This is a genomic window from Paenibacillus kyungheensis (genome assembly GCF_028606985.1).
GTDB lineage: Bacteria > Bacillota > Bacilli > Paenibacillales > Paenibacillaceae > Saccharibacillus > Saccharibacillus kyungheensis.
In genome coordinates, this window is sequence record NZ_CP117416.1 from 5,214,730 (window position 1) to 5,260,882 (window position 46,153).

Consider the following 46,153-nt stretch of genomic DNA (forward strand, 5'->3'; position numbering starts at 1 on the left):
TCTCGAAGCAATGTCGTTTTCCCTGTACCGTTCGGACCGATCAGAGCAACTTTATCTTTAGGCTTCATTTTAAAGGTTACATTTTCCAAAAGCAGTTCGTCAAAAGAAACGCTATAATCGCGGACATTAATCGCAAATCTACTCTCGATTTCGTGATCGATATCCAAATGAATATTCGGTTGCTTAATATCTACAAATGGCGCTTTGAGTCGACGTGCTTCGAGTCTTTCGGTAAATCTTACTCTAGCTTTGAGCGCTCTACCACGGGATGCTTCTGAGTTATAGGTAGCGATTTCTCGTAGATTATCGACGATACTTTCATTTCTCTCAATTTCTTCCGCTTCAGCAACCGTCAGTTCTTGCAACTCAACCTTTGTCTGAAGAAGAGAGAAGTTATAATCAATATAACGTCCGTCGAATTCTTGGAGTTCTGTATTTTCAAGGTGGATGATTTTGTTAAAACAATGATTCAATAGATAACGGTTATGCGTAACCACAAGTAACATGCCTTTGTGGGTATTGATGAGTTTTTTCAGTGAATTAAGATTCTCAAAGTCTAAAAACACATCGGGTTCATCCATAATCATCAAGTCTGGACGAGCTAGCATTTCTTTCATTACTTGAATCAGCTTGAATTCACCACCGCTTAAAGAAGTGACATCCAGATCTTTGAGCTTCATCAGGTTGGCTAGATTGAGCTGCTTGTTAATATTATTTTCAAAATTGTCTCCGTCCATCGCATCAAATGCGTCTGAAGCCAATTGATGTCTCTCCATTAATGCATCCATATCAGACGTGGTTGCCATTTCAGCATAAATCGCTGTAATCTCATCTTGAATCTTAATAAATTCTTCTGCGATATATTCAAAAACCGTCATTGGTTTGGTTTTGTCGACTTGCGAGAACTGACTGACATATCCGATTTTACAATCCGGGTCGATCTCTAGCTTGCCTTCGAACAAATACCGTTCAGGATCGGTCAGAATATCGATCAGCGTACTTTTTCCACTACCACTTGTTCCGATAAAAGCACAATGCTGTCCCTCTTCAAGCGTAAATGAAATATAGTTATAAAGTTCTTTTTGCGGAAATGAGAAGGATAAGTTTTCAACTTTTATCATAGTGTTACCTTTCTTTATAGCTAAAATGGTGATAATTGTATAAGAAGTCTTGCCGAATAAGAGTGTCAATTGTGCCACTCCTCAGAGTAACACGGTTTACGGGGAAGTACAATTGATTTGTGGTTTTTGATTGTATTTTATACATCATTAAAATTGAATTACGGGAACATTAAGATATTGAATTGTATTTTAGTTATTTATATAGAAAGAGACCCTTATCTTTACTGAGAGTACAGCTTACTCTATACATCCAAGCCAAACTAACACCCGACTATAACGTGTATATCCACATACAAAATAAAAACCACTCCTAAATACAGAGTGATTTTTTTAAAAAGAATTTCACTTTTATCGTCAGATCGTTCTCTTTGAAGCTAATTACCCGTTTGTATCTAACATTGCCGGCATATTGATTTCTTTGACACAAGAAGCTTTGGACAGATTCATCACGCATTTGACTAAAGAAACCAAATCTTGAAGTGGAATCTGGGTTCCACCATATGTAGACAACACTTTTTCAATTCCATCTTCTAACGGAATTTGAGTTGCAATCTCACCCGGATTTATACAAGTGACACCAATTCCGTATTTCTTCACATGCTCTCTGATCGAATTGCCAATACCACGCAAACCAAACTTAGACGCTGTAAATGAGACTTGTGTGAAATCATTATGCTCCAGACCTGCTGTAGAACCAATTAAGAAAATCTTGGCGTTATCTGACTTTTTCAGATTCGGTAAAAGCTTCTGGATACAGGTAATTGTAGAAGTCACATTGATATTGATAATGTTCGCAATTTCAGCGGGATCATCGTTTTCAAAATTATAATCATCTCTGAACCCTTTGCTCTCCCATATGCCTACATTGTATATCAAGACATCTATAGTAACATCGTTCAGTGTATTCGCAATCAGCGTGCTTGCATCTGGTTTTGCCAAATCAGCTTCAATCCAATGTTTTTCAATACCATCTTCAACATCTAAACTATTAGGATACGTTCTAGAAACCACCCATACACGATCACCTTTTTCGGGTAGTCCGTTAACGAATGCTTCACCTAATCCTTTACTGGCTCCAAAAACAATAAAATTTTTCATAACATACGTATCCTTTCGATATCATTTTTTATAGCTTATGCTTAAACATCATTTTACCCATTTACATATCGCGAAGCAACGAAGCATCTAAATACGCTTTTCCCAAATATCCACTACAGAGCACAGGACGTGCAAGGATTTCATATGTTTTTGGATACTCTGGTGCTTCTTCAGACCAGACTTCAAATGAATCGAACTCTTCCTTCGAAATCTGATGATACTCCGCAGTGTCTGTGATACCTGTTAACATCTCAAATACATAAATATCATCGCCAAATTTCCCTACAGACTGGTATTGCCCTGTTTTCATACGTATATAGTCGGTGTATCGGATACTCATCGTTTTCACCCATTCTTTAATTAAATAGCAGTATAGGATATACGTACCCCATATTTTAGTAGGTATTATACACTGATTTAGTTTACGCATACAAATGAACACAACATTACTACAATATCAGTGGTTGTACTTGGATAAGTATTTATATCAATCTTCCACCAACGAATGAATGTTTACTTACATCTATCCTTATGCAAGATACTTATTCCACCGTACACAAAATAAAACTGCGCTATGGATGCGCAGTTTTACGGATTATTTTGGCGTAGCAGTTGTAAATCCTTGTTGTCGCCGCAACCTCATTCTAGAAATCACGACTTCTATGACGATCAGATTAGGAATCCAACAAAGCCAGGCGACAGCCCGAAACGCCGCCTCGAAATCGCCAAGCAGAAAAATCAACGGTGCTAACAAGATTCGAAGCGTAACCGCCGAAAACGTCAGTGCATAACTGCGAAGCATCCATACTTTATGAGCTTGGATGTCTTTAACCAGAATTTTTCTCGTTGCCATAAACGTAGTCGCCACCCAGAGTACATCGAGCGACATGAACCCAAGCGAGGAAATCCAACCTCCTGTCGCAAAAATAGATAAATACACATTCACGATCCCACTCACTGTAATCGAAAGAACATATCCATAACCCATTAGGCGATGCCAACGTTTTCTGCCATTAGTTGGCTTTATAAATAGTTGAAAGGGTCCTATAATCAAAGCAAATATCGCGGTAAAAATATGGGTGTATAGTACGTATATCCATGGTTGCAGTTCAAAATTCGGTTTTTGCAATTTGAACGAGACAAGCCCAGCATTACTAGCGTTGAGAAAGCCATACTGAACAATGGCATATCCGGCAATCGAAATTGCGAGAATGAACACAAGTCCCCTAATTATTTTATTTCCCATATGAATGCCCCTCCTCTGTTGTTGTATGCCAATCCAGCCTGTCGCTCCTGTAACTAATACACGCATTTTCAAAAAGCTTCTTTCCTATCGGTAGGATATTTACTCTAAGTATAGGGGATTGAATACTGTGGTCTTTGCCTTTTCTGTCGGAGTCCTTGCCTAATTCAACAGATTCCGTCACTTCATAAAGAAAAATCCGCTAGGCTCCATGCCCGCGGAAATTAAAAATAAGTTTACGTATGCGTTTCACTTCAACTGCTGCTGTTCCTGGCGCTGCCTTGTGATATCTCTAGGCTAAAGGGGCTGTTTGTTATCAGCATAATAGTTCTAGCATGTTTTACAGTCGCTATCTGTACGACAATCCTCAACAGTTTGCTTTACTTATGATACGGCTCCCCGCGATTAATCTTCACCGCCCGATACACCTGCTCCACGAGCACCAACCTCATCAACTGATGCGGTAACGTCATCCGTCCAAAGCATAACTTCTGTTGCGCTCGCTTCAGTACCTCATCCCCAAGCCCATGACTTCCACCGATCACAAACACCACATGACTGCTACCATACGTCCCTAACCGATCCAGTTCACTCGCTAGATCTTCTGAACTCCATAGCTTCCCATCTAGTGTCAACGCAATTACATGTGCATCTGGCTTGATCTGAGCCAGTATCCGTTCGCCTTCTTTGTCTTTGACGATCCGTACTTCTGCATCGCTTAACGTATCCGGTGCTTTCTCGTCGTTCACTTCAATCGTCTGGAATTTGATGTACGGCGTTAATCTTTTGCTATATTCGGCGATTCCTTGTACTAGATATTTTTCTTTTAATTTGCCGACCCCAATAATCTGTATATGCATAACGTTCTCCTTCGTCTATCCTTTGGCTGATCGTGAGCCTATTACTTTTAAGTGTACACTATCTAGCCTTGGGCAAGCATCCCCCTTAAGAAATAGACATTGCGGGTACAAGCGTTTCCCACTGTTCTTTGTTCACCTTTCCAGTGAAGCGATACACCGGTTGGTAATATCCTTTCGAATCATAGTTATATGCAAGCTCATATTTCTCAACGGTTAGCACGTCGCCTTTCTTCAGATGATTATACATATAGAAATCCCCTTGAAGGATGTACGCATATGCTTGTGCCGGACTTATTACGTCTACTTTACGTACATACTCATTCTTATTCATCGCATCAAATAAATCACGAGGCGCCTGCTGATCATCAGCAGAAGGTATAATCATAATCATGCCGTCGGCAAAATCCTTTTCGTCCTTTGCAACAGCACCCACTGATTTTTGGATATCCCATCTCAGTGTATCCTCGTTCTGTATGCTAAATACGGTATCAGCAGGTAACATATCATTGTCTAGCATCCATTTTTCGTAGAACTCTCTTTGCGTTGTTAGTTCTTCCTTAGTGAGCTTAACCTCTTCACCACTCGCATTATACAACTGCCATACACCATCCTGCACGTTATAGTTGAACGTATACGAGTTGCTGTTATTATCGGTAAATGACCATATTCGATTCATTCCATCCACTCGTTTTCCTTGCTTCTGCTGAAGATGGAAAGATGGTTGAATAAGCGCAGTTATATGCTTGCCATACTCCAGATTATAAATCCTATGATTAACATAGAGTGAAACTGGCTCCGCCTTCTCTGGAAGCTTGGTAGCTATATTAACTTCGACCCCATCCATATTCTGCTTGATTGCTGGTCGAATTGAGAGATTACCCAACTCTTTTGCCTGATAGACAGCTAACGCACCGGTAAACAATAGAACAAACGCTATGGGAATGCACAGCGCAAGCCCTGTCGATTTGAAGTCTAGCTTTCGCTGATTCACACTGTTTAGAATAGCCTGCATGATCAAGTAGCCTGCTATACTGCCTAGTGTGTTGTGCAAAATATCGTCTAACTCAAAAATACCCCTTTTGCTAAGCACCTGAGTCAGCTCAATACCAATAGTTACGATTAGAGAAATCACTAGTACAGGAGTAAAACGCCGCGTTCGAATGCTCAGCAGTGGCAATAAAAAACCAAGTGGCATAAACATCATCATATTAAAAATAATAAGTTGAAGCTCGCTGAGAGACCATTGATTCCACGCACTCAGATAGCCGCTAAACAGTCGAAAATTCACCCACCCCTCAAAGTTTTCCCCTCTGCTGAATGTAGTTAACATCATAACCAGACCAAACCACATAATGAGCAAATAACCTGCTGTAAACTGTGTGACCGAGAACTTTCTCTTGCCACCTCTTTTTCGATATAAAACATAAAAAAAGAAGGTAACGCCTAAAAGCACTAACGCTATAATGATTACCTTTGGTAGAAGTGGTAACAGCGCGCCAAGTATTCCTTGAATATCCATGTGTGTACTCCCTTCATTTTGGCTGTATGAATAATACGTTTTGCCACAAGGAAGACACTGCTTACTCGTATTTTGTAACAACATATACAAAAAATGACTAGATACTTCCGTACTACCGTGATCACAGCTAGCGATCCAGTACGGTAGCTGGTAATCTTTATTTTGAAAAATGAAGTATACACGTAAGTAAATTCATCTAGAGCAACTTCAATTCATATCCAAAATAAAAAAAGCCTATTCCGCAAAGAATAAGGCTTCTAATTTCGAACATTTCAGAGCTGTATAGTCTGTTGATGATACAAAGCGAAGATTTCAATCCGTAAAATGGATTCATGTTTCTGATATTAGTAAATTTATTTTAGTTTAGTTAAAGTTGTACTGTTAATCATCTTCATGGGGCATTTGGGCTCTATACAAAATGTCGTACTTAAGACTTTCTAATACAAGAAACAATACTTATAATCATTAATCATTTGTATACGCATAACGTTTTCCTTTAGATATCCTTTTGCTACTTATATGTATAGGCTCATTATTCTACTCATCTGAATACTCTGATAAATTGAAAACTCCCCGCACGCTAACTGTATCTCAGTCGGCATGCAGGGAGCACTTATGAAGCCATCTTTTCTTTTATCGGCATTTAGTAATAGGTTGTGAATACCTTTTTAAAATAATAATGGATTTATTTCCTTTTTGTTCCATATAACTATTTTAATGCTTTGACGACTAATGCAGCATATGCACGCGCACCCGATGGATTCAAATGGACACCGTCTGGAGCAAAGTATGAATCTTGTCCAGCACTGGCGGAATACCAGTCGATAATCGTAATGCGTGAATCTTCTGCGGCGGCATCGCTAAGTGCCTGATTGACTACACTTTCCCATGGGCGAGGAACACGTGTATTCACTACAATAATTTTCTTCACACTATCGCTTTTCAGATCAGCGAGCAGATCGTCTAATTGCTCTTTGGTAAATGATCCATTCGTTCCAAGTTCTAAGATCACTTTGTGACCCAGTTGTCCGTTACGTGAAAGCTGTTGGACGACTCCAGATGCTTCGGTTAACTGTCTGCCAATTTTGCCATCGATTACAATACCTGGCATCGCTTCGCTCAAATAAGGAGCGACATCTAACATCACAGAATCGCCGATTGCGCTGATGCCTTTGCCAGAAATGGTATCGACTTCTGTCGTTTTAACCGGTTCTTTATGCGTAGAATTTGATTTTTTTTCTTCAGTACCTGTTTTACTAGTTTCTGTTGTTGGTTGCTTACTTTCTGGTGAATCTTCTGTAGTTGCTGTTGAACTTTCTTTGGACGGATCGGTTGAATCTCCTGCAGTGGATGATTCTGGATTGGTATGATCCGTTGTTGCTGGATGAGAAGATACATTTTTAGGCGCAGGTGTGATCACCGTTGCTGAAGGTTGCGCTGCATGTTGTGCGATAGCCGTATCTTCATTATTAGAAATAAGATGACTGATTGCTGTTGAAGCCAGTACGAATACAACCAAAATGACAGCTCCATGCAACCAGACTCTAGATCCCATATGCTGTAACCGATATTTGAGACGAATACTGCGGAAGCCGTTGTATCGAATCGGTTGTTCTATATATCGCCACGATAACTCTGCAAGGGCTAGACTGACGGCTACTTGTACAATACTTTTGATAATCGAAGGTTCTGTTGTACTGATCTGTGAAGTCGAGAGTGTGATCACCGGGAAATGCCACAGATACAGTCCATAAGATCTTTTGCCTAACCAGCGTAAAGACTTGCAACCGAGCACAATCGCAAGGCGACTTGCTGGATGAGCCAATGTGGCAATCAGCAGTGCTGTGATGATGGCGATAAGCACCATTCCACCACGATATAGAAATGGCTGATATTCATTCGTATGCCAGATCATCCAGCCCAGTACGAATAACGTCCCGACACCGACAACATCTAGTACGGTACGTGCTTGAGAAGAGACGCGAGCTTTGAGCTTGGCACTTGGCCATACAATCGCAAGCGCCGCTCCGATCAATAGTGCAAAGATACGTGTATCTGTTCCATAGTAGACACGACTAGGATCGCTACCCGGTTCATATAATACAGCCATTAACAGTGCTGAGATTGCAGCTAGACTCAGAATCCAACCTGCTAGATTAACACGTTTCGGTAGGAATTTCAGCCCTAATGCAAGTAGCAATGGCCAGATTAGATAGAATTGTTCTTCGACAGCCAGCGACCACAGATGACCGAGTGGTGAAGCCGGGCCGAAGCTTTCAAAATACGATACTTTATGGAAAATAAACCACCAGTTGCTGACATAAAATAATGCCGCAGGTACATCTCCCATCAGTGCTGGCAGACGTGAATGATCTACGACCAGACACCATAACACGACCAAGATGATCATTGCGAACATAGCAGGTAATAAGCGTCTTGCGCGTCTAATCCAGAAGTCGACTAGATCGAATCGATGATGACGTTCCCATTGCCCTGCAAGAATATCTGTGATGAGATAACCGGATAATACAAAAAATATACCGACACCTAGTAATCCACCGGGCGCCCAATCTATATTAAGGTGATACAATACTACTGCCATGACAGCAAAAGCACGTAACCCATCCAGTCCTGACATGTAACGGTGCTGTTGAAGCGGTTTAGACATGACGTAACCGCCCCTTATGTAAAAGTGCCCAGATGTTATTCATTTCTTCTACCCTTTCTGTACATGTTCCTCATTTATTTACCCATTTTCTATTCTTTTATTATATAGAAGTACGCTATTCAGAGAATCTCAGCAAAGTTAAAAAATAATGACAGTAACGTCAAAATATAAAATGTTATGCCTCATATAAAAAGCACATACATTCTGTTCAGACCAAAGGAAATAAGGAACCGCGCTTACGGTTCCTCCCCCTTTTGATCCGTTCATGATCTGTACGTGCTGGTTAGAATGCCTGTTAGTTATAAATTCATGATTACATTCACTTTATTTCTCTCTATACAACGCCATTTCATGAATACCTAAGTCACTGTATAATAGTTGCGATCTTGTTACCTGCTCTGGTTAGACCACCAAAAATTCAGCATGTTGTTCGCAATAACTACATTTTGCAGGCGGGTCCCAGTCCGAAAATTCGGTCTCTTTTAGATCGACAACATCCGGTGCTTCTTCCAATTCATCTACGAATTCTTCCAATGCTTTTTCAATGTGTTCTTTACATACGACATACATCAATAGGGTCAAGCTCCTTTACTGGTTCAATATCTATATCGGCAAGTAGATCAATCAGGCTTGGACAGAAGTTGAAGAGTAATATCCTTCTTCACGCCATCCCGATAATAGGTGATCTCAAGCGAATCACCGACCTTCTTATGATTATACAAATACTTGCGTAAATCAAGTGTAGAAGTGATTTTTTGTTGATCCAACTGCACGATAATATCATCGGCAAGTATCCCTGCTTCTTTGGCAGGTCCACTAGCTTCGACGACAATAATACCGTCGGTTACCCCTTTCGGTAACTCTGGCTTTTTGTAATCTTTTTCTTGTTCATCGAACAAACGATATGCATTTTTATTATCAAAGTCTGTTGTATATACGCCCAGGTATGGACGGCTAATTTTACCATTTTTAATCAAAAGATCGACATTCTTCATGACTTCATTGATCGGAATTGCAAATCCCAGTCCTTCGACACCGGTATCCGAGATTTTCATCGTATTGATGCCGATCACTTGTCCGTTCAAATTGACCAATGCTCCGCCACTATTGCCTTCATTGATCGCGGCATCGGTCTGAATCACATTTTGTTCCCAATCATACGTACCGTCTTGATTAAGCGATACTGGAATCAGACGATTGTTGTAGCTAATAATTCCTGATGTCATCGTACCATTAAATCCTAGTGGATTGCCAATAGCCATCACAGTCTCGCCTAATTGAAGCTGATCCGAGTTGCCTAATTGAGCGATCGTATCGATATTTTTACTGCTAATCGACAGCACAGCAATATCGCTTATAAAGTCTGTACCTACAACAGTCGCGGCTAATGTGGTTCCATCGCTTAGCACTGTTTTGACTTGATCTGCGTCTTGAATGACATGATTATTCGTGACGATATAAGCTTTACTGCCTTCTTTGCGGAAAATAACTCCTGATCCAAGTGCAGACTCATTCAATGTAGACGACTCATCTTGATAATTCACAATACTCACCATCGCCGGACGCACTTCATTCGCGACATGAATTAACTGTTCATATGGATTACCGTCTGTTTGTTGAGTCGTCGTAGGAACGATACTGCTAGCGACAACAGAAGAAGAGGAGCTGCTGCTATACCATCCGAATAAGCTAATGATCGCTATTACTGTTACTGCACTACTGATCGAGCTAATCGCTATTACTTTGATCGTAGAAGACGATCTGGAACGTCCAGCTAAGGAACGATTTCGATAAGATGAAAATGGCACAGACATTTTACGTTTGGATCGCCGTGATACTTTGGTGTTGTAGAAATCATCATCAAATAAGCTCATGCTGATCGCCCCTTTGCTTGTCTATGCTAATCAGATTAATTATATGATTTCAATTTTACCAAAAATAACCATTTTCTGAAACTGAATTTATTTGTCGCTTATAATATCCCATGGTGTTGGACGATCATAATATGTTTCACATAGCTTAAATTCGTGATCTTTATAAAAGCAGCCTCTACTCTCCATCGCATCACGTACTGTTAGCTTGGCAAGTTCCATCATATTGTGATCTCGACTCAAGTGAGCAAGATAAGTACGCTTGGTTTTGCGTGTAAGTAGTTCACTTAATGCTTCGCCTGCTGCATCATTCGATAAGTGACCGATATCGCTAAGAATCCGTCGTTTGGTATTCCATGGATATCTGCCCATCCGTAGCATTTCAATATCGTGATTCGCTTCAAGCACTAATACATCAGAACCAGCAATACTTTGCATGACTTTATCGCTTACATATCCAAGATCAGTAGCTAGACTTAACTTTTCATCTCCATCTGTAAAAAAATAACCTACAGGCTCTGCCGCATCATGCGAGATCCCGAACGATTCAATTCGCATCGAACCGAATGTAAGATGATCGCCTGTTTGCATAATTTGCTTTTGCTCTGGTGACAATTTGCCGATCGAACGTTCCATCGCGCCCCATGTTTTTTCATTTGCATAGATCGGTAATTCGTATTTTCGAGCAACAGCTCCTAATCCTTTAATATGATCAGAATGTTCATGTGTAATCAGAATCCCATGAATCTGTTCACCGGTAAGATCGCGTTCTTGTAATAATTCACCGATTCGACGTGCACTCAATCCAGCATCGATCAGGATGGTTGCATCTTTATTTTGAACAATAGTCGCATTGCCTGTTGATCCACTTGATAAGACTGTAAACTGTATTCCCATGTGTCTACTCTACTCCTTATTTTCTGCCGCTGGAGGAACAATCACTTCTCCATTTATTGCTTGTACATAATAAAAAGCTCCACTATCTAGAGCAATACGCCATACCGGTACAGCGAGCTGATGCGTACTGTCCAGTGTCTGCCCGTAAAAGCCGAGCGCTATATCTTTCACTACCGAACTTTCGGGTATTTCTTTTTCAATTAAGCTTCCAAGAGCATTCGATGCAGAGATAATTTCTTGCTTCGGTTGATCTTGATTGGCACTTACTGTCCATTGAGGCTCTGTATACGAAGTAATCTTCTGATTACTATAATACAACTGTAAATTCATATTAAATAGAGGAAGATCACTATTAATAAGCGGATGAAGCATAAATACACTTTCTTCGCTCACTAACGGATCATACCGATAATTTTCGATATCAGGAATTTCGTCTGCTAATTGATTACGTAATTCGTCTTCATTAAAGATTAATTGACTATCGACAGAGCTTTTCAGCTTAATCGGAGTCTCTATAACATCTTGTCCGTTATACTGGTAAATGATTTTGGACAAAATAGGTGTATCTCTTGGAATCTGTGCGGTGACCTGAATATGTTTCTCTTCCATCGCTTGCTGCGCGTTATCGCTTAAAGAGGTAAAGTCCAGATTGGATTGGGCTTGATCACGTACATCCACCCACAACTGGTATCCCAGTAAAACGTTTAGCAATAAAAAAGCACAGATCAGTACGCTTTTTGCTCTTCCCCAATCCATCGTGGACCTCCCAAATCATGTTCATTTTTTCATGCTTGTATTCGTATTGCTTGAGTTCAGTACAATACTTTTGCCATCTTGCAATTTAACCATCCATACCGGACTCAGCACAATCACTCCATTACCAAGTGTAGGACGATATGCTGGATAAATATTACGAATCATCTGATCAGCAGGAATCTGCGCTTTGATCAAGTTCTGTAATGCTTTGCCGCCCGGTAATGAGATCACTTTGGCTCGTGTAATATTCGATTCATTGATTGGCGGATTGTTAGCACCGGTATACAACATCGAACGTTCATAAGAAGATACTGTTCCATGCTCCATTACAAGCTTCATATAGCCGAATTTTAATTTGTCGGTATCTACAATCGGATACGACTGAATATACTGGCGGAAAATAAACTCTTTATCATCATTTGTGTTATTATCCATCATCAGCATATAGGATCCCGGCCATCCACCATGTTGATTAACAAAATCGATCGCAGATAATACATTATCCGAAACATTGTTCGTTCCTGTTGTTGGTGCTGTCGGATCGGTATAGGTCATCCATTTCTGCTTGGTATCGACCTGTAGACTGCGCTTGCTATCGGTATAAATTTCGGTTCCATTTTCTTCATTAATATTACGGGTTGCTCCTGGATCAAAAAACAGATTACGCTGCATCTGTTCTGTTGTATACATTTCAAGCTTGAGTGTCAGTGATTGAATATTCAGCGCTGTCTGCGGAATATAATAACCGTCTGTTTGATAAAGGTAATTGATCGAATCTGTACTCATTATCATCATCTGCTGAATATCTGTATTCGTCCATGCCATATCTGTGGCTTCATAGACTACATCTCCACTAGCACTAAAAAAGAAAGCGCGTGGTTTGGTACTGTTCGTTGTGTTATAGATCCAGATTCGGTTAACAGTATCGCCTTCAAATAATGAGTCTGGGCTAATATCCAATGTGCGTTCCAACAGACTTACAGGGATTCCGCTACTGAATGTCATTTCTAACCCGGCATCATTACGAATTTCATTCCAATTAACCGTCTGCACTGATAATCGTCTAAACTGACTAAAATTGCTACCTTTTAGACGGCTATAAATCGCATTGTAATTCGATGATGCCGGATAGAATACCGTGTGTTTATTATTTTTAAGATGCACAATCATCTGATCTGGAAAAATAGTATTTTCAATCGTAGTCCGTGGACCCATATCTTCAGTCTGCACATAACTAGCTTCCGAATTAGCCACCGAATCTGCTCCAGGCATCCGGTAAATCAGGTAATAACTCTGTACCAAACTGACTACGATTAAGCCTACAAGTAAGATGGATTTGATATTTTCTCTCAATGTACTCCATCTCCTTCTTCATGCAAAGGTAGCGTAACAGTGACTTTGGTCCATTGTCCGAACTCTGATTCAAGGGAAATATGACCTTCATGAGCAAGCACCATTTCCCGGGCAATAGAAAGCCCTAATCCGGTTCCTCCCATATTGCGAGAACGTGCTTTGTCTACTCGATAAAAGCGTTCGAATATCCGATCCAAGTCTTGCTTAGGAATCCCGATGCCTGTATCGGTAACCGTTATCGCAACCATACCATCTTCTGTACTATAAGCACCCAGTGTCACTTTACCACCATCCGGTGTGTATTTTAACGAATTAGAGACTAGATTATCGAGTACTTGATCCATATGATCTCGATCTATCCATACACTACCAACATCAATATCGAGATCGGTAGCCGATTGAATATCTTTTTGCTGCATTTGTACAGAAAAGCGATCAATCGTATCTTCTAACAGTTCTCGCACATCCGTACGTTGCTTGCGTAACATCGCTTCGCTAGAATCTAAGCGTGATAAATGAAGCAAGTCAGTGACTAGCCGAATCATACGTTGCGTTTCATTTTGGATTACACCGATAAATCGTTCTGCCAGCGCACGTTCTTCTAGCGCTCCATCTTCCAATGCTTCCGTGTAACTTTTAATCGTAGTCAGCGGAGTACGTAATTCATGCGATACATTAGCTACGAATTCACGCCGAGCGCCTTCTAACTTTTCTTGCTCTGTTACATCTTGCAATACGGCAATAATACCAGTAATGCTTTCTTTACGGCGATGGATCGGGCTAAAGGTAACACGTACAATCGAAGAATTACCTTCATATTCCTCGCCTAATTTGAGCACTGTACGGCGAAGTGTGCCGTTTAACAATTTGGTACGTTCATTTTCAGGCAGGTGCAAAAGGTCTGCTAACTCTTTACCTACAATCTCTTCTTCACTAACATTCATCATCGTTCCAGCGACTCGATTAAGTAAAATAACGCGACCTTGTTCGTCTGTAGCTACAACGCCATCACTCATATTTTTCAATATCGAAGCCAGTTTATCTTTTTCTTCTTCATTCTGCGCAAGTGCATCTCGCAGACGACTGGTCATATAATTAAATGCTTCACTTAGCTGACCGATCTCATCATCGCTATAGACGGTCATCTGATGATCAAAATTCCCCTCTGCTACTTCTTTGGCTCGGCGGGTCATTTCTTTGATCGGTTGTGTGATCGTATGTGCTAGAATCACTCCAAGCACAGCTGTTAAAGCGAGCGCAATCAGAATACCGGATAAGAAAATACCATTGATACGCTTCATCGTGCTGTACAATTCTTTCATAGAAGCAACAATATAGACAGCACCTACTGTTTTGCCACCGCTAATTACTGGCTTGGCAACAACACGCTTGCGCTCTCCTGTCTCATCAATAATATATTCTTCATTATCGCTTATTCCTTGTAATGCACGACTAACTACGGTTTGCGTATTACGACGACCTTCCAGATCGGCACCTGATTGTAAGGAGGAAATAACGACCCGACCACTGATATCAAGTACCTGAATTTCTTGAATCTCTGTGCCGCTCATATTGTATAGATTATCAACCATCAATTTTAGATCATTGATCGCATTAGAACCTGCTTCACCACTACCCGACCATTTATCTGCTGCAAGTACCGATAGCAATTCAGCACGTTCTTGTAGATCCTGTGTAAAATTACTGGTTAACGAGTTTTTCATCGCGCTCACAAAATAGACGCCAATCAACTGCATCGCAATCAAAATAAGCAGTACATAAATAATAATCAGCCGTGCTTGAATCGTACGGCTGAACCCTGGAAGCAACGGAAATCTGCGCTTCACGTTATAGTCCTCCTGATTTTGGACTACGCATCATATAACCAAGACCACGACGCGTTAAAATGTATTCGGGCTTACTGGGATCGTCTTCAATCTTTTCACGTAATCGACGAATTGTAACATCGACTGTACGAACATCTCCAAAATATTCGAATCCCCAAACAGCTTGAAGCAAATGCTCACGCGTCATGACGCGACCTGCATTTTTCGCCATATAATACACCAATTCATACTCTCGGTGTGTCAGATCAAGCGGTTGATTTTCTTTATAGACCATATACATATCTGTATCAATAAATAGCTCTAACAATCGAAGCCCTTTTTTCTCTTCTTCTTTGGCAGCTGGTGCAGTTGGTACTGCTGTTAATTTCTGCTGACGACGAATCTGTGCTTTGACACGTGCTAACAATTCGCGTGTACTAAATGGCTTGGTGACATAATCATCTGCGCCGAGTTCCAATCCCAACACTTTATCAATCTCAGCATCTTTAGCAGTTAACATAATAATAGGCATATGCATACGTGTACGTATTTCACGGCATACATCCATCCCGTCTTTTCCTGGCAACATCAGATCCAATAAGATTAAGTCCGGTTCTTCTGCAAATGCTAATTCAACAGCCGTTACTCCATCAAATGCACAGATGACTTCATAACCTTCTTTTTCCAAATTAAATTTCAATATATCTGCGATCGGTTGTTCATCATCGACAACCAGAATTTTCCCTTGCATCTGTATTATTCACCCCATGCCTGCCTGTTATGGTTTTATTTTAACATATCCCTTTACTCCACGACATCATCAGTACTATGCAATTTCAATAGATATATACAAAAATACAGCTTCTATATCAAAAGTATATAGAAGCTGTATAGAATTCTACTATTCGATTTATGGTAAGTATCCTAGTGGATTCTGAATCGCACCACCACTGTGTACTTCAAAGTGTAAATGAGTTCCTGTGGAATGCCCTGTATTGCCCATTACACCGATATGTTGTCCTTGCTCGACAATAGCGCCTGTACTGGTATCAATCTGGCTTAAATGTCCGTATAACGTCTCATAGCCATTGTTATGATTAATAATAATGACATTACCATAACCGGTCATTGTTCCTGCATAGCTGACGACACCATCATCTGCTGCCATAACAGAAGAACTGCCGACAAGATCGATCCCTTTATGTGTTTTGCCCCATCGTTGTCCAAAAGGACTGGTTACACTTGCTCCAGATACCGGCCAGATAAAATTACCTGATCCTTCCCCTTGTACTACTTTGGTTCCTTTAATGATTACTTTAGGTGATGATTTCTTCGTCACCTCTTGACCTAACCATTCTTCACGTAACATCTGACCATTTTGTTTGGTTACCCGATAATCGATCCGTTTAAGTCCTGTACTTCCTTGAGCTACCACTTTGGACTCACCTTCACGCATACTATCGCTTTTCCGAATCTCTACAGAAGGTTCTGTCACAATCTGCTCGGAATAATCTTCAAATGTAGTGACTGTAATCGGCGGTTGCGGAACCGTTAATGTTAATTCATCACCGATCTGCATCGCCATTTCATCAATTTTGGGATTATTCGCAAAAATCTCTTCTTGAGTAATATCATGATCTGATGCTATCGAGCTGATCGTATCACCTTCACGTACCACATAAGTTGTTGGTGATTCTACACCTGTTGTCATGACTTTCGCTAACTGTGTACTGCTTAACAATTTATTAGGATTGGCTTTGATTTCACCAGTAGATACTTTTTGCTTTAATGTCACCGATTCTAAGCCTGTGACTTGTTTTGGATAAGCTTTAGTAGATGTTTTGGTAGAAGCTTTAGCCGATTCTGCTTTTTTCGTATACTTTTCTTTCACTTGTTCTAGAGCGGCATCGATCACTTTCTGGTCTTTAACAATGCCGATCACTTTGCCATCGACATTCACTTCTACACTTTTAGCATAGGCAGTAAGCATACCATCCAGTGTTTTGAGTGTGTTTGCAGAATTGACCTGTGCTTTGTAAGCACGTTCTTCTGTAGTTGTAATGCCATTGGTATTCAGTACCATCGTCGCTTTTGGATACTTCTTCTGATATGCTGCCCGCTTCGTTGTAAATAACTGCTGTAATTCTTCCTTATGCAAAATCGTACCGATAGCCTGTCCTTTGACAGATACCACATAATAAGGAATCGTATTTGCTGTTACATAATGATTGCCTGCCCAAATAAGCCCGCCAACTACTACCAGACCTCCAGCAGCAATCATCAGACGACGACGCATTTTATTTTTCCCCTTGCGGATCGAATCGACTGTAATGGTATACCATGCTGATGGCGTCTCTGATTGATCGGTTGATTGCTGTTCGTTCTGCACTTCTAACTGTGGATCACGCGACTGATCTTGCTTGGGCGTGTTCCCCATCCCCAGTTTGCTTCTAAACCCTTTCATGACCGTCTCCTTTTATCCTTATCCCTATTCATGGTTAGATACGTTATTAGTGAAGTTCAGTTAATTGTTATAGTTATAAGTAGTAATTATTAAAAATTGTCATCTAAAAGTGTCAAAAAATTAACCTTTTCTACTCCCCGTTTACTTTACCATAATCTCGACAAAATTTTCAACTTTACTGTTCATTAACATTTGTTTGCTGATGGATAGGAATCACAGTACGACAAAAAAGGCACCCTCGCGGATGCCTTTTCTATTTTATTTCTATTAATTATGATTTCTATAAGTGACTTACTATAATAGTAGCTAATAATTACAGATAGATCGGTGCTACTTGATTTGTCTGCTCACGATTACGTCCTACAGAGAAGATAGCAATCGGAATACCAGTCAATTCAGAGACACGAGTAACATAATTGCGTGTTGTTTCTGGCAATTCGTCCAATGTCTTCACGCCAGTAATATCTTCGCTCCAACCTGGCATTTCTTCATAGACTGCTTCACATTCAGCAAGCATTTTGAGACTTGCAGGGTAGTGAGTAATAAACTCGCCTTTGTATTTGTAGCCAGTACAGATTTTGACTGTATCCAGACCTGTTAATACATCTAAAGAGTTCAAAGACAATCCAGTAATACCACTTACACGACGTGCATGACGAACTACAACACTATCGAACCAGCCTACACGACGTGGACGACCAGTTACTGTACCGTATTCATGACCTTTTTCGCGGATAGTATCACCTGTTGTATCTAACAATTCAGTAGGGAAAGGACCATCACCCACACGAGTTGTGTATGCTTTCGCTACACCAATAACTTGTTGGATTTTGGAAGGACCTACTCCAGAACCGATACATACTCCACCAGCAGAAGGATTAGACGAAGTCACAAATGGATATGTACCTTGGTCGATATCCAACATTACACCTTGTGCGCCTTCAAAAAGAACACGTTTGCCAGCATCGATCGCATCATTCAACACAACAGATGTATCTTGTACATACTGACGAAGAATTTCAGCATAACCTAAGTAATCTTTCAAAATTTCTTCTACATCTACAGGCTCGCCGCCATAGACTTGTGTAATCACTTGATTTTTTTCTTTTACTTGATGACGCAATTTAATTTCAAATTCTTCCGGGTCCATCAGATCAGCAATACGAATACCCGAACGAGCTGTTTTGTCCATATAACAAGGGCCAATCCCTTTACGTGTAGTACCGATTTTGTTAGGACCTTTGCGATCTTCTTCCAAAATATCCAATACCATGTGGTACGGCATAATTACGTGAGCGCGATCGCTAATCGTTAAGTTTTTGGTAGTGAAGCCATTGTCATGCACATAGTTAATTTCATCGATCAATGCGGATGGATTAATAACCATACCGTTACCGATTACACAAGCTTTATCTTCGTAAAATATTCCAGAAGGAATCATAGTTAATTTGAATTTTTTCTCATTAATTAGGATAGTATGACCTGCATTGTTACCACCTTGGTAACGTGCAACAAGATCAGCACTCTCCGAAAGATAGTCTGTAATTTTACCTTTTCCTTCGTCTCCCCATTGCGTTCCCACAACGACTACAGTTGACATGAAATCATTCCTCCGTAGGTGTTTTTATACACCGTGAATTTGAGCTGTCCGTTGCAAAAAACAACTGATCAACAGCGAATATATTGCAAACAGCCAGACAGCATGAAAACTTCCTTGCGAGGAACGGTCAGACGTGTGCAAATCATAATGATCCGTTTCGCAGCGGAAGGGCATAGCAGTGCTGTAACGCAAAGACTTACTAAAGCAATGTAAGCTTTTCAACACCATTATCAGTGTAACAGGCTGCTTTTTTAAAGTCAAATGAAAAGCGAACAATACATTCAATTAAAAATATTATCGTTCGGAAATGATCACTTAACTTCTCCATACTCCACCTTTACTTAACGTCAAACCACATTTTTGGTAAAAAGAAGCGTGTTCTTCTGTAAACGTACAGGTTACAATTTCAATTTGATGATGCTTAGCTTGCTGTAATAGCGTATGTACCAGATGAGTTCCTAGCTGTTGATAACGATAGTCAGGATGAACAAGAATGTCTTCTAAATACCCATGTTGCAATCCCATACCTGAAATATAGCCAAATGCAATCAATCGCTGTGCTTCATCTCGCGCTCCTGCATAAAACTGACACCGCTCTAATAAAGCAGGATAATCTTGCTCTCGTCGCTCTCGTCGCTCCCATCCTACCGCTTCCCGCAGATCAGGTACTTCGTGAGGTTCGATGGATAGATTGATATGGATATGTTTTTTCATATATTACACACCCTTTCAAAAAGAAGTCAGTCTTTAAAAAGCCTATCTACAAAAGAAAAGAACCGCCTGAGCAGTTCTTTTGTTATATATTGATATTCATTTGTTTACGTAACTCTTCTATCTTAGAACCAATTTGTTTGGCTCCATCTTCAGATAAAGGGGCATGCATAGTAAGGGTGTGAATAGTATTCGTTTCTTGCTCGGATTTACCGTATAGGCGTGAGTATCTACGAGGTATAGCTGATCTTGCCTTTTGCAAAGCAAAATATCCATAAGTTCCACGTCTTATTTTGTTTGTCATTGGCATCACATCCTCTCTCTGTAGTATAACATAATCAAAGATTTCCCTATAGCTGGATCAAGCAAATAACGCGAGTAATGATCTATATTTCCAATAAACTGAGCACGATATACCCGTTCATAATAATCAATTAAGTTTGTTTTGGGTGTAAGTACTACAAACCCATCAAATCCAGCATCAAAACTAATCTTATACGCACAAGCGAACAGCACTTTACCAATATTAATATAGGAAACTGTACGTTGATGTTGCGGAGATTTTTCTACTAAAGCAAGCTCTACAAATAAATTGCCCTGATCTTTTCGATATGCCAAACAGCCATGAATCATTCCATGGCTGTCGACTAACTTCAAAGCAGTAAATATAGAGTTAGATTGTAAGTAAATATTCCAATCAAATGATGCTTCCCAACCTAATTTAGCAGAGATGTGTGGCAAATCTGATGTAGTTAAAGGAAAAAAATCAGCAAATGTGATAACGCCCGCTGTATCTTCAAGAATCCAAGGCACTTTCTACACTCCTCTATCCACTACTTACTATTGAAATAATATGTTGTACCGCTATCCTGCGAACATATCCGATTGAACACGTTCGTAGTTTACGAATTTATTAAAGTTTTTCAAAAACACCAATTCTACCGTACCTACCGGACCATTACGCTGTTTGGCAATAATAATCTCGATAATATTTTTCTTTTCTGTATCTGCATTATAATAATCATCTCGATACAAGAAAGACACAATATCCGCATCCTGCTCAATGGAACCGGATTCCCGCAAGTCAGACATCATCGGGCGTTTATCTTGACGTTGCTCTACACCACGACTGAGCTGAGACAGTGCGATAACCGGTACAGACAATTCACGAGCAATTTGCTTTAGCGTACGCGAGATTTCAGAGACTTCTTGCTGACGGTTCTCGCCGGCTTTACCGCGTCCAGAGATAAGCTGAAGATAATCGATCACGATCATACCCAGACCCTTTTCTTTTTTCAAACGACGGCATTTAGCACGAATCTCTGAAACGGTAATGCCCGGTGTATCATCAATATAGATTTCTGCTTCAGACAACGAAGAAATACCCATCGTCAGCTTCGCCCAATCTTCATCACCTTTAAATTCACCGGTACGCATTACATTCGCATCCAGATTCGCTTCCGCACAGATCATACGTTGGACAAGCTGTGCCGCTGACATCTCCAGACTGAAAATCGCTACCGTTTCTTTGGCACGTACCGCTACATTTTGCGCAATATTCAGTGCAAATGCCGTTTTACCTACCGACGGACGAGCCGCTACAATAATCAGATCGCTTCGCTGAAATCCAGCCGTCATTTTGTCCAAGTCGACGAATCCAGACGGAATACCTGTCGTATTACCACTATTTTGATGCAAAATTTCAACCCGTTCAAATACTTCCATCAACACATCACGAATCGCGATAAAGCCACTACCTGTACGACGATTAGAAATTTCCAAAATCCGTCGTTCGGCATCGCCAAGCATACTGCCGACATCTTCGCCGCCACCATACCCTTCGCTAACAATCTGTGTTGCTGTTCGAATCAAGCGACGTAACATCGACTTTTCTTCGATAATTTGAGCGTAATAATCGACGTTAGCCGCTGTCGGTACCGCATGAGCAAGCTTCGCCAAATAACTAACGCCACCGATATCTTCTAGCTGTCCACGATCTTGTAATAAAGAAGTTAATGTAATCAGATCTATCGGCTGATTTTCTTCACCGAGATTAACCATTGCTTCATAGATCAGTTGGTGTGATTTATCGTAAAAATCTTCGCTGTCTACCCGTTCCATCACTGTAATTAACGCTTCCGACTGAAGCAAGATCGCTCCGAGTGCCGCCTGTTCCGCTTCTAAATTCTGTGGCGGAACCCGATCGTAAAACATTTCGCCGCCCATTTTTACTCCTCAGTAACTTGGACTTTGAGCGTTGCTTTAACATCATGATGTAATTTTACAGCAACTTGTGTTACACCCAATGTACGGATAGGCTCATCCAATTCAATTTTACGTTTATCGACTTTATGTCCTTTTTTGCTCAACGCTTCAGCGATTTGTTTGCTTGTGATTGCTCCGAATAAGCGTCCACCTTCACCGGATTTAGCTTTTAGATCAATCGTCAATGCTTCAAGTTGTTTCGCAAGAACTTCTGCTTCTTCTTTTTCTTCTTGTTTTTGTCTTTCTACAGCGGCTGCTTGATTTTCAAGAATTTTTACATTGCCGCCTGTTGCTGGTTTAGCATGACCATTTTTGATCAAGAAGTTTTGTGCGTAACCGTCTGCCACCTCTTTTACTTCACCTTTTTTACCGCTACCTTTTACGTCTTTAAGAAAAATAACTTTCATTCAAATAACCCCTCTTCCTTTTCCATTTGATCTAGTACTTCACGAAGTCGTGACTCCGCATATTCAATACTACCTTCAAGCTGAACGGCTGCATTGGTCAAATGACCGCCACCGCCTAATCGTTCCATCACGACCTGTACATTCATTTTACCAAGAGAACGGGCACTAATTCCAATTAAGCCATCCATTCGCTCGCTAATCACAAATGAAGCATGTACATTATTCATATTAAGTAGCGAATCTGCCACCTGTGCAATCAACAGTTGTGGAACCTGATGACCGGGTTCAGTTACAGCCAAAGCAACATGGTTATGAATAATTTTGGCGTGCTTAATAATCTCAGCTTTGGCGATATAGTCGCCTAATTCTTCTTTGAGCATTCGTTGTACCAATACGGTATCTGCACCATTGCGACGCAAAAATCCTGCCGCTTCAAATGTACGTGAACCGGTATGTAGCGCAAAATGCTTGGTATCTACAATAATCCCAGCTAGAAGCGAAGTAGCTTCCAGTGTTGTAAATTGTACTTTATCATGAATATATTGCAATAGTTCGGTTACAAGTTCACAAGTAGAAGAAGCATACGGCTCTAGATATACCAGAACAGCATCATTGATAAATTCTTCCCCGCGACGATGATGATCGACAACCACAACACGCTTCGCTCGATCAACCAACTTCGGCTCAATCGTCATCGACGATTTGTGCGTATCAACCACCACTAACAATGTCTGTTCAGACATCGCATTCAGTGCTTCATCCGGTGTAATAAAGCGTACAGATAACCGTTCGTCCAGCTCAATACGCTCCATCATTTTCTCAATCGATGGATTGACTTTATCAAGTACGATATACGCATCTACATCGTACATATCAGCAGCTTTCAACATGCCGATAGCTGCACCGACCACATCCATATCCGGTATTTTGTGACCCATAATAAGCACTTGATCACTATCTAGCATCAGATCACGTAGAGCATGAGCAATCACACGCGCACGCACTCTTGTACGCTTCTCTACCGCATTAGACTTACCACCGTAAAAAGATAGACGTTGATCTGCTTTGACAGCGGCTTGATCTCCGCCACGTCCCAGAGCCATATCCAGACTAGATTGTGCCAGTTCACCCAGCTCACTGATGCTACCTGCCCCGAATCCTACTCCGACACTAAGCGTTAAAGGCACTTTAAGATCAGCAGTCATTTCTCGAATCTCATCCAAAATCACAAATCGACTTTGTTCCAATTCGCGCAAAGATTTTTGATTAAGTAGCAATAAATAACGCTCGGAGGATAATCGTCTTACATAGATACCGTAGTTTTTGGCCCAATCGGTAATTCGTGTAGCAACACGCGCAATCAGACTGGTACGCTGTTGATCGTCCATTCCTTGCGAAGCTTCATCAAAGTTATCTAAAAATACAATACCAAGTGCCAGACGTTCTTCTTCATGACGATCACGCAAATCTGCAAATGTCGTTACATCTTGCAAATAAATCAATCGTTCATCAGGTAAAATAATAAACTCGATCGTCAAATGTCCATGTGGCAATTCAAAGCGTACTTCTTTTGAAGACTCTTTGCGCGCTTCTTCTTTGGCTTGCTGATACGTATCACCAAACCTTGGAAAACATTCTTCAAGCGAAGTGCCTACCAGTGTTTTGCGTCCAAACATACTACCGATATAACGATTATGCCATTCAATCGTATACTGATTGTCATATAAAATAAGACCAAAAGGAAGCGTACTGACCGCTTCCTCCTCTACCCGTCTAATCCGAAAAGATAATCCCGCGATATACTCATCCAATTCCCTGCGAAACGTAAGCTCTGCACGAAGTAAAGATACACCGAACAAAATCACACAGCAAAGTGCAGCCAGTCCGATCATCCAATTGAACCAAGACAGCAAAATGACCAGAACAAGCATAAGCAATGAAGCCCATACTGTTCGATAACCATGCCAGCGGTTTAATAAAAAATTAGGCATCATTCATCACCTTACCGTTTCGGTCTCGTAATATATTCGCGGAGCGGGAACGCTAGATCAATAATACCAACAATACGAAGTGGTGGAATCAATACCACAACTAAAGCTAACAGAAACGGAAGAAACGAATTCCATTTCCGATGATGACCTAAGAAAAATACAAAGCCAATCGTTTGAATCGTAAAAGCAATATGTATCAGCGGCATGAAATTAAGAACAAACGCTGCCAATACACCTGTTATATTTGTAGCTACAAAATATTCTAAAAATACAGCAAGTAAATAATACCAGATCAATGATCGAGGTAATCTCCAATCACGCGCAGGTCTTAATTTAGGAACAGAGTAGTTCATGCCTTCCAAAATTGGACGACAAATAGCATGTGTAATCACAACCATTGTAAATGAACTGATAATCAAAGCAAATGGAATCATCTGTAATGTATAATTCCACAATCCACGCACAAATTCAGGCGAGAAGATATCAGCGATATCTGGATTGATATCCGCCATAGCTCGCATCGGAGCGACAGATAGCTCTACAATATCTTTTACATAGATCGCTAGATTAAACTTATAGACTACTGTAGCAAAAATTAATAACAATAACATTTCGACTAGCGTGGTAATTCCAGTCGTAAATATTACTCGAAGTGCAGATGCATTCTTTTTGTACAACCGTCCCATTACAATACCTGGAACCATAAAGAATATGCCCAGTATCGCTACATAAATGCCTAACCTACCTTCTAGCTGAATCGCTACGATCATCGTAATCAACCAGACTGGAACCAGGTGCATAATGAATTGGCGCAAGGATAGTGTCGAGTACAGCACGACTACAGGCACAATCAGAAAAAATATCGTTATAATGGATAATGACGTTAATAAAGACAGCAACAGAAGCAAATAAGCTATACTCCATGCCACCGATGTCCAGCGCAATTTCAAAACATTCACCTCTTACCTACATGTTATTCAGCAATTAGCTAAAAAAGATTTACTCATAATTATAGCATAAACGCTAATAAACACACATCGATTTATCGATACTGCTTACGTAACTTTCATATTCTTAGCCATTCTTGATTTTTCAGGGTTATACTCCCCACTACGTACAAATTGCTCACAATATTCTATAATCTGACTACGTCTAACAATACCAATAAAACGATTCATATCATCGACAACAGGTACAAAGTTCTGTACTTTTGCTAGATTGATCAAATCCTCCATATTCGCATCGATGGATACAGGCTTATTGTCTTTTTGCAAAGGTACATCCGACATTAGAAATTTAGAAGCGTTCTCAAAAGTCACTTTGCCTTCGGAATTTTTCATAAACCATAATAGATCGCCTTCTGTTACTGTACCTGCGTATCCTCCATCTTTATTCAACATCGGCACTGACGTATAGCGATGGTATTCCATTCTTTCAAGCGTCTGACGTAGTGTCGAATTAAGGGTGACACAAACGACCTCCTGCTTCGGTAGCAGAAAAAACGCAATATTCATGAAAAATCCTTCCTCTCATAATCTCAAGACCACGAGCATGATCTTATAATGAATCATTGTTTTGGTATGAATAGGCTTGTGCTCAATCCTGTACAGTACGTTTCAGCCCATACTTCGTTTCAGGATTCTCTTTTATTCTAAGCGATATTGACGTGACAATAAAGCAAGCTAGTGAATCAGAGAACCCGCAGTGTCGGTAGCTCCATCGGCTGAATCTCTATTATTTATATCGGAATCAGAAGCGTCTGATTTCATCCATTCATCGATCAAATCTCTCGCTTCTTTAATTTCACTTTCACGCGGCACTTCATAATATACACCATCTACATATTCTCCATCACCAGCAATCGTAAATGAAGTCACTTCAGGCTTGCCGGTACGTAAGATTTGACTTGCTAAGCCTGTAATCGTTTGTGGGCGCATATCTGTTTTGAAATTAGTACCCATAATATCTAACAATTGAGGAATTTTTTCAATCTGATTAAGCTGTATCGCTTGGTCTGCCAGAGCTTGTAAAAAAATCTGCTGACGTTTGGTACGTCTAAAATCACTATCTTCACGATAGCGAACATAATAAAGTGCTTCTTGTCCAGAATAAATAGGCTTACCGCCTTTGATAGTAAACTGCTCATGGTTAGGATCTTTATTTACGATATCTTCTTCTATCGGTAATTTTATGCCTCCTAAGGCATCTACAGAATCAATAAGACCTTGAAAATTAATCGTGGCATAATATTGTAGCTTTTCATCCATAAGATTCTCAACCGTATCCATCGTCATCTTGATACCACCAAATGCAAAGGCATGATTGATTTTATCTTTTTTGTCTTTGCCTATAATCTCAGTGTACGTATCGCGTGGAATCGAGATGAGTAGCACTTTAGATTCCAGAGGACGCATAACAGCATAGATAAGGGTATCTGAACGTGCAGTCTCGTTATCACGTTGATCACTGCCAACCAATAACATTGAAAACGGCTCTGTCAGTACAGGTAGTGCTTCGGTAGCTTCTTGCTCGCCGCCAATTTGACGTACAGGTTGATATGTCTGTGCTAATTGATCTTCAATACTGCCCGCTACGAACCAATCGAACATCAATGCAGAGATCGGTTTCCGCAACAAAAAAAGGCTTCCAGCTACGACAACTAATGCAATTGCAGCTCCAATAGCTATTTTACGTTTTCTCGCCATTCATCCATTCCTCTTTTCAGACAGACCCGTATTATCTTCATTAAACGTTTGATAACGACTATGACACAGGTTGATGGTTTTGCTAATTATACTTCAAAAAGCATATTTACAACATAAAAAGCGCACAGGATCACATCTTCGAAATCCAGACATGATTCTGTGCGCTATAGAAACAGACAAATCAACGATTTATCTGCATATATTTATAATAGTAATAAATATATACTACTCAGTTGTGTAAGGTAGCAATGCGATTTGACGAGAACGTTTAATCGCGATAGTCAACATACGTTGGTATTTAGCACTTGTACCTGTTACACGGCGTGGCAAAATTTTACCACGTTCGCTGATAAATTTACGAAGCAAGTCCGTATCTTTATAATCGATGTGCTTAATTTTGTTTACAGTGAAAAAACATACTTTACGACGTTTGTTACGGCCACGGCGTCCACCTGGACGTCTGCCTTCTCCATCGCCGCTTTCGCGTCTATTGAAGCTCATATCATTCAGTCCTTTCTTTCATTAAAATGGCAAATCATCATCGGAAATATCTATCGGTTTACCGTCATCAGAGAATGGGTCCTGGTTATCTCGTGAGTTGTTGTTTCCATTATTACTATTATAGTTGCTACGGTTATTACCGCCGCCGCTATTGTTAGAATTATTGGAAGACTCTTCACGGGATGATCCTCCACTGCCGCCACCATCACGATTAGATTCAAGGAAACGAACATTATCAGCAATAACTTCAGTCACGTATACACGTTTTCCTTCATTATTCTCATAATTACGTACTTGAATTCGGCCTTCAACCGCAGTTAAGCGACCTTTTCGTAAATAGTTAGCACAAGTTTCAGCCAGTTGTCTCCAAGTGACGACCGGGATAAAGTCCGCTTCGCGCTCTCCACCTTGGCTCGTAAAAGGACGATCCACTGCTAATGTAAACTGGGTTACAGCTACACCAGCGGGTGTATAGCGAAGCTCCGGGTCTTTGGTTAACCGGCCGATCAAAATGACACGGTTTAGCAATCCAATCCCCTCCTCGAACGGTTCTTACAATTTAAGCAGATTATTTAGTAACGTCAACAGTAATGAGATAACGAATAACATCGTCAGAAATCTTCATAAGACGTTCTAGTTCAGCAACAACTTCTGGTGCTGATTGGAAGTTTACCAATACATAGATACCGTCACGAATTTTCTTGATCTCATACGCAAGACGACGTTTACCCATTACATCATGCTTTGTAATTTCGCCGCCGTTTGTGATGATGCCTTTGAACTTCTCAACAGCTGCATCTACAGCTTCTTGTTCCAGTTCAGGACGAAGAATGTACATCACTTCATAATTGCGCATAGTTTTCACCTCCTCTTGGACTAAGGCCCCTAATCAATGTCAGGAGCAAGGAACGAGCACAGACTCGAACTATATGATTATACCAAAATATAAGATACGAATACAAGCTTTATTTTAACGAAAACAAAATTTAGTTCAGCTTCTTATAACTTCCTCTTTATTACTATAGATATAAATTAAAAAAGCTCCATCGCAATTCTGCGACAGAGCTTAGTAAACGATATGTAAGTTGCAAAAATAATATGGAAGTAAAAGTGGCGGAGAGAGAGGGATTCGAACCCTCGCACGCCCTGAAGCGCCTAACTGATTTCGAGTCAGTCCCCTTATAACCTCTTGGGTACCTCTCCTTGTCTGAGTTGACAACAAAATTGATTATACTGCATTGTATTTAGGTTGGCAAGAATAGATTTCCCTTTACAGAACAGCATTTTCCGCCTATATTGGTACCTGGTCATAATCCAACTTAACTATACATATTATCGCTCAATTGTTACTGTATCTATCTGTACTATAACAGTTTTAGAGTCTTTGTTGCCATTAGGCAAAGCTTTATACAGGCTCTGCATTTTTATAGATTTTGATGAATATCCTTTATTTTAATAGGATTTATCGCTAGGAATCTCATTTCTTTGCTGGAACTCTTCCTGTATCTATTTCCTCTTAATTTTGCTGATAATCTATAAAATCAACTACGTTCTATACTTTATCCTCTGATTTATGACTAGATTTGAGCCATAATCTACTATAAAACTTGCTTTCGATCGTCTCCTGTTATATTCTACTATCTCACTGTTATATCTATCTTTTTGATTTCTATAGTTATGCACAATCCTACTAAAAAGCAAATAAAAAAGGTTATCCACTGTGGATAACCTTTGATTTCACTCTTTTTGATCTGTATGCTGTTGATAACTTTATATTTTCTTCAGTCGCTTATTCACTCATTGGTTGAACTTCACTATCTACCGAGCGTAATACTTTTTTCATATTTTTCTCAAATTTGGCTCTAGGTACTAATATACTATGCTTACAACCTACACATTTTATCCGAATATCCATCCCCATTCGAATAATTTCCATCTCATTACTTCCACAAGGATGTGGCTTTTTCATTTGCACAATATCGCCCAATTGAAAAACCTTACGTTCCATTTCTTCACCCTCCACCGTTCCTGATCGCATTACTTTCTCTATCGTCCTATAATCTTATACTTTATCACACTTATCCACATGTTTATATTGATTATTCTTATCGCTTTTATTGATCGTTTGATATATTTTCGTCTCGTTTATCTTTCGCCTGTGATTCTAGTTCTCCTTCACCTTGTAACGGAGTATTGGCTGCTTCTAATTCTTTTTGTTTTCGAGCTTCTTCCTCTTGTTGCTGAGCTTCTAACAATAGCCGTTGCTCTTCTTCATGATCCAGTGCTTTTTTGACAGCCGTTTGTACCGCGCGCTCTACTCCTGCTCGTGAATTCGGCTGACACTCGGCAACGATTCGAATCGCATACTCTGCTGTTGTTAACGATTGAATCCCTAACACTTCTGGCATTTTCAACATTTCTGGATGATCGTCTTTCAATTCTTCTACCGCTTGTTTTACCAATTTCAGCGCATCGTCCATACTTCGTTCTAATTTCAATGGAACATCTACAACAGCCAACGAATTAGAAAGTGAAAAGTTCGTTACACTGATAATCGAACCATTTGGAATAATATTAACTTCACCATTCCAGCTGACTAGACGGGTTGTACGTAATCCCACCATCTGTACAGTTCCTTTATACGTTCCTACTTGAATCACATCGCCTACTGCAAATTGATCTTCAAAAATAATAAAGAATCCTGTAATAATATCTTTAACAATACTTTGTGCACCAAAACTGATCGCTAGACCTGCTACCCCGGCTCCTGTTAATAACGGTGTCAAATTAAATCCAAATTCATTCAACACTAACATAATCATAATAAAATTAAACACACTAGAAACAACGTTTTTTAATAGTTCACCTATCGTAATAAACCGTCTTGGATTCGTTCTTAGCCTACTTTTGTCTTTCCCTTGCAAAGAACGCTCAATCACTTTGCTTATAACTTTAATAGCGATTTGAGTCAGTATAAAAATCAGAACTATACGAATACTGGAAAATAAAAATTGCCACCACATATCTGTATCGCTCGCCCATTTCCATAACCCGCTCGTAAATCCGCTAACTTGATCTGTAGCTGTTTCTGTTAATTGCTGAATATCTTGTCCACCTGTTTCTTGATTTAAAAAGCCTTTCATTCATTCACCCTCCTATAACACAACTTGCTCATATGTCTGTTGTTTTTGTTTGAAAATGCCTCGGATCTCGACTTGTTCTGCTTTGATAATATGATCGACTTCTTGCAAATCTGTTTCTGGGAATTGTATACATAGCGCACAACCAGCGGTAATTTCTTTCGGTGTAGGGAACATATCATTTTCAATATCTGCGTATTCCAGTAACATCTCTGCTCGTAATGCCTGTTGCGTAGAATCAAAAGCAATCACCAGTATATCATTCATCTTTTTCTTTACCCCCTTTTACAATTGATGTCCCTACAAATTATGCGTTCTCTTTCTTAAAGCTTACACGTATCTGTCTATAGATACAAAATCGCCGCCGTAAACATAAGAGCTATATTAGCATCTTTGTGATCACGACGGCGGTAATAAGACTTTTAAGCCTTACTTATGATTTGGTTGGTGTTGGCGATTTTGCAAGTTGAATGGCTTCTTTTTCTTCAGGAGATAAGTTGTAGGTAGATTCGCTTTTAACAATCGGCTTCGCATACATATACGAGCTATCTCGATTGTGAAGCCCTGTAAGAATAACACCGTCTGATTCATCATTTAGAATAGCTAGTGAAAAGCTAAGATCACTACCATGATCAGAAAAAGCATTGTATCGTTTCATTCCGATATGTGCCGGTACTTGACGCAAACGATTTTCGATCGCTTGAAAACGATCACGTTTGTTCTGTTCATCATCTTCTATCGAATCCATTTGTAATTTCAAGTCTAGCAATAGTGTTTCTAAGTTTTCGACTCCACTACCTGCCATCATCTGATTGTACCGTTTGCGCATTTTGCTTAATTTGACTGCTTGTACGATAGCAATAATCAATAAGATAATCATGATTACAGCTATACCTCCTACAAACAAATACAACTGTTCTGCTATCAGTCCATTCAATTCCGCCATCGTTGTCTGCTCTCCTCTTTCCTTCTTTTATTGCTATTTATATTTTCTAATAAGCTTAGTTAGAACATCTTATTTATTGAATCATCCATCTCTGATCTTACGTACGATGAATATATTGAATGGCTTCAATCAGACGATCGATATCATCTACGGTAGATCGATATCCAACACTAGCACGTACAGCCCCTGTATTTAAAGTCCCTGCTGATATATGAGCAAGTGGAGTACAATGCATTCCTGCTCGTACCGCTATACCGAATTCTCGATCTAAGCGAAAAGCGATTTCTGCACTGTCTTTATGCTCCATTATAAAAGATACAATACCTGTACGTTCTTTGCCAAGTTCAGGTCCCAAAACATGTACATTCGGGATATTTAATAACTTTTCGATCATCATTTGCGATAACTGTTGCTCTTCTTTAGCAATAGTAAGCACTGAACGCTCTAACACATACCGAGCACCTGCATGTAGACCTGCTATACCGGGCGTATTAGGTGTTCCTGCTTCATATCGATCCGGTCTTACAGTCGGTTGATTGATCTCTTCTGATTGGCTACCAGTGCCTCCATAGATCCAGGGATGAAGATCCATATCAGGTGCTATATATAAACCGCCTGTTCCTTGCGGCCCTAACAATCCTTTATGACCTGGAAAAGCAGCCATATCGATTTGCCATGATGATAACGATACAGGGATATGACCTGCACTCTGAGCGATATCGACCAAAATTTTGGTTCCATGATCATGAGCGATACTAGACAATTCAGCAACCGGTAATATGCTACCCAATAGATTAGAACTATGATTACATACCAAAAGCCGCGTTCGCGGCGTAAAGGCTTGATTCACTTCAGCTAAATTAATATCCCCTTGAGCATTCACAGCAATATAGGTCACTTCTATACCGATACTACGTCTTAGCGCTTCTAAAGGTCGACGTACAGAATTATGTTCTGTCATGGTCGATATCACATGATCTCCTGCTTCTAGATACCCTTGAATAGCCATATTCAGAGCTACTGTAGTATTGGCTGTAAAAGCAATATCTATAGGGTTATGTACATCTAGAAGTTGGGATAATGTTTTACGACAATTAAATAATTCACGACTCGCTTGAACAGCCATACGATGGCTACCACGGCCAGGATTAGCAGAAGCTTGTTCTAACGCATATAACAACGCTTGACTCACTTCAGGCGGCTTAGGAAAAGATGTAGCTGCATGATCTAGATAGATTACATTTTGAGTCTCATGATATTGAGCTGACAATGTAGCATCCTCCTGCTTACATCTGATTTAGCATTTCTAACAATCGTTCTAAATCTTGCTTACTGTAATAATTCAATTCGATTTTGCCTTTGTCTTTGTTGCTATGTTTAATTTTAACAGTCGTCTGAAAACGGTCACGTAATGTTTCTTCAACGTCTACCAGATAAGGATCTGTTTTTTTGATTTTACTTTTAGTTGAATCTTCTTTCTTTTTGTCTAGGTTCTGAACTGCTTCTTCTAGTTGGCGTACATTCCAAGCTTGTTCAATAGCTTTATTAGCCAAAGCAATAATCAATTCTTCTTTTTTAACGCTGACTAATGAACGGGCATGTCCCATTGATAATGTTCCACGTGAAACATGTTCTTTGACAGCATCAGGCAGTGATAATAATCGTAAAAAGTTAGCAATATGAGAACGAGATTTACCAACTTTGGTCGCTAATTCTTCTTGCGTCATTTTGAACTCTTCCATCAGAGCTTGATAAGCAGTAGCTACTTCCAGTGCATTTAAGTTTTCACGCTGTACATTTTCGATTAATGCTATTTCCATTACTTGTTGATCTGTAAAGCTACGAATGACTGTCGGAATCGACTTTTTACCGGCTACTTCTGAAGCACGATACCGACGTTCTCCGGCAATAATTTCGTATCCTTTTAACACTTTACGTACAATAATTGGTTGAATAACCCCGTGCTGACTGATCGATTCTGCTAATTCTTGAATCGACTCATGATCGAAATGTTTACGCGGTTGATATGGATTAGGACGTAATTCTTTTAAGCTAACTTCTATAATTTTATCGTCATCATTTACAGATAATGAAGGAATCAGCGCATCTAGCCCCTTACCAAGACGTTTACTCATAAGAAACCACTTCCTTTGCCAGCTCTAAATAAACTTCTGCTCCTTTAGAACGAGGATCATAAGTAATAATCGCTTTACCATGTGAAGGTGCTTCACTCAAGCGAACATTACGCGGAATAATAGTCCGGTATACTTTATCTTGGAAATATTTTTTAACTTCTTCAATGACTTGAATACCTAGATTGGTACGTGCATCTAGCATCGTTAACAATACGCCTTCGATCTGAAGATCAGTATTCAAATGTTTTTGTACCAAGCGCACTGTATTTAATAGCTGGCTTAGCCCTTCCAAAGCATAATATTCACATTGAATCGGAATCAAAACAGAGTCTGCTGCGGTTAACGAATTGATCGTCAAAATACCAAGCGATGGTGGGCAATCAATCAATATATAATCATAATCTTGTTTGACCTGACTGATCGCATTTTTCAAGCGCAATTCTCGTGATATCGCTGGCACTAATTCAACTTCTGCTCCTGCAAGTTGTATTGTAGCCGGAATAATATGCAATCCTTCGATTACAGTTGTTTTAATTGTATCTTTCGGGGCAACATCGTTAATAATAATATCGTAAATACAATTTTCAACATCTGCTTTATTGATACCTACCCCACTGGTTGTATTCCCCTGTGGATCAATATCGATTAACAGAACCCGCTTACCCAAAGTCGCCAGACAAGCTCCCAGATTGACAGATGTGGTTGTTTTACCAACGCCACCTTTTTGATTCGCTATAGCTATAATTTTCGACAACTCATTCACCCCAATATTATGAAATTCGCTTGATGATAACAATGATTATTCCGTTCTATACTAACAGCCGAAGTGTGTATAGAGCACTTCGCTGTTAGCGTTTTGGTATCTTTATCACAATTTCATAATGGTCTTCATGATCTTGTTCAGATGTATTAATAGCGAGCCCTGATCCAGACACAAGATCAATCGATTGGCGAATTGTATTCAATGCTAGTCTTACATCTTTGGTATACGAGATCCGTTTAGATTTTTTAACAGTATTTGTTTTTTCTTTATAAAAAGCTACACGAGCTTCTGTTTGTTTTACATTCAATTCTTTTTCAATAATGTCGTTCAATACACGAAGTTGTAACTCTTCACTTCCAAGCGATAATAGAGCGCGAGCATGTCGTTCAGTAACTTGACGAGCCATTAATGCTTGCTTGATCACATCAGGTAAATTTAAAAGCCTAATTTTGTTCGCAATCGTAGACTGGCTTTTACCCAAGCGTTGAGCCAAACTTTCCTGAGTCAGATCATGCAGATCAATTAATTTTTGATAAGCCATCGCTTCTTCGATCGCTGTTAATCCTTCACGTTGCAAATTCTCGATCAATGCGATCGAAGCTGCTTGTGAATCATTGAACTCTCGAACAATAGCTGGAATCGTTGGCATACCTAATTTGGTAACCGCCCGATAGCGTCGTTCACCTGCAATAATTTCGTATTTATTATTACGAATACGTACAACAATAGGCTGAATTACACCATGAGTTTTGATCGTCTGGCACAATTCTTCGATTTTAGCATCATCAAAAATAGTACGGGGTTGATACGGGCTAGTTGTAATATTCGCAACCGGTATCTGTTTGACTTCTTCCCCATGTGCGCGTTCAGTCAAGCCAAACAATTTGGAAAATTGTTCTTTCATTCGGTATAAGACCACCTAATCTCATGATAGCAACACCTGAATAACAGATGTACTTGATAATACGAATAAGACATTCAACTAATTTCCTTGTACTTCCATCTATATTATTTTAGCACTTTTCAACCCATAATCCTATGATAGAACAACAAAAATTGTGACTAAAATTATAGTGATCTATATTCAAACATAACAAAAAGTTGTACAGCATGTTCCACGTGAAACAATGCTATACAACTTTTGTACAAAGACTATTCTAGTCATGATCAAGCTATCACATATTAGCCTAAAGGTTCTTTCATCGGTGTACCTGCTTTGCGCGGATACTTGGCTGGTGTAGCAGCTTCTTTAGTAATAAGAATAATATGACGATCCGATTCTTCTACAGGCAATTGGAAATGATGAACTTCACGAACTTTTCCTTTTAACAATCCTAGACTGCGAAAAGCATGCTGAATTTCTTCAGCAGGATCGATCCCTTTCATCGCTGCAAATGTACCACCTGTTTTTACAAACGGTAAGCAAAATTCATTCAATACCGAAAGCTTAGCAACTGCTCTAGCGGTTACTAGATCGTGATGATCACGATAACCTTCTTTTTGTCCCCACTCTTCTGCACGGCCATGAATCAATTCTACATCCTGTAGTCCCAGACGATTCACTACACTTTGCAAAAATTGAATCCGTTTATTAAGCGAATCGATAATCCGTAGCTTGATATGTGGAAACATAATTTTAAGCGGAATACCTGGAAATCCAGCACCTGATCCGATATCAGCAAGTGTCTGTATTTCATTCAAATCCATATAAAAAGCAAGAGAAATTGAATCATAAAAATGCTTGTTATACACTTGATCTCGTTCAGTGATGCCCGTCAAATTCATTTTTTCATTCCAAGTAATTAGCTCTTGATAATACCCTTCAAACTGTTCTAATTGTTGCTCATTAATTGCAATATGTTGTGCTGCTAATGTGTCAGTAAAATGCTGTTGAATTGGATCCATTCCTTACCCCCGTGCTGCGGTTACCCGATTATAGTGTTCTAGATATACAAGTAGAACTGAAATATCTGCTGGTGTTACGCCAGATATCCGTGAAGCTTGTCCGATTGATAAAGGGCGGATTTTAGCCATTTTTTGTTGAGCTTCTGTGGCTAATCCTTTTACTTCTTCATACACAATCGTTTCAGGCAATTTCTTTTGTTCCATTTTTTTCAGACGTTCGACATGAGATTGTTGTTTTTCAATATAACCTGCATATTTGATCTGAATCTCAACTTGCTCTTTCATATCTTCTGTTAATGGTTCAGGTGAAGGTGATACTGCTTCAATAATGCTATACGATACTTCTGGACGACGAAGCACTGTTAGTAGATCTACACCATTTTGTAGCGTAGACGAATCGATCGTTGCTAACAATTCATTGATCTCGACAGGTTTTACTTTTGTTTTGCTAAGACGTTGAATTTCTTGCTCTACTTTAGCTTTTTTATCCAAAAACTTCTGATACCGCTCTTCTTTAACCAGACCAATATCATGTCCTATTTCAGTCAAACGCATATCGGCATTATCATGACGAAGCAACAAGCGATATTCTGCACGTGAAGTCAGTAGACGGTAAGGTTCGTTAGTTCCTTTAGTCACCAGATCATCGATCAATACACCGATATATCCTTGTGAACGATCTAATACAACGCCTTCTTTACCTTGTGCTTTGCGTGCAGCATTGATTCCAGCCATAATCCCTTGACCTGCTGCTTCTTCATAACCAGATGTACCATTGATTTGTCCAGCTGTGAACAATCCAGGCATTTGTTTGGTTTCAAGTGTAGGCCACAATTGTGTAGGCACCATTGCATCATACTCGATTGCATATCCGTTACGCATCATTTCTACTTTTTCCAATCCCGGAATCGAGCGCAATACTTGCAACTGCACTTCTTCAGGCAGACTGGTAGAAAGACCTTGTACATAATATTCAGACGTATTTTTACCTTCTGGTTCTAGGAAAATCTGATGTTTTGGTTTATCGCTAAAACGAACAATTTTATCTTCAATAGACGGACAGTAACGCGGCCCTGTTCCTTCGATCATACCCGAGAACATCGGTGCACGATGAAGATTGTCGCTAATAATTTGATGCGTTTCTAAAGAAGTATATGTTAACCAGCAAGGCATTTGCTCATTGCTTGACGATTCGGTTTCATAAGAGAAAAATTTAACTTTATCATCACCTGGTTGAATTTCTGTTTTGGAGAAATCAATACTATCACGATGTACACGTGGTGGTGTACCTGTTTTGAAGCGAACCAATTCAAAACCCAACTCTTTCAAATGTTCTGACAATTTGATCGAAGGTTGTTGATTGTTCGGACCGCTCTCATAAGCCAATTCACCCATAATCACTTTACCACGTAAATACGTGCCTGTTGTCAATACAATAGATTTACCTTTATAGGTTGTACCTGTCTTCGTAATAACTCCTGTGCAATGTCCATCTTCAACGATAAGACGCTCTACCATACCTTGACGAAGCGTCAAATTAGGCTCTTCTTCCATCGTTTCTTTCATCGTATGCTGATATGAAAATTTGTCTGCTTGTGCACGTAGCGCATGTACAGCAGGACCTTTAGCTGTATTTAACATCCGCATTTGAATAAATGTTTTATCGATATTGCGTCCCATTTCGCCGCCAAGCGCATCAATTTCACGTACCACATGCCCTTTAGCCGGTCCACCTATAGAAGGATTACATGGCATAAATGCCACCATATCCAGATTAATCGTAATCATCAATGTACTGCATCCCATACGTGCCGCCGCAAGTGCTGATTCACAACCTGCATGCCCTGCACCGATTACAATAACATCATATTCTCCACCCATATATGTCATGGAGTGTACCTCCTCTATATTTCAAGTCATACAGTTTTGCTGCACAACTAAACATTATATTATTTATAGCTCACGTCAGATTGAATCATACTCAAGCCTACACTCAAGTATATCGTAAAACAACCACACTCATGTGATAAAATCGTAAATTTAACGCAATTTTTAAATGTTTATGTTACAAAACGCTGTATAACGACTTATTTTCCCAGACAAAATTGCGAGAAAATTTGATCAATCAACGAATCTGGAGCAGAATCGCCTATAATTTCCCCTAATTGTTCCCATGCTAGACGCACATCAATTTGAATCAAATCGATTGGAATCATATCATCAGACGCTTGATACGCATCTTGTAACGAACGTTTCGCTTGTTTGAGCAGTGCAATATGGCGCACATTACTTACATACGTCAGATCAGCGGATTCTAATTTACCGCCAAAAAATAATGTTGAGATCGCTTCTTCTAACTTATCAATACCTTTTTGATCTTTCACAGACATCGTAACAATACTTTCTTTCGGGAAATACTCTTCCAATTTCACCAGATCCAACTGACGATACAGATCCATTTTATTCACAATAATAATAACCTGACGATCTTTCAATTGTTCTAATAACTGAATTTCATCTTCATGTAAAGCTTCATTGTGATTAAGTACCAGTAAGATTAGATCTGCTTCACTTACAGCAGTACGGGAACGTTCAACACCAATCTTTTCTACTACATCAATCGTTTCTCGAATACCAGCGGTATCTAACAATTTCAAAGGAATATTGTTAATCGTTACGAACTCTTCTATAACATCACGAGTGGTACCCGGAATATCCGTAACAATAGCGCGGTTATCTTGCGCTAGTGTATTAAGCAGTGAAGATTTGCCTACATTCGGTCGCCCTACAATTGCGGTTGTAATGCCTTCACGTAGAATCTTACCTTCATTAGCGGTACGTAATAATTCATCTATCCCACCGATCACTTCAAGTGACTTTTGTTTGATAAAATCAGAAGTAACTGATTCTACATCATGTTCAGGATAATCAATATTCACTTCAATATGAGCAACCATTTCGATTAATATCTGTTGTAGTGGTTTGATCTGACGAGATAACTTCCCTTCCACCTGACGCAATGCTACCGAAAAAGCTTTGTCTGATTTGGAACGAATCAAATCGATTACACCTTCAGCTTGCGACAAATCGATCCGTCCATTTAAAAACGCACGTTTGGTAAATTCTCCTGGTTCTGCAATTCGAATCTGTTGTTGCAGTAAAAGCTCCATCAGACGACGTACAGACACAACCCCACCATGCGAACTGATTTCAACCACATCTTCAGTAGTAAATGAACGAGGTGCACGCATAATCGTCACCAGTACTTCTTCCATTTTTTCACCTGAATCAGGATCGATAATATATCCATAATGTACAGTATGACTATCAGCATCAACTAATTTTTGTTTTCCTCGAAAAAGTTGATCCACTTCTCCGATCGACTGTGGTCCACTGACACGAATAACTGCTATCCCGGCTTCTCCGACAGCAGTAGATATAGCAGCAATAGTATCACTTATCATAATGATGATTCACCTTTCTTTCTCCAAAATTAAAATCAATATATTCCTAACTAAATAAAAAGCAATGATCTTCTGCCCAAAGGCAAAAAATCATTGCATGACGTTTACTCATTATCGAAGTGTAATCACTACACGGCGATTAGGTTCTTCGCCTTTACTGATCGTTTTCACACGAGCATGGTTTTGAAGTTTGGCATGAATCACTTTACGTTCCTGCGAAGACATAGGTTCCAGTACCACTTCTTTTCCACTACGAATCACTCTACCTGCCAAACGATCTGCTAAATCTTCTAATGTTTTCCGGCGACGTTCGCGGAAATTTTCAGCATCTAACAAAATGCGTACATATTTGTCTGAATAACGATTGGCTACAATATTTACTAGATATTGAAGAGCATCTAACGTTTGACCGCGGCGACCTATCAGTAGCCCCAGATCATTACCCGAGATATTCATCGTATATCCATCACGATTGCGCTTAATATCAACTTCTAATTCAAGACCTATACTTTGACCGACTTCTTTGACGAATTGTATGGCTTCATCATGAGAATGAGTAGATGCACTGCCTTCCTTGTCTGCTATCTCTGTAATTGATGGAGATGCAGTAGAACGATCTTCCAGGGAGACAGGGACAGCAGGGCTGGAAGGAATCTGCACAGTCGGCTTAGATGACAACAGTGTCAATTCTACTTTGGCAGGTTTCGCTCCAAATAGACCCAGGAATCCTTTTGACGGCTGTTGCAATATTTGCACTTGCACTTGTTCCTTACTCGCACTTAGACGAGTAAGCCCTTCTGCTATAGCATCATCAATGGTTTTTCCAGACGTAATGACTGTGGTCATTTCGAAATTGGGCCCTCCCTTGTGGTGCTCAGAATGTAAAAACGATAGATCGATAATACGTTACATCTATAGTTAGAACGCTGCCCCGGGGAACAGCGCTCCAATAGAATTTCTTAACGACGTTTCTTTTTCGATTTTTTCTTGTTACGAGCTTTGTTGTTAGCAATTTTGCGAGCAGCACTTGTTGTATCTGTAACTGCACCAAGATCAGTAACGACTGTATTTTTGTTACGATACAAGAAATAGTTCTGTACGATTGTGTAAATATTACTGTATACCCAGTACAGCGGAAGTGCTGATGGGAATTGATAAGACATGACGAAAATGATGATCGGATACATATACATCATAATTTTCATAGGACCCTGCATTTGTGCCGGGTTCATACTCATCATCATTTTAGTTTGAAGGAATGTGGTGATTGCAGCGATAACCGGCAAAATAAACCATTTATCCGGTTCACCTAGTTGTAACCATAAAAACGTATGCTCACGAAGCCCTGTGTTGTAAATAATCGCATTATACAAAGCGATAAAAACAGGCATCTGAATAATCAATGGTAAACAGCCGGCAGCCGGGTTAACCTGATTTTCCTGGAATAACTTCATTGTTTCAGCTTGTTGTCTTTGTGGATCATCTTTGTATTCTTCGCGCAATTTTTGTAATTGCGGTTGAATTGCTTGCATTGCTTTAGAACTTTTGACTTGTTTTAACGTCAATGGCAAAATCAATGTACGTACGATAAGCACCAGAACCAAAACCGCCAGACCATATTCTCCGCCAAACCAATCAGCGAAAGTGTCTAAAGCGTAGGCAAACCAGTACACGACGTAACGTTGCCACCAACCTCCGTTCTGTAAATCCTCTGTCGAATGCGTTGCCATATTAGTCGGTGTACAACCCGCTAAAATAGCCATCATCAATCCGGCAGCTATGAGGAGCATCCATCTTCCTCTGCGAATCTTCAATAACGACACTTCAAAACCCCTCTCTTAGCCATTCCATTTCCCTGCAAATCATACCATATTTAGCAACACAAATAAACTGAAAGCACTACCGTTGTGAACGCTTAATTAAAGAAGATTTACGTAGGACGTGGAGGATACTTTTTTCAAGCTCCTTATATTGTAGAGAAAGTGCACCTTTGCGTACGATAAATACCATATCGATCTGCGGTACAATCTCAGCAGCATGATGACGCACAATTTCTTTCACCATACGACGCATCCGATTACGGACAACTGCATTCCCTACCTTTTTACTGACAGACACACCCATCCGAAATTGTTCAATATCTTTTTTATGAAACCAATACACCACAAATTGATGGTTTGCAAAAGAACGACCATGACGGTATACACGGCTGAAATCTGCTCGGTTCCGTAAACGCAGTTTTTTTTGCACCGTAATTTCCCCTTAATTTCAAAACAAGAATAGTAGACTTCTTTTATATATAGTAAATGAAAAACTTTTTTATCATTATTTTGAGTGTAAAGAAAAAAAGACCACCGCAGTGGTCTTAAAGTAATTTACGCGCTTAGGACTTTTCTGCCTTTAAGGCGACGAGCCGCCAGCACTTTACGGCCATTTTTAGTACTCATTCTTTTACGGAATCCGTGTACTTTGCTACGTTTTCTTACGTTAGGTCTGAATGTTGGTCTCATATTGTGCACCTCCTTGCAGGAAATCTATATTCCATATTTAATTGGTTCTATTCACATAAAAATTCCCTTATACATTTAAACACGAAATGTCTATATAAGTCAATGAAATTTCATTTATTACATTTGCCCTATTTTCTTTATATGTAGAAAGAGGGAATATGTCACATAAATTATCTTTATCCACCATGCTTATTTTCAAGCAAAAAACTCCTCATTTTTCGGTTTATCCACAGGGTTCTTTTTCTACTCTTTTTTCCACAGTTATACACTTTCTAAAAATCTGCCTGTGTATAATTCAAAAATTTTTCCACAACCAAAAAGTTTGTTCCAAACAATTTATAAACAATATCTAGTGGTGTGCATAAGTTTTATACACAACAGATTGAATTTGTGGATAAATTATCGGTTTTCGTTGAAATAAAGGGTTCTTTTTGGTATTATTATATTGTTTTTGACTGTGAATAGATTATTCTAACCTAAAAATTATCAACAGCCTGTGGATAAAGTTGTGAACAATTTCTTCTTATTCTTTTTTTAATTTATCCACCTTCTGGTATTCTGGGGATAATTCTACGCCATTCATTATAATTATCATTTTCAATATTTCCGATATCCGCGCATGGCTTCAGCCACACATTGGAAGTTTAAAAGGAGTGACAGTCTGTGGACAGCCATACTTCCGAATTATGGCAGCAAATATTATCCATTATTCAAACAAAGCTGAGTAAGCCTAGCTTTGACACCTGGTTCAAAGCAACCAAAGCGCTGACTTTTACTGAGAACTCGATTGTAATTTCAGCACCAACCACTTTTGCTGTAGAATGGCTTGAAAGCCGGTATACCAAATTGGTAAGTTCAACCGTTTTTGAATTTTTGGGAAGACAAGTAGATGTGAAGTTTGTGATCGAAGAAGCACTTCCTGAGGAATCGCTTTTACCTGCACAGACTCAATCGCAACCTGCTATTTCGATGCGAGAAGAACCACTTGCTAATATGCTAAACACCAAATATACATTTGATACATTTGTTATTGGTGCTGGTAATCGTTTTGCGCATGCTGCTTCATTAGCGGTAGCCGAAGCACCTGCCAAAGCATATAATCCATTATTTTTGTACGGCGGCGTAGGACTGGGCAAAACTCATCTAATGCACGCAATCGGACATTATATTTTGGAACATAATCCAAATAGCAAAGTGGTATACATTTCTTCCGAGAAATTTACAAACGAATTTATTAACGCTATTCGTGACAACCGCGGGGAAAGTTTCCGCAACAAATACCGCAATATTGATATTTTGTTGATTGATGATATTCAATTTTTAGCGGGCAAAGAACAGACACAAGAAGAATTTTTCCATACGTTTAATGCACTGCATGAAGAACGTAAGCAGATCATTATTTCTAGTGATCGACCGCCAAAAGAAATTCCAACACTTGAAGAAAGACTTCGTTCACGGTTTGAATGGGGATTGATTACTGATATTCAGCCTCCAGATCTAGAGACACGCATCGCTATTTTGCGGAAAAAAGCGAAAGCGGAGAATTTAGATATTCCGAATGAAGCAATGGTCTATATTGCTAATCAGATTGATACGAATATTCGCGAACTAGAAGGTGCTTTGATTCGTGTTGTCGCTTATTCGTCACTAACCAATCAAGATGTAACTTCTCATCTCGCTGCTGAAGCGCTCAAAGATATTATTCCGTCCAGCCGTCCACGAATGATTACGATTCAGGATATTCAACAAAAAGTTGGCGAATTTTATAATTTGAAAATGGAAGATTTTAAAGCCCGTAAAAGAACCAAAGCTGTGGCTTATCCACGCCAAATTGCGATGTATTTATCACGGGAATTAACAGATTATTCTCTGCCTAAGATTGGGGAAGCTTTCGGGGGACGAGATCATACTACCGTAATCCATGCGCATGAGAAAATTTCAAGAACGCTTAAGATTGATCAGGAGTTGTTCAAAGTTGTGAATAACTTAACGGAAAAGATTAAAAATCCATCCTGAATAAGTCACAAGCCTATACACAATCTATACACATGTGGATAGGCTTACTTACACGTGGGTTTGAAGGGGTTATCCACATATCCACTGCCCCTACTACGATTACTATAAAGATTTAATATATATCTTCTTAATAAAAACACGTTCTGAAATTCATCAAATGACTTCAAAACATTTGTGATAAAGATGAACCTTGCTGATTAGGAGTGAAACCATGAAGATCCAAATTTCCAAAAGTTATTTGAATGAATCGATACAACATGTTTCCAAAGCCATTTCGAGCCGTACTACAATCCCTATTTTGACAGGGATCAAATTTGATGTTTCGTATACAGGTGTCACATTAACTGCAAGTGATACAGATATTTCGATCCAATCCTTTATTCCTGCTGAAGACAATGACAAAACGATCGTACAAATTGATCGTGCAGGCAGCGTGGTTTTACCTGCTAAATTTTTCGTAGAAATTATCAAAAAACTTCCTTCTTCTGAAATCGAAATGGAAGTTCGTGACGGTTTTCAAACGTTTATTCGTTCAGGTGCTACAGATATCCAGCTGGTAGGACTCGATCCAGAAGAATTCCCTGTTCTTCCAAGCATCGAAGAAAATCAACAAATCTCTATTCCAGGCGATCTGCTCAAAAATATGATTAAGCAGACTGCTTTCTCTATTTCTACACAAGAAACAACGCCTATTTTGACAGGGGTACTTTGGAATCTAAACGAAAGTGAACTAAAGTTCGTTGCTACAGACCGCCATCGTTTAGCAAGTCGTACTGTTCATATGAGCGAAGATACAGGAGTACGTTTTAGCAATGTTGTTATCGCTGGTAAAACGTTAAACGAATTAAGTAAAATTATTCCTGACCAAAACACATTATTAGATATCGTTGTAGCGGATAATCAGGTATTATTTAAAATTGATCGTGTGCTTTTCTATTCCCGTATACTGGACGGAACATATCCGGATACATCCAAAATCATTCCGACCAATTTCAAAACAGAAATCGTTATCGATACCAAAAAATTAGCCGATTCAATCGATCGTGCGTACTTGCTTTCCCGCGAAGAAAAAACCAATATCGTGCGTATGCAAACATTGGACAATGGAGCTGTTGAAATTTCCTCCAGTTCTTCCGAGCTTGGTAAAGTAACGGAACAGCTTGAAGTCGCTCGTTTTGAAGGTGAACCATTACGCATTTCTTTCAACTCCAAATATATGTTGGATGTGCTAAAAGTGATCGAAAGTGAACAATTAGCGATTCAATTTACAGGTGTAATGAGCCCGATCATTATCAAACCGCAAGATGATAGCCGCAGTCTGTATATCATTTTGCCTTACCGTACAACCAACTAATCCAATCATCACAAACCAAAGGATTAAATAAAATAGCCAGGTATTTTGCAACAAGTTCCTGATC

45 protein-coding genes and 1 tRNA gene (1 of these 46 cut by a window edge) are annotated in these 46,153 nt (G+C 39.6%); 2 read left to right on the forward strand and 44 right to left on the reverse strand.

Annotated elements, in window-relative coordinates; genetic code table 11:
• From PQ456_RS22710 to rpmH, 44 genes are all read right to left on the reverse strand, one after another.
• Nucleotides 1-1,121 carry the 5' portion of an ABC-F family ATP-binding cassette domain-containing protein gene (locus tag PQ456_RS22710; protein WP_273614268.1) on the reverse strand. 619 nt of this gene lie to the left of the window's left edge, so the window shows 1,121 of its 1,740 coding nt (coding positions 1-1,121); the start codon lies at nucleotides 1,119-1,121; its stop codon lies off the left edge, out of view.
• A gap of 378 nt (nucleotides 1,122-1,499) precedes the next feature.
• A complete protein-coding gene (locus PQ456_RS22715; RefSeq protein ID WP_273614269.1) occupies nucleotides 1,500-2,219 on the reverse strand; it encodes an SDR family NAD(P)-dependent oxidoreductase in 720 nt (239 codons plus the stop codon).
• Nucleotides 2,220-2,280: 61 nt separating this feature from the next.
• Nucleotides 2,281-2,559 (reverse strand): hypothetical protein, encoded by a 279-nt coding sequence (locus PQ456_RS22720; RefSeq protein WP_273614270.1) that lies wholly within the window; start codon nucleotides 2,557-2,559, stop codon nucleotides 2,281-2,283.
• 255 nt (nucleotides 2,560-2,814) lie between these two features.
• Nucleotides 2,815-3,465, reverse strand: a complete 651-nt coding sequence (locus PQ456_RS22725; RefSeq protein WP_273614271.1) for a DUF2306 domain-containing protein — start codon at nucleotides 3,463-3,465, stop codon at nucleotides 2,815-2,817.
• Nucleotides 3,466-3,842: 377 nt separating this feature from the next.
• Nucleotides 3,843-4,322: a 23S rRNA (pseudouridine(1915)-N(3))-methyltransferase RlmH gene (gene rlmH, locus PQ456_RS22730; RefSeq protein ID WP_204825774.1), complete on the reverse strand. Its 480-nt coding sequence runs from the start codon at nucleotides 4,320-4,322 to the stop codon at nucleotides 3,843-3,845.
• Between the two features lie 85 nt (nucleotides 4,323-4,407).
• Complete coding sequence (locus tag PQ456_RS22735; protein ID WP_273614272.1) at nucleotides 4,408-5,841, reverse strand: VanZ family protein; 1,434 nt, start codon at nucleotides 5,839-5,841, stop codon at nucleotides 4,408-4,410.
• 709 nt (nucleotides 5,842-6,550) lie between these two features.
• Complete coding sequence (locus tag PQ456_RS22740) at nucleotides 6,551-8,509, reverse strand: acyltransferase family protein (RefSeq protein WP_273614273.1); 1,959 nt, start codon at nucleotides 8,507-8,509, stop codon at nucleotides 6,551-6,553.
• A gap of 402 nt (nucleotides 8,510-8,911) precedes the next feature.
• The gene (locus PQ456_RS22745; RefSeq protein WP_069326412.1) at nucleotides 8,912-9,079 is read right to left on the reverse strand and encodes a CxxH/CxxC protein; all 168 of its coding nucleotides are present in this window, start codon (nucleotides 9,077-9,079) and stop codon (nucleotides 8,912-8,914) included.
• A 50-nt stretch (nucleotides 9,080-9,129) separates the two neighbouring features.
• Entirely contained in the window at nucleotides 9,130-10,383 is a 1,254-nt protein-coding gene (locus tag PQ456_RS22750; RefSeq protein WP_273614274.1) for a S1C family serine protease, read from the reverse strand.
• 87 nt (nucleotides 10,384-10,470) lie between these two features.
• Complete coding sequence (locus PQ456_RS22755) at nucleotides 10,471-11,277, reverse strand: MBL fold metallo-hydrolase (RefSeq protein ID WP_204825770.1); 807 nt, start codon at nucleotides 11,275-11,277, stop codon at nucleotides 10,471-10,473.
• 9 nt (nucleotides 11,278-11,286) lie between these two features.
• Nucleotides 11,287-11,988, reverse strand: a complete 702-nt coding sequence (gene yycI, locus PQ456_RS22760) for a two-component system regulatory protein YycI (RefSeq protein ID WP_373462055.1) — start codon at nucleotides 11,986-11,988, stop codon at nucleotides 11,287-11,289.
• A gap of 66 nt (nucleotides 11,989-12,054) precedes the next feature.
• Nucleotides 12,055-13,386: a YycH family regulatory protein gene (locus tag PQ456_RS22765; protein WP_273614276.1), complete on the reverse strand. Its 1,332-nt coding sequence runs from the start codon at nucleotides 13,384-13,386 to the stop codon at nucleotides 12,055-12,057.
• Nucleotides 13,383-15,233: a cell wall metabolism sensor histidine kinase WalK gene (gene walK / locus PQ456_RS22770; RefSeq protein ID WP_273614277.1), complete on the reverse strand. Its 1,851-nt coding sequence runs from the start codon at nucleotides 15,231-15,233 to the stop codon at nucleotides 13,383-13,385. The genes PQ456_RS22765 and walK overlap by 4 nt, the downstream gene beginning before the upstream one ends.
• 1 nt (nucleotide 15,234) lies before the next feature.
• Complete coding sequence (gene yycF / locus PQ456_RS22775) at nucleotides 15,235-15,963, reverse strand: response regulator YycF (protein ID WP_273614278.1); 729 nt, start codon at nucleotides 15,961-15,963, stop codon at nucleotides 15,235-15,237.
• A 159-nt stretch (nucleotides 15,964-16,122) separates the two neighbouring features.
• On the reverse strand, nucleotides 16,123-17,676 hold the full coding sequence (locus PQ456_RS22780) for a M23 family metallopeptidase (protein WP_273614279.1): 1,554 nt from the start codon (nucleotides 17,674-17,676) through the stop codon (nucleotides 16,123-16,125).
• 313 nt (nucleotides 17,677-17,989) lie between these two features.
• The gene (locus tag PQ456_RS22785) at nucleotides 17,990-19,276 is read right to left on the reverse strand and encodes an adenylosuccinate synthase (RefSeq protein WP_273614280.1); all 1,287 of its coding nucleotides are present in this window, start codon (nucleotides 19,274-19,276) and stop codon (nucleotides 17,990-17,992) included.
• A gap of 315 nt (nucleotides 19,277-19,591) precedes the next feature.
• Entirely contained in the window at nucleotides 19,592-19,990 is a 399-nt protein-coding gene (locus tag PQ456_RS22790; RefSeq protein WP_273614281.1) for a GNAT family N-acetyltransferase, read from the reverse strand.
• An 82-nt stretch (nucleotides 19,991-20,072) separates the two neighbouring features.
• Nucleotides 20,073-20,291, reverse strand: coding sequence for a hypothetical protein (locus tag PQ456_RS22795; RefSeq protein WP_273614282.1), 219 nt, complete (start codon nucleotides 20,289-20,291; stop codon nucleotides 20,073-20,075).
• 5 nt (nucleotides 20,292-20,296) lie between these two features.
• Nucleotides 20,297-20,800 (reverse strand): hypothetical protein, encoded by a 504-nt coding sequence (locus tag PQ456_RS22800; protein WP_273614283.1) that lies wholly within the window; start codon nucleotides 20,798-20,800, stop codon nucleotides 20,297-20,299.
• A 51-nt stretch (nucleotides 20,801-20,851) separates the two neighbouring features.
• Complete coding sequence (gene dnaB / locus PQ456_RS22805) at nucleotides 20,852-22,213, reverse strand: replicative DNA helicase (protein ID WP_204825760.1); 1,362 nt, start codon at nucleotides 22,211-22,213, stop codon at nucleotides 20,852-20,854.
• Nucleotides 22,214-22,215: 2 nt separating this feature from the next.
• Nucleotides 22,216-22,659, reverse strand: coding sequence for a 50S ribosomal protein L9 (rplI, locus tag PQ456_RS22810; protein WP_273614284.1), 444 nt, complete (start codon nucleotides 22,657-22,659; stop codon nucleotides 22,216-22,218).
• On the reverse strand, nucleotides 22,656-24,650 hold the full coding sequence (locus PQ456_RS22815; RefSeq protein WP_273614285.1) for a DHH family phosphoesterase: 1,995 nt from the start codon (nucleotides 24,648-24,650) through the stop codon (nucleotides 22,656-22,658). The genes rplI and PQ456_RS22815 overlap by 4 nt, the downstream gene beginning before the upstream one ends.
• 11 nt (nucleotides 24,651-24,661) lie before the next feature.
• Nucleotides 24,662-25,600: a DUF2232 domain-containing protein gene (locus tag PQ456_RS22820; protein ID WP_273614286.1), complete on the reverse strand. Its 939-nt coding sequence runs from the start codon at nucleotides 25,598-25,600 to the stop codon at nucleotides 24,662-24,664.
• Between the two features lie 105 nt (nucleotides 25,601-25,705).
• Nucleotides 25,706-26,164: a CBS domain-containing protein gene (locus PQ456_RS22825; RefSeq protein WP_204825756.1), complete on the reverse strand. Its 459-nt coding sequence runs from the start codon at nucleotides 26,162-26,164 to the stop codon at nucleotides 25,706-25,708.
• Nucleotides 26,165-26,332: 168 nt separating this feature from the next.
• Complete coding sequence (locus PQ456_RS22830) at nucleotides 26,333-27,355, reverse strand: LCP family protein (RefSeq protein WP_273614287.1); 1,023 nt, start codon at nucleotides 27,353-27,355, stop codon at nucleotides 26,333-26,335.
• 225 nt (nucleotides 27,356-27,580) lie between these two features.
• Nucleotides 27,581-27,856 (reverse strand): 30S ribosomal protein S18, encoded by a 276-nt coding sequence (gene rpsR, locus PQ456_RS22835; protein WP_069326395.1) that lies wholly within the window; start codon nucleotides 27,854-27,856, stop codon nucleotides 27,581-27,583.
• Nucleotides 27,857-27,877: 21 nt separating this feature from the next.
• On the reverse strand, nucleotides 27,878-28,384 hold the full coding sequence (gene ssb / locus PQ456_RS22840) for a single-stranded DNA-binding protein (RefSeq protein WP_273614288.1): 507 nt from the start codon (nucleotides 28,382-28,384) through the stop codon (nucleotides 27,878-27,880).
• Between the two features lie 40 nt (nucleotides 28,385-28,424).
• On the reverse strand, nucleotides 28,425-28,712 hold the full coding sequence (rpsF, locus tag PQ456_RS22845) for a 30S ribosomal protein S6 (RefSeq protein WP_204825753.1): 288 nt from the start codon (nucleotides 28,710-28,712) through the stop codon (nucleotides 28,425-28,427).
• Between the two features lie 255 nt (nucleotides 28,713-28,967).
• Nucleotides 28,968-29,059, reverse strand: a tRNA-Ser gene (locus PQ456_RS22850).
• A 586-nt stretch (nucleotides 29,060-29,645) separates the two neighbouring features.
• Nucleotides 29,646-29,864: a DUF951 domain-containing protein gene (locus PQ456_RS22855; RefSeq protein WP_273614289.1), complete on the reverse strand. Its 219-nt coding sequence runs from the start codon at nucleotides 29,862-29,864 to the stop codon at nucleotides 29,646-29,648.
• Between the two features lie 106 nt (nucleotides 29,865-29,970).
• Complete coding sequence (locus tag PQ456_RS22860) at nucleotides 29,971-30,999, reverse strand: mechanosensitive ion channel domain-containing protein (protein WP_273614290.1); 1,029 nt, start codon at nucleotides 30,997-30,999, stop codon at nucleotides 29,971-29,973.
• A 12-nt stretch (nucleotides 31,000-31,011) separates the two neighbouring features.
• The gene (locus PQ456_RS22865; protein WP_273614291.1) at nucleotides 31,012-31,263 is read right to left on the reverse strand and encodes a putative Se/S carrier protein; all 252 of its coding nucleotides are present in this window, start codon (nucleotides 31,261-31,263) and stop codon (nucleotides 31,012-31,014) included.
• 166 nt (nucleotides 31,264-31,429) lie between these two features.
• Nucleotides 31,430-31,942, reverse strand: coding sequence for a DUF4446 family protein (locus tag PQ456_RS22870; protein WP_273614292.1), 513 nt, complete (start codon nucleotides 31,940-31,942; stop codon nucleotides 31,430-31,432).
• A gap of 97 nt (nucleotides 31,943-32,039) precedes the next feature.
• On the reverse strand, nucleotides 32,040-33,212 hold the full coding sequence (locus PQ456_RS22875) for an aminotransferase class V-fold PLP-dependent enzyme (RefSeq protein WP_273614293.1): 1,173 nt from the start codon (nucleotides 33,210-33,212) through the stop codon (nucleotides 32,040-32,042).
• Between the two features lie 16 nt (nucleotides 33,213-33,228).
• On the reverse strand, nucleotides 33,229-34,077 hold the full coding sequence (locus tag PQ456_RS22880; RefSeq protein ID WP_273614294.1) for a ParB/RepB/Spo0J family partition protein: 849 nt from the start codon (nucleotides 34,075-34,077) through the stop codon (nucleotides 33,229-33,231).
• Nucleotides 34,070-34,831 (reverse strand): ParA family protein, encoded by a 762-nt coding sequence (locus PQ456_RS22885; RefSeq protein ID WP_204825746.1) that lies wholly within the window; start codon nucleotides 34,829-34,831, stop codon nucleotides 34,070-34,072. Before PQ456_RS22885 ends, PQ456_RS22880 begins: the two co-directional genes overlap by 8 nt.
• A 94-nt stretch (nucleotides 34,832-34,925) precedes the next feature.
• A complete protein-coding gene (gene noc, locus PQ456_RS22890) occupies nucleotides 34,926-35,744 on the reverse strand; it encodes a nucleoid occlusion protein (RefSeq protein ID WP_273614295.1) in 819 nt (272 codons plus the stop codon).
• Between the two features lie 278 nt (nucleotides 35,745-36,022).
• Nucleotides 36,023-36,745 (reverse strand): 16S rRNA (guanine(527)-N(7))-methyltransferase RsmG, encoded by a 723-nt coding sequence (gene rsmG, locus PQ456_RS22895; RefSeq protein WP_273614296.1) that lies wholly within the window; start codon nucleotides 36,743-36,745, stop codon nucleotides 36,023-36,025.
• Nucleotides 36,746-36,748: 3 nt separating this feature from the next.
• A complete protein-coding gene (gene mnmG / locus PQ456_RS22900; RefSeq protein ID WP_273614297.1) occupies nucleotides 36,749-38,635 on the reverse strand; it encodes a tRNA uridine-5-carboxymethylaminomethyl(34) synthesis enzyme MnmG in 1,887 nt (628 codons plus the stop codon).
• A gap of 197 nt (nucleotides 38,636-38,832) precedes the next feature.
• A complete protein-coding gene (mnmE, locus tag PQ456_RS22905) occupies nucleotides 38,833-40,209 on the reverse strand; it encodes a tRNA uridine-5-carboxymethylaminomethyl(34) synthesis GTPase MnmE (RefSeq protein WP_273614298.1) in 1,377 nt (458 codons plus the stop codon).
• A 111-nt stretch (nucleotides 40,210-40,320) separates the two neighbouring features.
• Complete coding sequence (gene jag, locus PQ456_RS22910; protein ID WP_273614299.1) at nucleotides 40,321-41,055, reverse strand: RNA-binding cell elongation regulator Jag/EloR; 735 nt, start codon at nucleotides 41,053-41,055, stop codon at nucleotides 40,321-40,323.
• A 113-nt stretch (nucleotides 41,056-41,168) separates the two neighbouring features.
• Nucleotides 41,169-42,032 (reverse strand): YidC/Oxa1 family membrane protein insertase, encoded by an 864-nt coding sequence (locus PQ456_RS22915; RefSeq protein WP_204825740.1) that lies wholly within the window; start codon nucleotides 42,030-42,032, stop codon nucleotides 41,169-41,171.
• Nucleotides 42,033-42,108: 76 nt separating this feature from the next.
• A complete protein-coding gene (gene rnpA / locus PQ456_RS22920; RefSeq protein ID WP_069326379.1) occupies nucleotides 42,109-42,459 on the reverse strand; it encodes a ribonuclease P protein component in 351 nt (116 codons plus the stop codon).
• A 125-nt stretch (nucleotides 42,460-42,584) separates the two neighbouring features.
• The gene (rpmH, locus tag PQ456_RS22925) at nucleotides 42,585-42,719 is read right to left on the reverse strand and encodes a 50S ribosomal protein L34 (RefSeq protein WP_069326378.1); all 135 of its coding nucleotides are present in this window, start codon (nucleotides 42,717-42,719) and stop codon (nucleotides 42,585-42,587) included.
• 663 nt (nucleotides 42,720-43,382) lie between these two features.
• Between rpmH and dnaA the strand changes: the two genes are divergently transcribed.
• A complete protein-coding gene (gene dnaA, locus PQ456_RS22930) occupies nucleotides 43,383-44,735 on the forward strand; it encodes a chromosomal replication initiator protein DnaA (protein ID WP_069326377.1) in 1,353 nt (450 codons plus the stop codon).
• Between the two features lie 211 nt (nucleotides 44,736-44,946).
• Nucleotides 44,947-46,089 (forward strand): DNA polymerase III subunit beta, encoded by a 1,143-nt coding sequence (gene dnaN, locus PQ456_RS22935; RefSeq protein WP_273614300.1) that lies wholly within the window; start codon nucleotides 44,947-44,949, stop codon nucleotides 46,087-46,089.
• Nucleotides 46,090-46,153 lie beyond the last annotated feature (64 nt).

Coding starts and splice junctions, on each gene's coding strand:
- PQ456_RS22715 (WP_273614269.1), bottom strand. CDS start 2,219: ATGAAAAATTTTATTGTTTTTGGAGCCAGTAAAGGATTAGGTGAAGCA.
- PQ456_RS22720 (WP_273614270.1), bottom strand. CDS start 2,559: ATGAGTATCCGATACACCGACTATATACGTATGAAAACAGGGCAATAC.
- PQ456_RS22725 (WP_273614271.1), bottom strand. CDS start 3,465: ATGGGAAATAAAATAATTAGGGGACTTGTGTTCATTCTCGCAATTTCG.
- rlmH (WP_204825774.1), bottom strand. CDS start 4,322: ATGCATATACAGATTATTGGGGTCGGCAAATTAAAAGAAAAATATCTA.
- PQ456_RS22735 (WP_273614272.1), bottom strand. CDS start 5,841: ATGGATATTCAAGGAATACTTGGCGCGCTGTTACCACTTCTACCAAAG.
- PQ456_RS22740 (WP_273614273.1), bottom strand. CDS start 8,509: ATGTCTAAACCGCTTCAACAGCACCGTTACATGTCAGGACTGGATGGG.
- PQ456_RS22745 (WP_069326412.1), bottom strand. CDS start 9,079: ATGTATGTCGTATGTAAAGAACACATTGAAAAAGCATTGGAAGAATTC.
- PQ456_RS22750 (WP_273614274.1), bottom strand. CDS start 10,383: ATGAGCTTATTTGATGATGATTTCTACAACACCAAAGTATCACGGCGA.
- PQ456_RS22755 (WP_204825770.1), bottom strand. CDS start 11,277: ATGGGAATACAGTTTACAGTCTTATCAAGTGGATCAACAGGCAATGCG.
- yycF (WP_273614278.1), bottom strand. CDS start 15,963: ATGCAAGGGAAAATTCTGGTTGTCGATGATGAACAACCGATCGCAGAT.
- PQ456_RS22780 (WP_273614279.1), bottom strand. CDS start 17,676: ATGAAAGGGTTTAGAAGCAAACTGGGGATGGGGAACACGCCCAAGCAA.
- PQ456_RS22785 (WP_273614280.1), bottom strand. CDS start 19,276: ATGTCAACTGTAGTCGTTGTGGGAACGCAATGGGGAGACGAAGGAAAA.
- PQ456_RS22790 (WP_273614281.1), bottom strand. CDS start 19,990: ATGAAAAAACATATCCATATCAATCTATCCATCGAACCTCACGAAGTA.
- PQ456_RS22795 (WP_273614282.1), bottom strand. CDS start 20,291: ATGACAAACAAAATAAGACGTGGAACTTATGGATATTTTGCTTTGCAA.
- dnaB (WP_204825760.1), bottom strand. CDS start 22,213: ATGGGCGGCGAAATGTTTTACGATCGGGTTCCGCCACAGAATTTAGAA.
- rplI (WP_273614284.1), bottom strand. CDS start 22,659: ATGAAAGTTATTTTTCTTAAAGACGTAAAAGGTAGCGGTAAAAAAGGT.
- PQ456_RS22815 (WP_273614285.1), bottom strand. CDS start 24,650: ATGCCTAATTTTTTATTAAACCGCTGGCATGGTTATCGAACAGTATGG.
- PQ456_RS22825 (WP_204825756.1), bottom strand. CDS start 26,164: ATGAATATTGCGTTTTTTCTGCTACCGAAGCAGGAGGTCGTTTGTGTC.
- PQ456_RS22830 (WP_273614287.1), bottom strand. CDS start 27,355: ATGGCGAGAAAACGTAAAATAGCTATTGGAGCTGCAATTGCATTAGTT.
- rpsR (WP_069326395.1), bottom strand. CDS start 27,856: ATGAGCTTCAATAGACGCGAAAGCGGCGATGGAGAAGGCAGACGTCCA.
- rpsF (WP_204825753.1), bottom strand. CDS start 28,712: ATGCGCAATTATGAAGTGATGTACATTCTTCGTCCTGAACTGGAACAA.
- PQ456_RS22855 (WP_273614289.1), bottom strand. CDS start 29,864: ATGGAACGTAAGGTTTTTCAATTGGGCGATATTGTGCAAATGAAAAAG.
- PQ456_RS22860 (WP_273614290.1), bottom strand. CDS start 30,999: ATGAAAGGCTTTTTAAATCAAGAAACAGGTGGACAAGATATTCAGCAA.
- PQ456_RS22865 (WP_273614291.1), bottom strand. CDS start 31,263: ATGAATGATATACTGGTGATTGCTTTTGATTCTACGCAACAGGCATTA.
- PQ456_RS22870 (WP_273614292.1), bottom strand. CDS start 31,942: ATGGCGGAATTGAATGGACTGATAGCAGAACAGTTGTATTTGTTTGTA.
- PQ456_RS22880 (WP_273614294.1), bottom strand. CDS start 34,077: ATGAGTAAACGTCTTGGTAAGGGGCTAGATGCGCTGATTCCTTCATTA.
- noc (WP_273614295.1), bottom strand. CDS start 35,744: ATGAAAGAACAATTTTCCAAATTGTTTGGCTTGACTGAACGCGCACAT.
- rsmG (WP_273614296.1), bottom strand. CDS start 36,745: ATGGATCCAATTCAACAGCATTTTACTGACACATTAGCAGCACAACAT.
- mnmG (WP_273614297.1), bottom strand. CDS start 38,635: ATGACATATATGGGTGGAGAATATGATGTTATTGTAATCGGTGCAGGG.
- mnmE (WP_273614298.1), bottom strand. CDS start 40,209: ATGATAAGTGATACTATTGCTGCTATATCTACTGCTGTCGGAGAAGCC.
- jag (WP_273614299.1), bottom strand. CDS start 41,055: ATGACCACAGTCATTACGTCTGGAAAAACCATTGATGATGCTATAGCA.
- rpmH (WP_069326378.1), bottom strand. CDS start 42,719: ATGAGACCAACATTCAGACCTAACGTAAGAAAACGTAGCAAAGTACAC.
- dnaN (WP_273614300.1), top strand. CDS start 44,947: ATGAAGATCCAAATTTCCAAAAGTTATTTGAATGAATCGATACAACAT.